The organism is Bradyrhizobium sp. LB13.1, from assembly GCF_054056815.1.
The window spans coordinates 683007-739136 of sequence record NZ_JBSRYQ010000001.1; the positions used below are offsets into that span (position 1 = coordinate 683007).

At 62.2% G+C, this 56130-nt stretch carries 49 protein-coding genes, 1 tRNA gene and 5 pseudogenes (2 of these 55 running past the window's edge); 24 read left to right on the forward strand and 31 right to left on the reverse strand.

The genetic code is table 11. The features are described from left to right. The 8 genes from dnaK to ACVWYI_RS03265 all read left to right on the forward strand — a co-directional run. A protein-coding gene (dnaK, locus tag ACVWYI_RS03230; RefSeq protein ID WP_247352644.1) for a molecular chaperone DnaK crosses the window boundary here: on the forward strand, positions 1 to 1698 show its 3' portion. 204 nt of this gene lie to the left of the window's left edge; only the last 1698 of its 1902 coding nucleotides appear in the window; the start codon falls outside the window, past its left edge; the stop codon is at positions 1696 to 1698. A 260-nt stretch (positions 1699 to 1958) separates the two neighbouring features. Beyond that, a complete protein-coding gene (gene dnaJ / locus ACVWYI_RS03235) occupies positions 1959 to 3092 on the forward strand; it encodes a molecular chaperone DnaJ (RefSeq protein WP_354048511.1) in 1134 nt (377 codons plus the stop codon). A gap of 88 nt (positions 3093 to 3180) precedes the next feature. Beyond that, positions 3181 to 3780: a class I SAM-dependent methyltransferase gene (locus tag ACVWYI_RS03240; RefSeq protein ID WP_007598495.1), complete on the forward strand. Its 600-nt coding sequence runs from the start codon at positions 3181 to 3183 to the stop codon at positions 3778 to 3780. Between the two features lie 57 nt (positions 3781 to 3837). Continuing rightward, on the forward strand, positions 3838 to 4416 hold the full coding sequence (locus ACVWYI_RS03245; protein WP_247352649.1) for an NADPH-dependent FMN reductase: 579 nt from the start codon (positions 3838 to 3840) through the stop codon (positions 4414 to 4416). 6 nt (positions 4417 to 4422) lie between these two features. Beyond that, positions 4423 to 5136: an orotidine-5'-phosphate decarboxylase gene (gene pyrF, locus ACVWYI_RS03250; RefSeq protein WP_456661216.1), complete on the forward strand. Its 714-nt coding sequence runs from the start codon at positions 4423 to 4425 to the stop codon at positions 5134 to 5136. 72 nt (positions 5137 to 5208) lie between these two features. Beyond that, positions 5209 to 5520 carry a DUF1330 domain-containing protein gene (locus tag ACVWYI_RS03255; RefSeq protein WP_247352652.1) on the forward strand — a complete coding sequence of 104 codons (312 nt, stop codon included), beginning with the start codon at positions 5209 to 5211 and terminating at the stop codon, positions 5518 to 5520. Between the two features lie 319 nt (positions 5521 to 5839). Beyond that, positions 5840 to 6655, forward strand: coding sequence for a 4-hydroxy-tetrahydrodipicolinate reductase (gene dapB / locus ACVWYI_RS03260; protein WP_247352655.1), 816 nt, complete (start codon positions 5840 to 5842; stop codon positions 6653 to 6655). A gap of 87 nt (positions 6656 to 6742) precedes the next feature. Then, positions 6743 to 7366, forward strand: a complete 624-nt coding sequence (locus ACVWYI_RS03265) for a 2,3-bisphosphoglycerate-dependent phosphoglycerate mutase (RefSeq protein WP_456661217.1) — start codon at positions 6743 to 6745, stop codon at positions 7364 to 7366. A 112-nt stretch (positions 7367 to 7478) separates the two neighbouring features. On the opposite strand, the gene ACVWYI_RS03270 is transcribed toward ACVWYI_RS03265, so the two are convergent. Continuing rightward, positions 7479 to 8375, reverse strand: a complete 897-nt coding sequence (locus ACVWYI_RS03270) for a methylated-DNA--[protein]-cysteine S-methyltransferase (RefSeq protein ID WP_247352659.1) — start codon at positions 8373 to 8375, stop codon at positions 7479 to 7481. Between the two features lie 56 nt (positions 8376 to 8431). Beyond that, complete coding sequence (locus tag ACVWYI_RS03275; RefSeq protein WP_456661218.1) at positions 8432 to 8965, reverse strand: DUF2244 domain-containing protein; 534 nt, start codon at positions 8963 to 8965, stop codon at positions 8432 to 8434. A 22-nt stretch (positions 8966 to 8987) separates the two neighbouring features. Here ACVWYI_RS03275 and nth point away from each other — a divergent pair, with 22 nt between their 5' ends. Both nth and ACVWYI_RS03285 read left to right on the forward strand, forming a co-directional pair. Continuing rightward, positions 8988 to 9740 (forward strand): endonuclease III, encoded by a 753-nt coding sequence (gene nth / locus ACVWYI_RS03280; protein ID WP_456661219.1) that lies wholly within the window; start codon positions 8988 to 8990, stop codon positions 9738 to 9740. Between the two features lie 40 nt (positions 9741 to 9780). Further along, positions 9781 to 10123, forward strand: a pseudogene (locus ACVWYI_RS03285) (biotin/lipoyl-binding protein); the annotation flags it as partial. A gap of 307 nt (positions 10124 to 10430) precedes the next feature. Here the strand turns inward: ACVWYI_RS03285 and ACVWYI_RS03290 are convergent. After that, positions 10431 to 11171 carry a sulfate transporter family protein gene (locus tag ACVWYI_RS03290; protein ID WP_354106450.1) on the reverse strand — a complete coding sequence of 247 codons (741 nt, stop codon included), beginning with the start codon at positions 11169 to 11171 and terminating at the stop codon, positions 10431 to 10433. A 395-nt stretch (positions 11172 to 11566) separates the two neighbouring features. Here ACVWYI_RS03290 and ACVWYI_RS03295 point away from each other — a divergent pair, with 395 nt between their 5' ends. Both ACVWYI_RS03295 and ACVWYI_RS03300 read left to right on the forward strand, forming a co-directional pair. Further along, positions 11567 to 11947 carry a hypothetical protein gene (locus tag ACVWYI_RS03295; RefSeq protein WP_456661220.1) on the forward strand — a complete coding sequence of 127 codons (381 nt, stop codon included), beginning with the start codon at positions 11567 to 11569 and terminating at the stop codon, positions 11945 to 11947. A gap of 250 nt (positions 11948 to 12197) precedes the next feature. Then, positions 12198 to 13841 carry a S53 family peptidase gene (locus ACVWYI_RS03300; RefSeq protein WP_456661221.1) on the forward strand — a complete coding sequence of 548 codons (1644 nt, stop codon included), beginning with the start codon at positions 12198 to 12200 and terminating at the stop codon, positions 13839 to 13841. A gap of 110 nt (positions 13842 to 13951) precedes the next feature. Here the strand turns inward: ACVWYI_RS03300 and ACVWYI_RS03305 are convergent, their stop codons facing one another. The 3 genes from ACVWYI_RS03305 to ACVWYI_RS03315 form a co-directional block, all read right to left on the reverse strand. Then, on the reverse strand, positions 13952 to 14524 hold the full coding sequence (locus ACVWYI_RS03305) for an MFS transporter (protein ID WP_456661222.1): 573 nt from the start codon (positions 14522 to 14524) through the stop codon (positions 13952 to 13954). Positions 14525 to 14669: 145 nt separating this feature from the next. Beyond that, complete coding sequence (nikR, locus tag ACVWYI_RS03310; protein WP_247352672.1) at positions 14670 to 15116, reverse strand: nickel-responsive transcriptional regulator NikR; 447 nt, start codon at positions 15114 to 15116, stop codon at positions 14670 to 14672. Positions 15117 to 15168: 52 nt separating this feature from the next. After that, positions 15169 to 17610 (reverse strand): heavy metal translocating P-type ATPase, encoded by a 2442-nt coding sequence (locus ACVWYI_RS03315; RefSeq protein WP_456661223.1) that lies wholly within the window; start codon positions 17608 to 17610, stop codon positions 15169 to 15171. Positions 17611 to 17660: 50 nt separating this feature from the next. On the opposite strand from ACVWYI_RS03315, the gene ACVWYI_RS03320 reads away from it, so the two are divergent. Further along, positions 17661 to 17936: a metal-sensitive transcriptional regulator gene (locus ACVWYI_RS03320; protein WP_007598521.1), complete on the forward strand. Its 276-nt coding sequence runs from the start codon at positions 17661 to 17663 to the stop codon at positions 17934 to 17936. Between the two features lie 141 nt (positions 17937 to 18077). On the opposite strand, the gene ACVWYI_RS03325 is transcribed toward ACVWYI_RS03320, so the two are convergent. Then, positions 18078 to 19052 (reverse strand): YiiX/YebB-like N1pC/P60 family cysteine hydrolase, encoded by a 975-nt coding sequence (locus ACVWYI_RS03325; protein ID WP_456661224.1) that lies wholly within the window; start codon positions 19050 to 19052, stop codon positions 18078 to 18080. Positions 19053 to 19244: 192 nt separating this feature from the next. Here ACVWYI_RS03325 and ACVWYI_RS03330 point away from each other — a divergent pair, with 192 nt between their 5' ends. Next, the gene (locus ACVWYI_RS03330; RefSeq protein WP_456661225.1) at positions 19245 to 20642 is read left to right on the forward strand and encodes a flavin monoamine oxidase family protein; all 1398 of its coding nucleotides are present in this window, start codon (positions 19245 to 19247) and stop codon (positions 20640 to 20642) included. Here the strand turns inward: ACVWYI_RS03330 and ACVWYI_RS03335 are convergent. From ACVWYI_RS03335 to pheS, 4 genes and pseudogenes are all read right to left on the reverse strand, one after another. Next, positions 20639 to 21409: a sulfite exporter TauE/SafE family protein gene (locus ACVWYI_RS03335; RefSeq protein WP_456661226.1), complete on the reverse strand. Its 771-nt coding sequence runs from the start codon at positions 21407 to 21409 to the stop codon at positions 20639 to 20641. The genes ACVWYI_RS03330 and ACVWYI_RS03335 overlap by 4 nt on opposite strands. Positions 21410 to 21464: 55 nt before the next feature. Then, positions 21465 to 23873, reverse strand: a complete 2409-nt coding sequence (gene pheT, locus ACVWYI_RS03340; protein WP_456661227.1) for a phenylalanine--tRNA ligase subunit beta — start codon at positions 23871 to 23873, stop codon at positions 21465 to 21467. Continuing rightward, positions 23870 to 24280, reverse strand: coding sequence for an endonuclease domain-containing protein (locus tag ACVWYI_RS03345; protein ID WP_456661228.1), 411 nt, complete (start codon positions 24278 to 24280; stop codon positions 23870 to 23872). The genes pheT and ACVWYI_RS03345 overlap by 4 nt, the downstream gene beginning before the upstream one ends. Positions 24281 to 24420: 140 nt before the next feature. Beyond that, a pseudogene (gene pheS / locus ACVWYI_RS03350) lies at positions 24421 to 25504 on the reverse strand (phenylalanine--tRNA ligase subunit alpha). A 150-nt stretch (positions 25505 to 25654) separates the two neighbouring features. Here pheS and ACVWYI_RS03355 point away from each other — a divergent pair. Continuing rightward, positions 25655 to 26068 (forward strand): hypothetical protein, encoded by a 414-nt coding sequence (locus tag ACVWYI_RS03355; RefSeq protein ID WP_456661229.1) that lies wholly within the window; start codon positions 25655 to 25657, stop codon positions 26066 to 26068. 9 nt (positions 26069 to 26077) lie between these two features. Here the strand turns inward: ACVWYI_RS03355 and rplT are convergent, their stop codons facing one another. Both rplT and rpmI read right to left on the reverse strand, forming a co-directional pair. Beyond that, positions 26078 to 26437 carry a 50S ribosomal protein L20 gene (gene rplT, locus ACVWYI_RS03360; RefSeq protein ID WP_247352688.1) on the reverse strand — a complete coding sequence of 120 codons (360 nt, stop codon included), beginning with the start codon at positions 26435 to 26437 and terminating at the stop codon, positions 26078 to 26080. Between the two features lie 82 nt (positions 26438 to 26519). Further along, complete coding sequence (gene rpmI / locus ACVWYI_RS03365) at positions 26520 to 26720, reverse strand: 50S ribosomal protein L35 (RefSeq protein ID WP_027535561.1); 201 nt, start codon at positions 26718 to 26720, stop codon at positions 26520 to 26522. 274 nt (positions 26721 to 26994) lie between these two features. Here rpmI and ACVWYI_RS03370 point away from each other — a divergent pair, with 274 nt between their 5' ends. Then, on the forward strand, positions 26995 to 27390 hold the full coding sequence (locus ACVWYI_RS03370) for a hypothetical protein (protein ID WP_456661230.1): 396 nt from the start codon (positions 26995 to 26997) through the stop codon (positions 27388 to 27390). A gap of 123 nt (positions 27391 to 27513) precedes the next feature. On the opposite strand, the gene infC is transcribed toward ACVWYI_RS03370, so the two are convergent. Continuing rightward, the gene (infC, locus tag ACVWYI_RS03375) at positions 27514 to 28053 is read right to left on the reverse strand and encodes a translation initiation factor IF-3 (protein ID WP_085349942.1); all 540 of its coding nucleotides are present in this window, start codon (positions 28051 to 28053) and stop codon (positions 27514 to 27516) included. A 250-nt stretch (positions 28054 to 28303) separates the two neighbouring features. Between infC and ACVWYI_RS03380 the strand changes: the two are divergent. Together ACVWYI_RS03380 and ACVWYI_RS03385 are read left to right on the forward strand one after the other, a co-directional pair. Beyond that, a pseudogene (locus ACVWYI_RS03380) lies at positions 28304 to 29129 on the forward strand (alpha/beta hydrolase). Positions 29130 to 29288: 159 nt separating this feature from the next. Beyond that, positions 29289 to 29756 (forward strand): nuclear transport factor 2 family protein, encoded by a 468-nt coding sequence (locus ACVWYI_RS03385; protein ID WP_456661231.1) that lies wholly within the window; start codon positions 29289 to 29291, stop codon positions 29754 to 29756. Between the two features lie 3 nt (positions 29757 to 29759). Here the strand turns inward: ACVWYI_RS03385 and ACVWYI_RS03390 are convergent, their stop codons facing one another. From ACVWYI_RS03390 to ACVWYI_RS03400, 3 genes and pseudogenes are all read right to left on the reverse strand, one after another. After that, positions 29760 to 30557 (reverse strand): acyl-CoA thioesterase domain-containing protein, encoded by a 798-nt coding sequence (locus ACVWYI_RS03390; protein ID WP_456661232.1) that lies wholly within the window; start codon positions 30555 to 30557, stop codon positions 29760 to 29762. Between the two features lie 156 nt (positions 30558 to 30713). Continuing rightward, a pseudogene (queG, locus tag ACVWYI_RS03395) lies at positions 30714 to 31890 on the reverse strand (tRNA epoxyqueuosine(34) reductase QueG). Then, positions 31839 to 32531: a glutathione S-transferase family protein gene (locus tag ACVWYI_RS03400; protein WP_354105924.1), complete on the reverse strand. Its 693-nt coding sequence runs from the start codon at positions 32529 to 32531 to the stop codon at positions 31839 to 31841. The pseudogene queG and the gene ACVWYI_RS03400 overlap by 52 nt, the downstream one beginning before the upstream one ends. A gap of 169 nt (positions 32532 to 32700) precedes the next feature. Here ACVWYI_RS03400 and ACVWYI_RS03405 point away from each other — a divergent pair, with 169 nt between their 5' ends. Continuing rightward, complete coding sequence (locus tag ACVWYI_RS03405) at positions 32701 to 33507, forward strand: undecaprenyl-diphosphate phosphatase (RefSeq protein ID WP_354105925.1); 807 nt, start codon at positions 32701 to 32703, stop codon at positions 33505 to 33507. Between the two features lie 135 nt (positions 33508 to 33642). Here ACVWYI_RS03405 and ACVWYI_RS03410 read toward each other — a convergent pair whose 3' ends face one another. Next, entirely contained in the window at positions 33643 to 34608 is a 966-nt protein-coding gene (locus ACVWYI_RS03410; RefSeq protein WP_456661233.1) for a complex I NDUFA9 subunit family protein, read from the reverse strand. A 151-nt stretch (positions 34609 to 34759) separates the two neighbouring features. On the opposite strand from ACVWYI_RS03410, the gene ACVWYI_RS03415 reads away from it, so the two are divergent. Together ACVWYI_RS03415 and ACVWYI_RS03420 are read left to right on the forward strand one after the other, a co-directional pair. After that, positions 34760 to 34846: transfer RNA gene (locus tag ACVWYI_RS03415), tRNA-Leu, on the forward strand. Between the two features lie 88 nt (positions 34847 to 34934). Next, complete coding sequence (locus tag ACVWYI_RS03420; RefSeq protein WP_456661234.1) at positions 34935 to 36593, forward strand: tyrosine-type recombinase/integrase; 1659 nt, start codon at positions 34935 to 34937, stop codon at positions 36591 to 36593. 123 nt (positions 36594 to 36716) lie between these two features. On the opposite strand, the gene ACVWYI_RS03425 is transcribed toward ACVWYI_RS03420, so the two are convergent. From ACVWYI_RS03425 to ACVWYI_RS03450, 6 genes and pseudogenes are all read right to left on the reverse strand, one after another. Further along, positions 36717 to 37775: an EamA family transporter gene (locus ACVWYI_RS03425; RefSeq protein WP_456661235.1), complete on the reverse strand. Its 1059-nt coding sequence runs from the start codon at positions 37773 to 37775 to the stop codon at positions 36717 to 36719. A gap of 24 nt (positions 37776 to 37799) precedes the next feature. Next, a complete protein-coding gene (locus ACVWYI_RS03430) occupies positions 37800 to 38171 on the reverse strand; it encodes a hypothetical protein (protein ID WP_456661236.1) in 372 nt (123 codons plus the stop codon). Between the two features lie 29 nt (positions 38172 to 38200). Beyond that, positions 38201 to 41321: pseudogene (locus ACVWYI_RS03435) on the reverse strand (efflux RND transporter permease subunit). A gap of 9 nt (positions 41322 to 41330) precedes the next feature. Then, the gene (locus tag ACVWYI_RS03440; RefSeq protein WP_456661237.1) at positions 41331 to 43049 is read right to left on the reverse strand and encodes an efflux RND transporter periplasmic adaptor subunit; all 1719 of its coding nucleotides are present in this window, start codon (positions 43047 to 43049) and stop codon (positions 41331 to 41333) included. Positions 43050 to 43099: 50 nt separating this feature from the next. Continuing rightward, on the reverse strand, positions 43100 to 43486 hold the full coding sequence (locus ACVWYI_RS03445) for a hypothetical protein (protein ID WP_456661238.1): 387 nt from the start codon (positions 43484 to 43486) through the stop codon (positions 43100 to 43102). A gap of 1197 nt (positions 43487 to 44683) precedes the next feature. Then, entirely contained in the window at positions 44684 to 45061 is a 378-nt protein-coding gene (locus ACVWYI_RS03450) for a hypothetical protein (RefSeq protein WP_456661239.1), read from the reverse strand. A gap of 167 nt (positions 45062 to 45228) precedes the next feature. Here ACVWYI_RS03450 and ACVWYI_RS03455 point away from each other — a divergent pair, with 167 nt between their 5' ends. After that, entirely contained in the window at positions 45229 to 45465 is a 237-nt protein-coding gene (locus tag ACVWYI_RS03455; protein ID WP_456661240.1) for a helix-turn-helix domain-containing protein, read from the forward strand. 573 nt (positions 45466 to 46038) lie between these two features. On the opposite strand, the gene ACVWYI_RS03460 is transcribed toward ACVWYI_RS03455, so the two are convergent. From ACVWYI_RS03460 to ACVWYI_RS03475, 4 genes are all read right to left on the reverse strand, one after another. Further along, positions 46039 to 47307, reverse strand: coding sequence for a hypothetical protein (locus ACVWYI_RS03460; protein ID WP_456661241.1), 1269 nt, complete (start codon positions 47305 to 47307; stop codon positions 46039 to 46041). Positions 47308 to 47447: 140 nt separating this feature from the next. Next, positions 47448 to 47978: a hypothetical protein gene (locus ACVWYI_RS03465; RefSeq protein ID WP_456661242.1), complete on the reverse strand. Its 531-nt coding sequence runs from the start codon at positions 47976 to 47978 to the stop codon at positions 47448 to 47450. 691 nt (positions 47979 to 48669) lie between these two features. Next, positions 48670 to 49518 carry a hypothetical protein gene (locus ACVWYI_RS03470; RefSeq protein WP_456661243.1) on the reverse strand — a complete coding sequence of 283 codons (849 nt, stop codon included), beginning with the start codon at positions 49516 to 49518 and terminating at the stop codon, positions 48670 to 48672. Between the two features lie 238 nt (positions 49519 to 49756). Then, on the reverse strand, positions 49757 to 50461 hold the full coding sequence (locus ACVWYI_RS03475) for a recombinase family protein (RefSeq protein ID WP_456661244.1): 705 nt from the start codon (positions 50459 to 50461) through the stop codon (positions 49757 to 49759). Positions 50462 to 50871: 410 nt separating this feature from the next. On the opposite strand from ACVWYI_RS03475, the gene ACVWYI_RS03480 reads away from it, so the two are divergent. Continuing rightward, positions 50872 to 52188 (forward strand): AAA family ATPase, encoded by a 1317-nt coding sequence (locus ACVWYI_RS03480; protein WP_456661245.1) that lies wholly within the window; start codon positions 50872 to 50874, stop codon positions 52186 to 52188. A gap of 198 nt (positions 52189 to 52386) precedes the next feature. After that, on the forward strand, positions 52387 to 52608 hold the full coding sequence (locus tag ACVWYI_RS03485; protein ID WP_456661246.1) for a hypothetical protein: 222 nt from the start codon (positions 52387 to 52389) through the stop codon (positions 52606 to 52608). Between the two features lie 237 nt (positions 52609 to 52845). Here the strand turns inward: ACVWYI_RS03485 and ACVWYI_RS03490 are convergent, their stop codons facing one another. The 3 genes from ACVWYI_RS03490 to ACVWYI_RS03500 all read right to left on the reverse strand — a co-directional run. Continuing rightward, entirely contained in the window at positions 52846 to 53064 is a 219-nt protein-coding gene (locus ACVWYI_RS03490; protein WP_456661247.1) for a hypothetical protein, read from the reverse strand. Positions 53065 to 53308: 244 nt separating this feature from the next. Further along, positions 53309 to 55639, reverse strand: a complete 2331-nt coding sequence (locus ACVWYI_RS03495; protein ID WP_456661248.1) for an AAA family ATPase — start codon at positions 55637 to 55639, stop codon at positions 53309 to 53311. Positions 55640 to 56077: 438 nt separating this feature from the next. Beyond that, positions 56078 to 56130, reverse strand: partial view of a type II toxin-antitoxin system ParD family antitoxin gene (locus ACVWYI_RS03500; RefSeq protein WP_456661249.1) — the 3' end only. It continues 205 nt past the right edge of the window; 53 of the gene's 258 nt are visible here — the last part of the coding sequence; its start codon lies off the right edge, out of view; the stop codon is at positions 56078 to 56080.

Here is a 56130-nt window from a genome sequence, read left to right on the forward strand (position 1 = left end):
GTGAAGCGCCTGATCGGCCGCCGCTACGACGACCCGATGGTCGAGAAGGACAAGAAGCTCGTTCCGTACAAGATCGTGAAGGCTTCCAACGGCGACGCCTGGGTCGAGGCCGACGGCCAGACCTACTCGCCCTCGCAGGTCTCCGCCTTCATCTTGCAGAAGATGAAGGAGACCGCGGAAGCTCATCTCGGCCAGAAGGTCGACCAGGCCGTCATCACCGTTCCCGCCTACTTCAACGACGCCCAGCGCCAGGCGACCAAGGACGCCGGCAAGATCGCGGGCCTTGAAGTGCTGCGCATCATCAACGAGCCGACCGCGGCTGCGCTCGCTTATGGTCTGGACAAGACCAAGGCCGGTACGATCGCCGTGTACGACCTCGGCGGCGGCACGTTCGACGTCTCGATTCTCGAAATCGGCGACGGCGTGTTCGAGGTGAAGTCGACCAACGGCGACACCTTCCTCGGCGGCGAAGATTTCGACATGCGCCTGGTCGGCTATCTCGCTGACGAGTTCCAGAAGGAGCAGGGCATCAACCTGCGCAACGACAAGCTCGCGTTGCAGCGCCTGAAGGAAGCCGCTGAAAAGGCCAAGATCGAGCTGTCGTCGACGACGCAGACCGAGATCAACCTGCCCTTCATCACCGCGGACCAGACCGGCCCGAAGCATCTGACGATGAGGCTCACCCGTGCCAAGTTCGAAGCGCTGGTTGACGACCTCGTCCAGAAGACCGTCGAGCCCTGCCGCAAGGCGCTGAAGGATGCCGGCCTCACCGCCGCCGAGATCGGCGAAGTGGTGCTGGTCGGTGGGATGTCGCGCATGCCGAAGGTCCAGGAAGTCGTGAAGCAGCTGTTCGGCAAGGAGCCGCACAAGGGCGTCAACCCGGATGAAGTCGTGGCGATCGGCGCCGCGATCCAGGCCGGCGTGCTTCAGGGCGACGTCAAGGACGTGCTGCTGCTCGACGTGACCCCGCTGTCGCTGGGCATCGAGACGCTGGGCGGCGTGTTCACCCGTATCATCGACCGCAACACCACGATCCCGACCAAGAAGAGCCAGGTGTTCTCGACCGCCGAGGACAGCCAGAACGCGGTTACGATACGCGTCTTCCAGGGCGAGCGTGAAATGGCGGCCGACAACAAGATGCTCGGCCAGTTCGACCTGATGGGCATTCCGCCGGCCCCGCGCGGCATGCCGCAGATCGAAGTGACCTTCGATATCGACGCCAACGGCATCGTCAACGTGTCGGCCAAGGACAAGGCGACTTCCAAGGAGCAGCAGATTCGCATCCAGGCTTCCGGCGGTCTGTCGGAAGCCGACATCGAGAAGATGGTCAAGGACGCCGAGGCCAATGCCGAGGCGGACAAGAAGCGCCGCGAGGCCGTCATGGCCAAGAACGATGCGGACGGACTGGTGCATTCGACCGAGAAGGCGCTGGCCGAGCACGGTTCGAAGATCGCCGAGACCGAGCGCCGCTCCATTGAGGATGCCGTCAGCGACCTCAAGGAAGCGCTGAAGGGCGACGATGCCGAAGCGATCAAGGCCAAGACCCAAACGCTGGCCCAGGCTTCGATGAAGCTCGGCGAGGCCATTTACACGCAGCAGGCCGAGGCCGACGCCAAGAAGGATGCGGCCAAGGACGACGTCGTCGACGCGGAATTCACCGAAGTCGACGACGATAAGAACAACAAGAAGTCCGCCTGAACCCCGCGAGGGTGATGATGCGGACGGTTTGGACCCCACACGCGCCAACGGCCTCCTCCCTCGCGGGGGAGGCCATCGTGCCGGGCCGGGCGGGCCAAGATTCTGTTAAAATCGGCCCCGTTACGATCGATCAATTCCCAGCCGCTATGCTGAATGTCGCCATGCTGCCCTCTGCCGTAAGGCGGAGGAGCGCTTATATCGTCGCGTGGCGACGTCGTTTCGCTCCGATTTGAATCGCGATTGGATAGACCGAGCTCATCATGTCCACGTCCACCAAGCGCTGCTACTACGAAACCCTCGAAGTCGAACGCGGTGCCGACGATTCCGTCCTGAAATCGTCGTTCCGCAAGCTGGCGATGAAGTTTCACCCCGACCGCAATCCCGGGGACAACACCAGCGAAGTCAAGTTCAAGGAAATCAACGAGGCCTACGAGGTCCTGAAAGATAAGGACAAGCGCGCAGCCTATGACCGTTACGGTCATGCCGCCTTCGAGCAGGGCGGCGGCGGCGCCGGTTTCGGTGCGGGATTCGCCTCCTCCTTCTCCGACATTTTCGAAGATTTGTTCGGCATGGCCGGACAGCGCGGCGGTGGCCGCGGCGGCCGCGAGCGCGGCGCCGACCTGCGCTACAACATGGAAATCACGCTCGAGGAAGCTTTTGGCGGCAAGACCGCGCAGATCGAGATCCCGGTCTCGGTCACCTGCGAGGCCTGTTCGGGCATCGGCGCCAAGGCCGGCACCAAGCCGAAGACCTGCTCGACCTGCGGCGGCGCCGGACGCGTACGGCAGTCGCAGGGCTTCTTCACGCTGGAGCGGACCTGTCCGGGGTGCCAGGGCCGCGGCCAGATGATCGAGGACGCCTGCCCGTCCTGCTCGGGTCAGGGGCGCGTCACCCGCGAGCGGAATCTGTCGGTCAACATTCCTCCGGGCGTTGAGGACGGCACCAGGATCAGGCTCGCCGGCGAGGGCGAGGCCGGGGTCCGCGGCGGCCCGCCCGGCGACCTCTACATCTTCCTGTCGCTGTCCCAGCACCAGTTCTTCCAGCGCGACGGCGCCGATCTGCATTGTCGTGTGCCGATCTCGATGGTGACGGCCGCGCTTGGCGGCGAATTCGAGGTGCCGACCATCGAGAAAGGCAAGACCAAGGTGAAGGTCCCCGCCGGCACCCAGTCTAGCCGCCGATTCCGCATTGCATCAAAAGGCATGCCGGTGCTGCGCTCGCGCCAGATGGGCGACATGTATGTTCAGGTCGTGGTCGAGACTCCGCAAAATCTCACCAAGAAGCAGCAGGAATTGCTGGCCGAATTCGAAAAGCTTTCCTCCGGCAACACCCAGCCGGAATCCGAGGGCTTCTTCACCAAGGTCAAGGACTTCTTCGGTAATCGGGCGAATTGACCCGGCTTGACCGTACCGCCTTCGGCCTATACCTCTTTGTGACCATTTTCTGACACGCCGCGGTCACGCGGTCCCGTCCGGTCCCGACATGCCATTGCCATCGTCCGCGCGTGCGTTGAAGAAGCCCCGTCTCGATGACGAGGTGCGTTTTCTCCGGTCATGGATTGAAAAGCCCCTCCACATGGGCGCGGTGATGCCGTCGGGCAAGCTGCTGGCCCGGACCATGGCCCATTACGTCGACGTCAATTCGGACGCGCCGGTGGTCGAGCTCGGACCCGGCACGGGTGCCATCACCTCGGCCTTGGTCGAGCGCGGCGTCGATCAAAAGCGTCTCGTTCTGGTCGAATACAATCCCGGCTTCTGCGCCCTGCTGCGCGACCGCTATCCGCAGGCCAAGGTGGTGCAGGGCGATGCCTATCGCCTGCGTGACACGCTCTGGAACGTCTTGAGTGCGCCGGCCTCCGCGGTGGTGTCGGGCCTGCCGCTGGTCACAAAACCGATGCTGACGCGGCTGCGGCTTATCCGCGATGCCTTCACGGCGCTGGCGCCCGGTGCGCCCTTCGTGCAGTTCACCTATGCGGTGGTGCCGCCGATTCCGAAATCGCTGCCCGGCGTGTCCACAGAGGCCTCGGAGCGGATCTGGATGAACCTTCCGCCGGCCCGCGTCTGGGTGTATCGCAAGGACTAATTCCGCCGGCATTCCTCTTTGCGTGGCGGGCTCGTTTCGCCGAACGCATGGAAGCGGATGTCCGCACCCAAAATCCTGATCATTCCCGGCTCGCTGCGCACCGGCTCGCACAATGCGAAGCTGGCGGCGGTCGCCGCCTATGAATTCGTCCAGGCCGGTGTCGAGATCACGCGCATCTCGCTCGCCGATTTTCCGTTGCCGATCTATGATGGCGATCTTCAGGCCAAGTCCGGTTTGCCCAGGCACGCGATCAATCTCAAGCGCATGATCGGCGCGCATCATGGCGTGCTGATCGTCTCGCCCGAATACAATGCCTCGGTGCCGCCGCTGCTGAAGAATGCGATCGACTGGGTCAGTCGCGTGCATGAATTGCACGAGGCGCGCGGCGACGTGTTCCGCAATCGCGCCTTCGCGCTCGCCGGTGCCTCGCAGAGCCGGCTCGGTGCCGCGCGCGCGCTGCAGGCGTTGCGGCTGATCCTGACCTCCTGCCACGCCAATGTGATCGCCAACCAGCTCACGCTCGCCTTTGCCGATCAGGCCTATGACGATATGGACAGGCTGAAGCACGAGGGCGATATCGCCGCGTTGAAGGAGCTGGTGCGGCAGTTGATCGATTTTTCCCAACGCATGATGTGAGGTGACATGACGCCAGCCGAGATCGCCCCGAAAGACCGCCTGATCGTCGCGCTTGACCTGCCCAGCGTTGATGCCGCGGAAGCGATGGTCAACCGGCTCGGCGACAGCGTCACCTTCTACAAGATCGGTTATCGGCTCGCTTATGCCGGCGGCTTGCCGCTGGTCGGCAAGCTCGCCGACAAGGGCAAGAAGGTCTTTCTCGATCTCAAGCTGCACGACATCGGCAACACCGTGACGCAGGGCGTCGAAAGCATCACCAGGCTGGGGGCGACCTTCCTCACCGTGCACGCCTATCCGCAGACGATGAAGGGCGCCGTCGAAGGCCGCGGCAGCTCCGACCTGAAGATCCTCGCCGTCACGGTGCTGACCTCCTACAACGAGGACGATCTGCATGCGGCAGGCTTCCGGCTCGGCGTCTCCGAGTTGGTCGAAGCGCGTGCGCATCAGGCGCAGGTGCTCGGCGTCGACGGGCTGGTGTCGTCGCCCGAGGAAGTTGGTAGCCTGCGCAAGATCGTCGGCCACCAGATGAGGCTCGTCACCCCCGGCATTCGTCCGGCGGGCGCGGCGACCGGCGACCAGAAGCGCATCATGACGCCGGGCCGTGCGATCACTGCCGGCGCCGATTATCTCGTCGTCGGGCGGCCGGTGGTGGAAGCCACCGACCCCAAGGCGATTGCGGAAACCATCCAGGCCGAGATCGCGCAGGCGCTCGGAGCATGATCCGGAAAAGTGTGTAGCGGTTTTCCGATCAGATCATGCTCAAATAGAGACCATCAACAATGGAGAAGAACAATGGCAAAGGGCTACTGGATCGGACGCGTCGATGTGAGCAATGACGAGGGCTACAAGCCGTACGCCGTCGCCAACGGTCCGATCTTCAAGAAATGGGGCGGCCGCTTCGCCGTCCGCGGCGGCAAGTTCACCACCGTCGAAGGCGCCAGCCGCACCCGCAACGTCGTGATTGAATTCCCGGACTACGAGACCGCGATCGCCTGTTACAACTCGCCGGAATACCAGGCCAACATCAAGGTGCGCCAGCCGCACTCCATCGCCGACCTCATCATCATCGAGGGCCATGACGGCCCGCAGCCGTCAGACGGTTGAGGCGCGATCCCGTCTCGCCCTCTCTTCCGGGAAGGGCTATCGCATATGGCTTCCTGGCGCGGTCTGCGTGCGCGCTTCGTCCTTCGAGACGACCGCTTTGCGGTCTCCTCAGGATGAGGCTAAGCAGCACCGCCCCCCGTGGAATTTGTTGCCACGTATTCCGACCTCATCCTGAGGGCCCGCCGTAGGCGGGCGTCTCGAAGGATGGCCGCAAGCAACTTGCCCTCCAGGGGAAGGTAGGGGCGCGCCTGCGCCCCTGATCCCCCTCGGTTGCCGGAACTGCATCCCGCCGCTACAACGGCCGTGAGAGGATCACACCATGTCCGACATGCGCTTGATTGTTGCTGGAGCCGGCGGCCGGATGGGCCGGGCGCTGACGCGGGCGATTGCAGAAAGCAAAGGCGCGGTGCTGGCCGGAGCGCTGGAGGCGCCGGGCTCGGAGCTGCTCGGCAAGGATGCCGGCGTGCTCGCAGGCCTGCCCGCCAACGGCATCAAACTCTCCGGCGACCTCTGGGCGTTGTCGAAGGATGCCGACGGCATTCTGGATTTCACCGTGCCCGCGGCGACCCTCGCCAATGTCGCAATCGCCGCCGAGCGCGGCCTCGTCCACGTCGTCGGCACGACGGGTCTTTCCGGCTCCGACAACGCCGTGATCCAGAGCGTCACCAACCGCGCCGTCGTGGTGCAGTCCGGCAATATGAGCCTGGGCGTCAATCTGCTCGCCGCCGTGGTCAAGCGCGTCGCCAAGGCGCTCGACGAGAACTTCGATATCGAGATCGTCGAAACCCACCACCGCATGAAGATCGATGCGCCCTCGGGCACGGCGCTGATGCTGGGCCAGGCCGCTGCAGCCGGCCGCGGCGTCGCGCTCGACGAGCATGCAGACCGGGGCCGCGACGGCATCACCGGTGCGCGCCGGCCCGGCGACATCGGTTTTGCGTCGTTGCGCGGCGGCACCGCAGCCGGCGATCACAGCGTGAGCTTCCTCGGCCCGTTCGAACGTCTGACGCTGTCGCATCACGCCGAGGATCGCATGCTGTTCGCCCACGGCGCGCTGAAGGCGGCGCTCTGGGCACACGGCAAGAAGCCGGGGCACTACTCCATGGCCGACGTGCTCGGCCTGTCTGACATCTGAACGAACGAGAGCATGATCCGGAAAAGTGCGGAGCGGTTTTTCCGATAAGATCATGCTCAAAACAATAACCGGAACGGAAAGCAGTCAATGAGCGAACGTCTTCTCGTGCTGGTGCGGCACGGCCAGAGCGAATGGAATCTGAAGAACCTGTTCACGGGCTGGAAGGATCCCGACCTCACCGAGCTCGGCGTGAAGGAGGCAACCGAAGCCGGCCGCAAGCTGAAGGCGCAGGGCCTCATGTTCGATGTCGCCTACACCTCGGTGTTGACGCGCGCACAGCACACGCTCGATCTCATTCTCGGCGAGCTCGACCAGAAGGGCCTGCCGACGACGAAGGACCTCGCGCTGAACGAGCGCGACTATGGCGATCTCTCCGGCCTCAACAAGGACGACGCGCGCAAGAAATGGGGCGAGGACCAGGTGCTGATCTGGCGCCGCTCCTACGACGTGCCGCCGCCCGGCGGCGAAAGCCTGAAGGACACGCTCGCGCGGGCGCTGCCTTACTACGTGCAGGAGATTCTGCCTGGTGTGCTCAACGGCAAGCGCACTTTGGTTGCCGCTCACGGCAATTCGCTGCGCGCGCTCATCATGGTGCTGGAAAAGCTCTCGCCCGAAGGCATTTTGAAGCGGGAGCTCGCGACGGGTGTGCCGATCATTTATCGGCTCAATGCAGATTCGACCGTGGCGTCCAAGCTGGATCTGGCGGGGTAGCACCGGCACCGTAGGGTGGGGCAAAGCGTAGCGTGCCCACCGTGCATCAGCGATTGCGGAACGATGGTGGGCATCGCGCGCGAAGAGCGCGCCTTTGCCCACTCTACGAAATCTACTGCATCCCCAACTGCCCGGCCTCCCAGCCCAGCATCGCCTGCTTGCGGGTGATGCCCCAGTGGTAGCCGGTGAGTGTGCCGCTCTTGCCGAGCGCGCGGTGGCAGGGCACGACGAAGGAGACGGGGTTCTTGCCGACCGCAGCACCAACGGCGCGTGAGGCCTTCGGGCTGTTGATGTTGCAGGCGATGTCCGAATAAGACACCGCGCGGCCCATCGGGATTTTCAGCAGCGTCTCCCACACCCGGACCTCGAAATCGGTGCCGATCATCACCACGCGCAACGGCTGGTCCGGCCGCCACAGTTTTGTGTCGAAGATGCGCTGCGCCAGCGGCGCGGTGCCTTCGTGATCCTCGACATAGGTCGCGTTCCGCCAGCGCCGGGTCATATCGGCGAGCGCGACCTTCTCTTCGCCGTGATCGGCGAAGGCGAGGCCGGAGAGGCCGCGGTCGGTCGCGATCACGATCGCGGTGCCGAACGGCGAGTGATGGAAACCGTAGCGCAAGATGAGCCCCGCGCCGCCGTTCTTCCATTCGCCCGGCGACATCGCCTCATGGGTGACGAAGAGATCGTGCAGCCGACCCGGACCCGACAGGCCCGAATCGAGCGCCGCGTCGAGGATGCTCGCGGAATCGCGCAGCAGGCCCTTGGCATGATCGAGGGTGAGCGCCTGCATAAAAGCCTTCGGCGTGATCGAGGCCCAGCGGCGGAACAAATGGTGCAGCTCGTCCGGCGTCACGCCGGCCGCATCCGCCATCGCCTCGATGGTCGGCTGTGCGCGCCAGTTTTCGGAGATGAAGGCGATCGCCCGGCGCACGGAATCATAGTCGCGCATCGCGGCGTTCTGGGAGCCCGGCCCGGCCAGGCGTTGGTCATGTATCGCGAGTGTCATCATGACCACAAATGTAGGAGCGCGCGGGGTGCGAAACCACCCGATTTCCGATCCGCAAATCAGGTGACCGGATTGTAGGTCGGGCCGCGCTTGGCGGCATTTAATGCTTCAACCAAGCCTTTGTAAAAACTTGCCTTTTCGTCCGGTCCCAGAAAGCCGGCGATCTGGATCTGGTGGCCTCGCGAGATCAGATAGAGATGCTCGATGCCAAAATCCTCGTCGATTTCCATGTCGAGCCGGACCCAGAGCGGATTGAACGTCCACTCGAGGACCTGGCCGCGTTGGCTGACGCGCCGCACGCGCAATTCAGATGGCGTGACCACGATCTCCTCGCTGGCCCGCGCCGCGCGGAAATTGGCCTTGAAGGCCCACCAGATCACCAGCACGTCCAGGCCGAAGAAGCCAAACACCGGCCACGCGCCCATCATCAGGAAGACGAGGCCGGTGACGAAGCTGACAGCGCTCAGAAACAGCATCACGGCAAGGAAGCCGGTGCGGTTCAGCGAGCGGTGCGGCGTCAGCCGCGCGGAAAAGATCTGAGGCTCGGCCTCGCTTCCAGATCGTTCGCGCTCAATTTCGTTGCCTGTGCTCATCGTCCCTCAGTATATCCCGATCATGGCGAAAATCACCCGCAAGCCGGCCCCGCGCAAAGCGCCCGTGCCGAAGAAAAAGGCGAAAGCGGTCGTCGCGAAGCCAAAGACCCCCGCAAAAAAGTCGCTCAAGGCGACAAAACCCTGGACGCCGGCTGAGGTCCACGAGGTTTTCAGCCGTTTCCGCAAAGCCAACCCGGAGCCGAAAGGCGAGCTCGAGCACGTCAATCCGTTCACGCTGCTGGTCGCAGTGGTGCTGTCGGCGCAGGCAACCGATGCCGGCGTCAACAAGGCAACGCGTGCATTGTTCGAGATCGCCGACACGCCGCAGAAGATGCTCGATCTCGGCGAAGAACGCCTGCGCGAGTACATCAAGACCATCGGTCTCTACCGCACCAAAGCCAGGAACGTCATCGCGCTGTCGGCAAAGGTGCTCAGCGAGTTTGGCGGCGAGGTGCCGTGCACGCGGGCCGAGATCGAGTCGCTGCCGGGAGCCGGGCGGAAAACTGCCAACGTCGTGCTCAACATGGCCTTCGGCGAGCACACCATGGCGGTCGATACGCATGTCTTCCGCGTCGGTAATCGGACGGAACTTGCGCCCGGCAAGACGCCGCTGGAGGTTGAGCTTGGTCTCGAAAAGGTGATCCCGGCCGAATTCATGCTCCATGCCCATCATTGGCTGATCCTGCACGGCCGCTATACTTGCCTCGCGCGCAAGCCGCGCTGCGAGGTGTGCCTGATCAACGATCTCTGCCGATGGCCGGAAAAGACGGTCTGAGCGAGAATTACGCGGTCATTAAGCGGTTTGGGGTGAAGTCGTGAGTCAGCAAGACCAGATCGCACCGCCATCGCCTGCCGCCGCGGCACCGACCCCACCACCCAAGCCCACGCAGCCACCGGCGAGCTCGCTGTGGAGCCGGCTCGCGATCCCGCTGTTCGCGGTGATCGTCGCACTCGGCTTCGTCGCGCTGGCAACGCAGCGGCTTCGACGAATGGGTCGGCAACGCAGTGGTCCAGACCACCAACGACGCCTATGTGCGCGCCGAGCTGACGCGGCTTGCCAGTCGCGTCTCCGGCAAAGTGCTGACGGTCGGGGTCACCGACTTCCAGCGCGTCAAGGCCGGCGATCTCCTGATCCAGATCGATCCTGCCGACTATGAACTTTGGTGAAATTACCGGTTGCGTTGTCCGGCGGCAGCAGCGCGACCTGCGCGCCGGTCGCGGGCGCAATGCTCGAAGGTGGCGCGGCTCGGATCGGAATTGGACAGCAGCGTGATGATCAGCGGCAGCGTTTGCCGCCTATATCCAGCTCATGCGGCTTGGCGGTGCCGAGATCGGCGTGGCGCTGATGGGGACGTGGCTGCGCGTCCGTGAGCAAATCCATTCCTTCTCTCCTCCGGGGGATTGTCCCATTGCGGAGACACCCTCTCCCCGACCCTCTCCCGCAAGCGGGAGAGGGAACGTCCCGTCACCGCATCTGCCGCGCCGGCTCGATCAGCTCGGGCCGCGGGCCTGATAGCCGCTTGTGCATGTGGACCATGAAGGCCATGCCGAAGATCGGCGTCGCCAGATTGACGATCGGGATCGAGACGAAGGCCGCGATGAACAGGCCTGCGGTGAAGATGGTGGCGGCGTTGTCGCGCCGCATCGCCTTGGCTTCCTCCGGCGAGCGGAAGCGCATCGCGGCGAGCTCGAAATATTCGCGGCCGAGCAGCCAGGCGGCGGCGAGGAAGAAGACCAGGAAACCGGCGCCGGCGAAAAGCACCAGCGGCAACGCGATCAGATAGACAAGGATCGTCAGCAGTGCGGTCTTGACGCCCTCGTAGATCGCCTGGCTGAACGGCAGCGCCGAACCCGGCCGCTCGGCCGGATAGTGCTCGCGCTCGATGATGTCGGCGACGTCGTCGACGAACAGGCTCGCCACCAGCGAGGTGATCGCGGGCATCAGGAATAGGCCGCCGAACACAACGCCGAGGCCGGCAGCGATCGAGACGATCCAGGACAGTACCTCGAGCGATGAGTGCCAGCCCGGACCGAGCAGGCCTTCCAGCCAGACCTCGCCATAGGTCGCAAACCAGCTCAGCAGCCGCTGCAAGCCGATCGCGAGTACGATGATCAGCACCAGCGCGACGCCGATCGACCGCCACAGGATCGAGCGCATCGCCGGCGACATCATTTGCGACAGCGCCTTTACGGCGGCATCCAGCATGGCAGTACCTCTCGCGAAACCACCCGCGAGAGGTAGACACAGGAGGCTCGTTCGGCAAGGGAGGCCGACTGACTCTGACCGCGTCATAGGAACCCTCGCCCTCATCCTGAGGAGCTTGCGTAGCAAGCGTCTCGAAGGATAGAGGCCCGAAGCTAGCGGCGGGGCCTTCATGGTTCGAGACGCGCTTCGCGCTCCTCACCATGAGGGGCTTCTACGACGTAATCCGACTGCAGCGGCTTAAGGCTCCGCCGCGATACTGGCCCAGCAGGTGATCCCGCTACAGACCGTGCTCCATCGACCAAAACCCTTGTAGATCTGGGCGGCGACCTGCTCCTGCTGCTTCAAGGTGCCTCGGCCTTGATCTGCGGGTCGGAGACGTCGCCGATCCCCTGGAGATGGAAGTGGTCGTCCGAGGTGTCGAAGCCGAAGAAGTCGTCACGGCGGACCTGCTGGAAAAGTGCTCCTGCGCGAAGGGCTGCTTCTTGAACTTCGACAGGCAGTCGAAACGCACGATCGGTGAGACGACGACGTCGCCGACCTCGAATTCCTTGCCGATGCCGCCGGCCGCGCCTGTCGTGATGACGAGCGTCGGCTGCACTTCGGTGATGATCTGGCGCCAGACGTCGATGTTCGTTCGCTGTCTTCTTCACCGCGGCATCCGCCACGCGTTTGATCGTGAAGGTCTCGCGCGGCGGCGGCGTCGTGATCGGATCGAAACCAAGATTTCGCTCAACCCATTTACGGTCAGCCAGCGTCGCATTGTCTCCGCCAATTGATTTTTGACAAACGTCTTCTGTCGCGAGCCCGGTGAGCCGGTGCCTGCAATCTTAAATCGTACTCCTTAGCGTCAAAGGGTCGTGACCGCTGACCGATTCAGCGCCGATGTGAGGCTGTCGAGGTTCTGCCCTGACAAACAAGGGGTCTTTTGAAAAAAATATTCCTCGATACCTGAACCAATCCGACCTTGAGATTACACCTATAGTTGAGGTGCGACAATCCGCCTTCCAATCACAAACGGAGGAAGTCATGGCAAGCCTGACCAAGCGTGTCGCGTTGGAGAACAGCGCACGGAAGTTGCCGAAGGGCGCCAAGCACGTCGGTGCGGCCGATCCCAAGCAGGAAATCGAGGTCAGCGTCCGCCTGCGTGCCAGGCGCTCGGACGACGAGCAGGTGATGGCGTTGGGTGCGCAACCGCCGCGCGAGCGAAAATATCTCTCGCGTGCCGAGTTCGGTGCAGAGATGGGAGCCGACCCCGCCGATGTCGCCAAGATCGACGATTTCGCGCACCATCACGATCTCAACGTCAAGAGCGTGCATCTGGCGTCTCGTACGGTAAAGCTGACCGGCACGGTGAAGGCGATGAGCGCGGCCTTCGGCGTCAAGCTCAACAAAGTGAAGCACGACGGCGCGACCTATCGCATGCGCAAGGGCAACGTGCAGATCCCGGCCGAGCTTGAGGGGATCGTGGTCGGCGTGCACGGGCTCGACAACCGGCCGGTGGCGCAGCCGCATTTCCGGCGCAAGTTGCCGAACAAGGGCGCGAGCGCGAGGGCGGCACAGGGCGGCAGTTTCTCGGTCGAGCAGATCGCCGAGCTCTACAATTTCCCCGGCGGCGAGACCGGCGCCGACCAGTGCATCGCCATCATCGAGCTCAACGACATCGATCAGAAGGGTCATCCCAGGGGGGCCGGCTACAAGTCTTCCGACCTGCGCGCCTTCTTCAAGAAGGCGGGCATCCCGATGCCGAAGATCGCGCCCGTGAGCGTCGACGGCGGCGCCAACAAGCCCGGCCATTCCGAGGCCGACGGCGAGGTCGTGCTCGACATCGAGGTCGCCGGTGCGATCGCGCCGGGCGCCAAGATCGTGGTCTATTTCGCCCCCAACACCACCAACGGCTTCATCGACGCGGTGAAAGCCGCTGTTCATGACACCGCGCGAAAGCCCTCGGTGATCTCGATCAGCTGGGGCGGACCGGAAGACCAGGAGGGCTCGCAGCAATTCGTCGACGGCCTCAACGAGGCGATCCGCGATGCCGCGGCGATGGGCGTCACCGTCTGCGTCGCCTCCGGCGACAACGGCTCGGCCGACATGGGCCAGGATTGGGACGGCAAGCCGCACGCAGACTTCCCCGCCTCGAGTCCCTTCGCGCTCGCCTGCGGCGGCACCAATCTCAAGGCGCCGAACGGGACCATCAACGAGGTGGTCTGGAATGGCGGGCCGCGGGGCGGCGCGGGCGGTGGCGGCGTCAGCGTCATGTTCGCGCAGCCGAAATACCAGGCCCACGCGCACGTGCCGAAATCGCCGGCGCATCGGAGCGGCCGCGGCGTCCCTGACGTCGCCGGCGATGCCGATCCCGCGACCGGCTATCAGATCTTCCTCAATGGCGTCGGCACCACGATCGGCGGCACCAGCGCGGTGGCGCCGCTGATGGCCGGATTGATCGCCCGCATCAACGAGGCGACGATGAAGAAATTCGGCAAGACCGTCGGCTTCATCAACCCGCTGATCTACGCCTCGCATGCGCAAGGCGTGTTCCGCGACATCACGGCCGGCAACAACGACATCACCGGCGACCTGCACGGCATGTACAAGGCCGGCCCCGGCTGGGATCCCTGTTGCGGTCTCGGCGTCCCCGACGGTGCGGCGTTGCAGAATTTGCTAGCGGTGTGAACTCTTCTCTCCCTCTCCCCGTTGTTGCGGGGAGAGGGTCTCTCTTCCGTCATTGCGAGCGCAGCGAAGCAATCCAGAATCGCTCCGCAGAGGCAGCCTGGATTGCTTCGCTACGCCGCTACGCTCGCAATGACGAACCACATCACATCGAGCGGCTTGCCGCGCACGTTCGGGCCGAACAGCGTCATGGCGATCACCACGATCAGCATCGCCGCGGTGATCGGGCCGAACACACCGGTGACGCCGGCTTCCTTCAGCATGTAGGCGACGATGAAGCCTGAGAGCGTCGTGCTCAGCCGGCTCATTGAATAGACGAGGCCGGAGGCACGCGCGCGGACCTGGGTCGGGAACACCTCGGTCTGATAGGCGTGGTAGGCGTAGAACATCGTCGTGTTGCAAGCTGTCAGCAGCACGCCGCAGATGATCAGCAGCGAAGGCTCGGTCAGCCGGGCGAACGCCATGCCGAAGATGATGATGGCGGCGCACGCCCCCGCGATGATCCATCGCCGTTCGAACCTGTCGGCGAAGCTCGAAGCCAGCAGCGGCGCGATCGGATAGGCGAAGGCGACGATGAAAGCATATTGCAGGCTCTTGGTGACATTGATGCCTTTCTCGACCAGCAGCGTCGGCACCCAATTGGCGAAGCCGTAGAAGCCGAAGGCCTGGCAGAGGTTGAACACCATGAAGAGTGTCCCGGACGCGGCGCGGCATGAAATGACGCGACGCAGAGCCGGGACCCAGGAGCTTGCGCTAGCGGTGAGATGGGCCCCCGGCTCAGCATCGCATCACTCTGTGCTGCGCTGCGTCCGGGGCACGAGAGGATAGCTCCTACTCATGCCGGTGCCCGTGCTTGCGCGCCTTCGCCTGCTTGCCTTCACCCGTCGGGATCATCACCACGCGGCCGTAGCGGACGCCGCGTTCGGCGATGATGTGGTCGGCGAAATGTCTGACCTCGCCGGCATCGCCGCGAAGCGCCGTCATCTCCATGCAATTGTTGTCGTCGAGATGGACATGCAGCGTCGCCAGCGCGAGGTCGTGATGGCCGTGGAATTCCTGCACCAGGCGTTTTGAGAGATCGCGGGCGGCGTGGTCGTAGACATAGACGAGGCCTGCGACGCAGGGGCCGGTCTGTGCGGTGTTTTCGCTGCTTTGTTGCAGGCCGGCGCGGGCGAGATCGCGAATCATCTCGGACCGGTTCTGATAGCCGCGCGCTTCCGCCGCCGCGTCGATCTCCGCCAGCAGATCGTCCTCGATCGTGATCGTAATTCGCTGCATGAAAATGCCCCCTCGCGCCGCTCGATGCCGTTTTACACGGATTTGGCGAGGCTCACAGCTGCGTTGCCCTCAGCCGCAACGCATTTCCAACGACGCTCACCGAGGACAGCGCCATCGCGGCCGCGGCGATGATCGGCGACAGCAACACGCCGAACGCCGGATAGAGGATGCCGGCCGCGATCGGAATGCCCGCGGCGTTGTAGATGAACGCAAAGAACAGGTTTTGCCGGATGTTGCTCATGGTCGCCTGCGACAACTTTCGTGCACGGACGATGCCGGTGAGATCGCCCTTGAGCAGGGTGACGCCGGCGCTCTCCATCGCCACGTCAGTGCCGGTGCCCATGGCGATGCCGACTTCGGCGGCGGCCAACGCCGGCGCGTCGTTGACGCCGTCACCGGCCATCGCGACGCTGCGGCCGGCCTTTTGCAACTTTGTCACCACCGCGCTCTTCTGATCCGGCAGCACCTCGGCCTCGACCTCGGCAATGCCGAGCCGGCGTGCCACCGCTTCCGCCGTTGTGCGGTTGTCGCCGGTCAGCATGATGACCTTGATGCCTTCGGCCGCCAATGCCTTCAGCGCCTCCGGGGTGGAAGCCTTGACCGGATCGGCGATCGCGAACAGGCCGGCAAGCCGCCCATCGACGGCCATGTTGATCACGGTTGCGCCGTCGCCGCGCAGCCGTTCGGCCTCGGTATCAAGCGCTTTGGTGTCGATGCCGATCGACGTCAGATATTTGGCATTGCCGAGCACGATGGTCTTGCCGTCGACCTCGCCGGTCGCGCCCTTGCCCGTCGGCGAATCGAATTGCTCGACCTGGCCCAGTGCGAGCTGCTTGTCCTTCGCCGCGCGCATGATCGCGTCGGCCAAGGGATGCTCGCTGGCGCGCTCGACGCTCGCCGCAAGGCGCAGGATGTCATCTTCAGCAAAACCGGCGGCCGCCACGATCGCGACCAGCTTCGGCTTGCCCTCGGTCAGCGTGCCGGTCTTGTCGACCACCAGTGTGTCGATCTTCTCCATCCGCTCCAGCGCCTCGGCGTTCTTGATCAGCACGCCTGCCTGCGCACCGCGGCCGACGCCGACCATGATCGACATCGGGGTCGCGAGCCCGAGCGCGCAGGGGCAGGCGATGATCAGCACGCTGACGGCGGCAACGAGCCCGAAGGCAAGCCGCGGCTCCGGCCCGAACCAGGCCCAGGCAGCGAAGGCTGCGAGCGCGACGGCGATCACCGTCGGCACGAACCAGCCCGCGACCTGGTCGGCCAGCCGCTGGATCGGCGCGCGCGAGCGCTGCGCGTCGGCAACCATCTGCACGATCTGCGACAGCAGCGTCTCGCGCCCGACCTTGTCGGCGCGCATGATGAAGCTGCCCGACTGGTTCAGCGTACCGGCGATGACTTTTGCGCCGCTCTCCTTGGTGACCGGCATGGATTCGCCCGTCACGAGCGACTCGTCGAGCGAAGAGCGGCCCTCGAGGATGATGCCGTCGACGGGCACCTTCTCGCCGGGACGAACGCGGAGACGATCGCCGGCATGGAGCGTATCGATCTCGACCTCGTGTTCGGCGCCGTCAGCATCGACGCGGCGCGCGGTCTTCGGGGCGAGCTGCAACAGCGCCTTGATCGCGCCGGACGTCGCGTCGCGGGCGCGCAGCTCCAGCACCTGGCCGAGCAGCACCAGCACGGTGATCACAGCAGCCGCTTCGAAATAGACGGCGACCGCGCCGCCATGGCCGCGGAAGGTCGCGGGGAAGATCTGCGGCGCGATGGTGCCGATCAGGCTGTAGACATAGGCAACGCCCGTGCCCATCGCGATCAGCGTGAACATGTTGAGGTTGCGCGTTAGCAGCGACTGCCAGCCGCGCAGGAAGAACGGCCAGCCCGCCCACAGCACGACGGGCGTGGCGAAAACGAGCTGGATCCAGTTCGACAGCGTCGGATCGATCCAGTTGTGCGGGCCCGCGAGATGGCCGCCCATCTCCAGCACCACCGCCGGCAGCGCCAGCGCACCGCCGATCCAGAACCGCCGCGTCATGTCGGCGAGCTCGGGGTTGGGACCGCTGTCGAGGCTTGCGACCTCCGGCTCCAGCGCCATGCCGCAGATCGGGCAGCTTCCCGGTCCGACCTGGCGTACGTCCGGATGCATCGGGCAAGTGTAGATCGTGCCCACGGGCATCTCGGGCTCGGGTGTCTTCTGCTCTTCGTTCTTCTTGGCGAGATATTTTGCGGGATCGGCGGCGAATTTGGTGCGGCAGCCGGCCGAGCAGAAATGGAAAGTCTCGCCGCGATGGGCGAACCGGTGCTTTGAGGTCGCGGGATCGACCGTCATGCCGCAGACGGGATCGTGGACTCTTGTCGCGGCGGCGCCGTGGTCGTGGGCGTGATCGCCGCAGCAGGAGGAAGCCGCGGGCTTGGCGGCCGGCGCCGCTTTGCTGGAACAGCTGCATCCGGAATGTGTTTCCGGCTTGGGGTGGTGTCCGTGTTCGGCGTCGTTCATTGCCATGCTCCGGCCTTGCAACTTATACCCTGGGGGGGTATATAGCCACCATGCGCAAGGACATCAAGGCATCCGTCGGAAAACGTCTCGGCCGGATCGAGGGTCAGGTTCGCGGCCTCTCGAAAATGGTCGAGGAGGACCGCTACTGCATCGACATCGTCACGCAGATCTCAGCGGTGCGAGCCGCGCTGCGCCGGGTCGAGGAAGAGGTTTTGAAGGACCACGTCGCCCATTGCGTCGAGCATGCGATCGCGAGCGGCGACAAGGCCGACCAGCGCGAGAAGATCGCGGAGCTGATGGCGGTGATCGGGCGGGCGGAGCGCTAGGTTTCCACCGTCATTGCGAGCGAAGCGAAGCAATCCAGAATCCCACCGCGGTGACAGTCTGGATTGCTTCGCTTCGCTCGCAATGACGGCGTTGAGGGAGGCGAGCACCACCCCAATCGCCGGGCACGACGGCGGACGTTTCTACGCCGCCATCTCCTGCGCCCGTCCGCGTGCGCGGTACCTTGCGAGCTCGTTCAGCAGCACAAAATGATCGGAGAAGGCGACGGTCATTTCCGCAACCGCCTCAGGCATCACTTGCTCAGCCGGAATTTGATCCGGCGCCTCTTTGTCAATCGCTTCAGGAACGAGCGGCGGCGCACTGAGCGTTTCTGGAAAGACACTGAAGGTGCCGGCTACCTCCTCGAGCGGCTTCTGCTTGTCGGCCCAGTGCAGGGCGGTGTAGTCGAAACCGTGCACGATGGTGGGTTTGACGACTTCGAAATAGGGCGAGATGTCGAAGTCGCGGGGCATGTAGAGCGAGGAATCGCGAATATGCAGGATCTCGCGGCGGGCAGCACGACTGCCGGCCTTGGTGATCTTGGGCAGGATCGGATAGCGCACGGCGTCGAAGGCCTGCGCGATCAGCGCCGAGCAGATGATCTTGGTGGGATCGCCCGAGCCGATCGAGATCATGCGGCGTCGCCAGCGCTGCGGGATCGGCAGCGGAAACAGAAAGCGCATCAGGTCGACGATGTTCTTGGTGTCGTAGCCGAAGCCGATGCGGTTGATCGCATAGCGGCAGACCGTGGTGCGGTCCTCATAGGACAGCCCGACCGGGCGGCAGACCCGGGTGTGATAGGGGAAATATTTCGAAAGCGGCGCGGAGGTGACGCCCTCGCCGATATTGGCCTCGATCAGCACGTGGGGCTCGCCGTCGGGTTCCTCGGCGCCCTCGATCGGGCCGACATAGAGTGCGGCATGCGACCAGGTCGACTGCGTCAGATATTTGATGATGCCGGAAATGCGGTTGTTGCCCTCGACCAGCAGCACGTCGCCGGGCTCGATGACGCCGCGCAGATGCTCCGGGTCGCTCGGCGTGAACGGCTCATAGCCCGGCACCTCCTTCGAGAGGTACGCGGCAATAAGCTTGCCGGCTGAGTCTAGGACCGTCCCCATGTCGAACTCTCCCCACGGCCTTTTCCGGCCGCCTTTTTCTCTTCTCTATCATGGTCGAAACGTCTTGCAATTCGGTTCATAGCTCTGTGAGGTCAAGCACGATTGATTCACCATGATAGTTGCCGTGCAACATCGGATGCGGCAAGGTTCGCTAGCTGTTCCCGTTTGCCGCAAGTCTCCGGAAACCATGACATGACAATCACGCGCCGCAGCTTCCTATCGGCGTCGGCGGGCCTTGCCGCGATGCCGGTCCTGCGCGCAACCGCGGCGACCCTGCCGCGCGAGGCTGACATTGTCGTGATCGGCGCGGGCGCGGCCGGAATTGCCGCAGCGCGGCGCATCATGGCGGCCAATCGCAAGGTCGTGGTGGTGGAAGCTGCAGGCAAGATCGGCGGGCGCTGCATCACCGACACGACGACCTTCGACACGCCGTTCGATCGCGGCGCGCGCTGGATGCACAATCCCGACACCAATCCGATGATCCGGCTGGCGCGCAGTGCAGGGCTCGACGTGCTGCCGGCGCCATCGGGCCAGAAGATGCGCATCGGCCGCCGCAATGCGCGCGCCGGCGAGACCGAGGAATTCCTGGCGGCGCTGGTGCGCGCCAACCGCGCCATCGACGAGGCCGGGCGCGGCAAGCTCGATACGGCTTGCGCATCGGCGCTGCCGAAGGATCTCGGCGACTGGGCCGGCGCGGCCGAGTTCATGCTGGGCGCGAGCTTCGCCGGCAAGGACCTGAGGGAGCTTTCGGCGATCGACAAGGCGCGCGCGCAGGATCGCAACGCCGCGATCGCCTGCCGCCAGGGCCTGGGAACTCTGATCACCAGGCTCGGTGAGCAGGCGCCGGTCGCGCTGTCGACGCCGGCGAGCCGCATCGTCTGGAGCAATCGCGACGTCAGTGTGGAGACGCAGGCCGGCAGGATTGCCGCACGCGCCGCCATCATCACGGTCTCGACCAATGTGCTGACCTCGGGTGCGATCAAGTTTGGGCCTGACATTCCCAAGCGCACGCTCGACGCCGCCTCGAAGCTCACCCTCGGAAGCTACGATCATATCGTGCTGCAACTGCCGGGTAACCCGTTGGGCCTGTCGCGCGACGACATCCTGATCGAACAGAGCAACTCGACGCGCACGGCGCTGATGTTCGCCAATATCGGCGGCTCCTCGCTGTGCTCGATCGATGTCGGCGGCTCGTTCGGCCGCGATCTCTCCGAGCAGGGCGAGAAGGCGATGACGGCCTTCGCCAGGGAATGGATCACAAAACTGTTCGGCAGCGAAGTCGCGGCCGCCGTGCAGAAAGCCAGCGCGACGCGCTGGAACGCCTCGCCTTTCGTGATGGGTGCGATGTCGGCGGCCTCGCCCGGCGGTCAGCTCTCGCGAAAGATTTTGGCCGAGCCGATCGGCAACCTGTTCCTCGCCGGCGAAGCCACGCACGAGTCCCTCTGGGGCACCATCGACGGCGCCTGGGAAAGCGGCGAGCGCGCCGCGGACGCGGCACTACGCAAGATCGGGGCGCTGAAGGATGAGCCGAGCGATGTCCCGACGCAGTCGACGAAGAGGCGGCGTGCGCCGCGACGGCAGGGCAACTAGCGCAGTATGCCGTCTAACACGGGCAGCCCGGCGATCACCGCTGTCGCGATCAGCCCGTAGCAAATCGCGCGGAACACTTTCTCGCTGGCACGACCGAACAGCGAGGCGCCGAAGGCGACGCCGATCGCATAGACCGGACCGACGATCAGCGAGAGCACGAGCGATTCGCGCGAGATCAGTCCTGTGGTCGCATAGCTGACCATCGAGAAAAAATCCGATGCGCCAAAAAACAGCAAGATGTTGGCGCGCGCGACGATCGATGCGACCGGGCGGCCGAGCCAGTAGCCGACGATCGGCGGGCCGCCGGTCTGTGCGAGGCCGCTGCAGAACCCGGAGAGGCTGCCGATGCCGATCGAGAGCCAGGCGTGGTCCTTGCCGCGATAGCGCCAGCCCGACAGCAGCAGAAGCAACAGCGCGGCGACGAAGCAGGAGATGATCCAGCGCGTCGTGACGGGCTCGAGCACGCTGAGGAAATAGGTGCCGACGGGTACGCCGACCAGCGCGCCGAGCACGATCACCGCGGTGGCCTTGCGATCCGCCTTGCGCCAGGCGTCAGGCAGCAGCGGCGCGGCCGCGATGAAATCGATCACGAGGAGCAGCGCGGCAACGAGCCGCGGCGTCGCGATGCTGCTCGCCAGCGGCATGAAGATCAGCGCCGAGCCGAAGCCGGAGAAGCCGCGCGCGGTGCCCGAAACGAAAGCGACGGCGCAGAGCGCCATCGCAATGGTGAGGCTGACGTCCTTCGGAAGAAAGTCAGTGAGACTCATGCTCTTCGCTGCTGGAGCATGACGTTGTCCGAAAACCGCTTCACACTTTCCGGCATCATGCTCTCAAAGCGCCGCCGGTCTTCTTCGTCACCTCCGCCACGATTTTCGCGCCGACGGCCTCGATCTCCTGGTCGGTCAGCGTCTTCTCGCGCGGCTGGATCGTCACCGCGATCGCGATCGACTTCTTGCCGTCGTCGATGCCCTTGCCTTCATAGACGTCGAACACGTTCACGCCGGTGATCAGCTTCTTGTCGATGCTCTGGGCCGCGCGCACGATGTCGCCGCCCTTTACGGTGCGGTCGACGATGAAGGCGAAATCGCGCGTAACAGGCTGGAAGGCCGACAGCTCGATCACGGGCTTGGCGCGGGTCGGCTTCTTCTTCGCCTCGGGGACACGGTCGAGGATCACCTCGAACACCATCAGCGGGCCGCCGGCACCGAGCGCCTCGAGCGCGCGCGGATGCATCTCGCCGAAATAGCCCAGCACGTTCTGCGGCCCGATCTGGATCGTGCCGGAGCGCCCGGGATGCAGCCAGGACGGGCCGCCCGCGACGATTTGAAGTGCCTGCATCGGCGCGCCGGCAGCAGCCAGCACCGCAAGCGCATCGGCCTTGGCGTCGAACAATTCAGCCTGCGCCGAACCCGACCAATGCCGTCCCAGGCCTTGCGACGACGCAAAGCCGCGGCGGACGCCGCTTGCCGCCGTGAATTGATCCTGCGGGCGATCGCCCTTGAACACCTGCCCGACCTCGAACAGCGCGACATCGCCAAAGCCGCGATCGGCATTGGCCTGCGCCGCCCCGATCAGGCCCGCCAACAGCGTCGGGCGCATGTCGGAGAGGTCCGCCGCGATCGGGTTGGCGACCTCGAGTTCGCGCTGGCCGCCGCCGAACAGTTTTGCCGCAGACTTGGTGATGAAAGACCAGGTCACCGCTTCGATGATGCCGCGGCTCGCCAGCGCGCGCTTGGCGCGGCGGGTGCGGAGCTGGAGCGGGGTCAGCACGGATTTGCGCGCGTCCTCGCCGCGCTCAAACGGCGTCATCGGCACCTTGTCGACGCCGAAGATGCGGACGACTTCCTCGACGATGTCGGCCTTGCCGTGCACGTCGGAGCGCCACGACGGCACCGCGATCTTCACGACAGGGCCCGGGCCCGCCATCATGAAGCCGAGATGGGTCAGGATGCGCTTCATCTCCGGCATCGGCACCTCGATGCCCGAGAGCCGCTTCACCTCGGTGACCGGAAAATCGATCACGCGGTCATCGCCGAAGGTCTTGCCGACCACGACGTTCTCCGACGGCGTGCCGCCGCACATCTCCATCACCAGCCTGGTCGCGAGCTCCAGCCCGGGGACCATGAAGGCCGGGTCGACGCCGCGCTCGAAGCGGTAGCGCGCATCCGAATTGATGCCGAGCTTGCGGCCGGTCTGGGCGATGTTGATCTCGTTCCACAGCGCCGATTCGATCAGCACGTCGGTGGTGGTCTCGTCGCAGCCCGAGGCCTCGCCGCCCATGATGCCGGCGAGCGATTCGACGCCGTGCTCGTCCGCGATCACGCAAATCGCGGGATCGAGATTGTAGCTGCGGCCGTCGAGCGCGAGCAGCGTCTCGCCGTCACGGGCGCGGCGCACCACGAGATTGCCCTTCACTTTCTTGGCGTCGAACACGTGCAGCGGCCGTGCGCGGTCGTAAGTCATGAAGTTGGTGATATCGACCAGCGCGTTGATCGGACGCAGGCCAATCGCGGTCAGCCGCTTCTGCAGCCATTCCGGCGACGGGCCGTTCTTGACGCCGCGCACGAGACGAAGCGCAAAGCCCGGGCACAGTGCGGCGTCTTCGACCGTGACCGTCACCGGACACGGGAATTCGCCTTTGATCGGCTTGATGGTGGGGTCCTTGAACTTGCCCATGTCGGCGGCAGCAAGATCGCGCGCGATGCCCTGCACGCCGGTGCAGTCCTGCCGGTTCGGCGTCAGATTGATCTCGACCACGGGATCGCCGAGGCCGGCCCATGCGGCGTAAGCAGCGCCGATCGGCGCATCGGCCGGCAGTTCCATGATGCCGTCATGGTCGTTGGAGATCTGCAGCTCGGCCGCCGAGCACAGCATGCCGCGGCTTTCGACACCGCGGATGGTGCCGACGCCGAGCGTGATGTCCTTGCCGGGAATGTAGGTCCCGGGCGGCGAGAACACACTGACGAGACCCGTCCGCGCATTCGGCGCGCCGCACACGACCTGCACGGGCGCGCCACCGTCACCGGTCTCGACCATGCAGACGCGCAGCCGATCCGCATTCGGATGCTGCTCGGCGGATATCACCTTGGCGATGGTGAAAGGCTTCAGTGCCTTCGCCTTGTCCTCGATGTTCTCGACCTCGAGCCCGATCATGGTGAGCTTCTCGGCGAGCTTTTCCAGCGGCTCGTCGGTGTCGAGATGATCCTTCAGCCAGGAGAGGGTGAATTTCATGGCTGTGTGCCTCGGCTTTTGTCGGTGTTCACTGAGTTGCTTTGGTCGGTGTCAATGTTCCCTCCCCCCTTGTGGGGGAGGGTCAGGGAGGGGGGTAAGCCGCGGGCTCCGGCAGAAGCTGCCTGGCGAATTACCTGTACGACTCCCTCCAAATTCGTCATCACCTGTTCATTGGTGAAGCGCAGAACCTGAAATCCTTCGGCAGCGAAGAACGCGTCGCGACGTTGATCTGCCTTTTGACGTTCCTCGAAATTGTGAGATTCCCCATCGACCTCGATGATGATTTTCGAGGAGAAACAAACGAAATCGGCGATATAGCTCCCGATCGGAGTCTGACGTCGGATGCCGACACCATCCATACGGTTGGCCTTCAGGTAACGCCACAGCAGTGTTTCGGCGCGCGTCATCGCTCGGCGAAGTTGCTTCGCCCGGCTGCGCTGACGCTCGCTTACAACTCCGTGCGGCATCCGCGGCTACCCCCCTCCCTGCCCCTCCCCCACAAGGGGGGAGGGAACGGAGAGAGTCTTGGTGTGTCCGAGCACGAACATCACGAGCTCAGCCCTCCCGCGAGGGTCGGCACTTCCAGTGGCTTGAAGCCGTAATGGGACAGCCAGCGGACGTCGTTGTCGAACAGCTGGCGCAGATCGGCGATGCCGTATTTCAGCATGGCGATGCGGTCGATGCCCATGCCCCAGGCAAAGCCCTGGTACTCGTCGGGATCGATGCCGCAGGCGCGCAGCACGTTCGGATGCACCATGCCGCAGCCGAGAATCTCTAGCCAGTCTTCGCCCTCGCCGAAGCGGATCTCGCCCTTGTCGCGGCGGCACTGGATGTCGACTTCCAGCGACGGCTCGGTGAACGGGAAGAACGAGGGCCGGAAGCGCATGTTGATGTGGTCGACCTCGAAGAACGCCTTGCAGAACTCGTGCAGAATCCATTTGAGGTGGCCGAGATGCGAGTGCTTGTCGATGACGAGGCCTTCGACCTGATGGAATTGCGGCGTGTGGGTCGCATCCGAATCGATGCGATAGGTGCGGCCCGGGCAGATCACGCGGATCGGCGGCTTCTCACTCAGCATGGTGCGCACCTGCACCGGCGAGGTGTGTGTGCGCAACAGCATGCGCGAGCCGTCCTCCTTCGGATGGAAGAAGAACGTATCGTGCATCTCGCGCGCGGGATGGCCTTCGGGAAAATTCAGCTTGGTGAAGTTGTAGTCGTCAGTCTCGATATCAGGACCTTCGGCGACCGAGAATCCCATGTCGGCGAAGATCGTGGTCAGCTCGTCCCAGACCTGGCTCAGCGGATGAATGCGGCCGGCTTCAGTCGGTGCATCGCGCAGCGGCAGGGTGACGTCGATCGTTTCCGAAGCGAGCCGCGCGTCGAGAGCCGCCGATTTCAAAACGTCGCGCCGCGCGGCGAGGGCCTCGGTGACCTTGTCCTTGGCCTGGTTGATCGCAGCGCCTTGCGTCTTGCGCTCGTCCGGCGACATTTTTCCGAGCGTGGCAAGAAGCGCCGAGATCGAACCTTTCTTGCCGAGGGCTGCGACGCGCACCGCCTCGAGGGCGGCCTCCGTCTCCGGCGGCGGCGATCTGGTCGAGGATGGATGTTTCGAGCGTTGCGAGGTCGGACACGGTCAAATCCCTGCTGCCAAATTCGGCTGGGTTGTCGCCGCCCGAAGGCCGTAACGTCAAGCGAAAAGCCGGTCATTTCGGGCTGACGAACGGCTGGGTTGAACCTCGCGCGGGGGCTTGGCACCAAGGGGATACGAGGAGGCTTTCGCGATGCTCTCAAGATCCGGTCTGGCTGTTCTGGCCGTCGCTCTCTCTGTTGCCGGCACCCCGGCGCGCGCCATGGTCTGCATGGAGAAATCCATGACGCTGGACGAGGTCGTCGACACCATCGGTGCCCAGAAGGGCTGCGAAGGCGCGATGAAGGTGTTTCAGGATTGCCAATTGACAGCGAGCGGCGATGTCCAGCTCGGTGCCGCCGTCGAGAAGAAATGCGAGGCGGATTTCATGCCCGGCCTCAACATGGTGCGGAAACAGGCCTACCAACGCGAGATGCGTGTTTGCGACCGAAAGTACCGGAATAAATCCGGCACCATGTATCTGTCGTTCACGGCATTCTGCCGGGCGGAGGTCGCCCAGCGTTACTCGCAACGCGCGCTGAAGGCTGCGGGCTCGAAAGCCCGCTAGCGCGGCCTCTTAGGCCGCGAGCGCAGCTTTGGCCTTCTCGGCGATCGCCTGGAACGACGCGGGCTCGTTGATCGCGAGATCCGACAGCACCTTGCGGTCCACGGTGATCCCGGACTTGGCCATGCCGTCGATAAAACGGCTGTAGGTCAGGCCGAACGGACGGACGGCAGCGTTAATGCGCTGGATCCAAAGCGCACGGAACGTCCGCTTCTTGCGCTTGCGGTCACGGAAGGCGTACTGCATGGCCTTGTCGACCGCCGGCTTGGCAGTGCGGATGGTGTTCTTGCGGCGGCCGCGGAAACCCTTGGCGGCCTTGTAGACTTTCTTGTGCTTGGCGTGGGCGGTCACACCGCGTTTGACGCGAGCCATGACAAATTTTTCCTTCAGAGATGACTTGGTTTTCGGATCGCCGCGAAAGTTGCGGCGCTGGTGGCAATGATCGTGGACGCGATCAGGCGTTCGGCAAGAAGTACTTCTTGACGTTGTCGCCATCGGTCTTGAACAGCACGCTGGTGCCGCGAAGCTGACGGATCTGCTTCTTCGTCCGCTTGATCATGCCGTGACGTTTGCCGCGATGGGCGAACATCACTTTGCCGGTGGCAGTCACCTTGAAGCGCTTTTTGGCGCCCGATTTGGTCTTCAGCTTGGGCATTTTGCTCTCCTATGGCCACAACAGAATGCCGCCCGTGAAGGCGGCTGGCCGTCTAAAATGCTCGTTAGAGCGTTGATTGTGCTCAGGTTTTTGCGAACTAGCGCGAAACCCGCACGGACACCGCCGCGGCAGCCCTTAATCAGCCGGGCGATGAAGGCTGGGCTTATGACAGAGGACAAGCCAATTGGCAACGGTGAACGCGTGGAACTTACCTGGCGACTATCCGTAATTGCTATCCTCATGTCCAAGACATGCCGCGCGGAGCAGGACCAAAATGTCCCATTTTTCCCAATCGCTTTTGACTGATTTCGCTCGTCCGCGCCGCCTGGCGCTGGCCGTGCTCGCCATTGCTGCGCTTCCCTCGACCGCCGATGCTCGCATCGACCGCTATGACGGCGTCTGGAACGTCACCTTCGCCACCACCCGCGGCAATTGCAGCTCCGGCTACAGCGTTCCCTTTACCGTCGCCGGCGGTCGGGTGTTGTCCGCCGGCGGTGGCCGAGTCTCCGGCAAGGTCAATCGCAGCGGCTCCGTTGCAGTCCGGGTCTCGGTCGGGGCGTCCCATGCCAGCGGCGGCGGCCGGCTTGCCGGCATGGCCGGCGCCGGTTCCTGGCACGGCATCATCTCCGGCGACCGCTGCAGCGGCACCTGGCACGCGACAAGGACGTAACTATCGCCCAAGAGGACGGTGCGCTCCCTCTCCCGCAAGTGGGAGAGGCAAGAAAAACAAAACGGCCCGCCGGAAATCCGGACGGGCCGTTGAATTCGCTAATTCAAAGTAGCGGTGTCAGCGTCAGCGCGGCGCCAGCACCATGACGACCTGACGGCCCTCGAACCGCGCGTCCTGCTCCACCTTGGCGAGCTCGGCGACGTCGGTCTTGATCTTGTCGAGCAGCTTGGTGCCGATCTCCTGGTGCGCCATTTCGCGGCCGCGATAGCGCAGAGTGATCTTGACCTTATCGCCCTCTTCGAAGAACCGCTGCATCGCGCGCATCTTAACTTCGTAATCGTGGTCGTCGATCATCGGGCGGAGCTTGATCTCCTTGATCTCGACGATCTTCTGCCGCTTGCGGGCTTCGGCAGCTTTTTTCTGCGCGGAATACTTATACTTCCCGTAGTCCATGATCTTGCAGACGGGAGGGCTGACGTTCGGCGAGATCTCGACCAGATCCATGCCGGCCTCCTGGGCCAGGCGGATAGCCGCGACGGTCTCGATGGTGCCCTTGTTGTCACCGGTCTGATCGATCAGCTGGATCTGCGCATTGCGAATATCGTCATTGATGCGCGGCCCGTCTTTGGCGGCAGTGGGTGGGGCTTTATTGGGACGGCGAATGGGTGGTTCTCCAAAGTTATGAAAAGAGGCGGCTATTTTGCAGGAAGATACGGTTGCCGGCAAGCAATTCGCTCGTGCGGCGGTCGAAAAAGCCTCAACTGCGAGGCATTTTGGCCACGCCAGGGCACGAAGACCGACATAGACACCTTGCTTCTGTTCCGCAAGCGTCCCAAAGGGCCAATGCCGATGTCCGGCTGCGCTGCGGAGCACGTCCGGACAGCTCAAACCGCACAGTCAGAGTAAACGTTCCATGAATCACCCAATTCCCGATGCCGTGCTCGACTTCATCGATGTGGGCGAGGGCCCGTCCGCACGCCGGATCGCGGTGCGCAGTCGGCGCGGGCAAGGACCTGGGCAAGGACCTGAACAAGGACCGGGACTGGTTTGGCTCGGCGGGTTCAAGTCGGACATGCAGGGCAGCAAGGCCGTGGCGCTGGACGAATGGGCCAGGGATCGCGGCCGTGCCGTGGTCCGGTTCGACTATTCCGGCCACGGCGAATCCGGCGGCGACTTCGCCGATGGAACCATCGGGAGCTGGCTCGAGGATAGCGTGGCGGTGTTCGAACGGTTCTGCGACGGCCCGCAAGTCCTGATCGGCTCGTCCATGGGCGGCTGGATGGCGCTGCTGCTCGCGCGCGAAATCAAGAAGCGTCAAGAGAAACAGCAAGCCAAGGCGTCGCTGGCGGGCCTGGTGCTGATCGCGCCGGCGCCCGACTTCACCGAGGAGCTGATGTGGAAGAACTTTCCGGCCGCGGTGAAGAAAGAAATCGAGACCAAGGGTGTCTGGCTGCGGCCGTCGGACTATGGCGACGGCTCGCCCTATCCGATCACGCGAAAACTGATCGAGGAGGGGCGCAAGCACCTCGTGCTCGGCAGCGCCATCGATCTCGGCTGGTCCCGTCCGCATCCTGCAAGGCGCGCAGGATCCTGATGTACCCTGGCAGCACGCGTTCGCGCTGACACATCGCCTGCCGGCCGACGACGTCGTGCTGACCATGATCCAGGACGGCGATCACCGTCTCTCCCGCCCGCAAGACATCGCGCGCATTCTTGCCGCGGTGGCCGAGATCGGGTGAAGGTGTAGTACTCGGTGTCATCGTCCGCCTTGTGCGCAATTCCGCACTGGGGCGGACGATCCAGTATTCCAGAGCCTGCAGTGATTGAACCGAGAAGCTGCGGCGTACTGGATGCCCCGCCTTCGCGGGGCATGACGAAGAGAGTGGGGAGAAACACCGATGACCACCACCGCCATGCTGCGCGCCTTCTGCGACGCCGTCGAACAACGCGACGGGAAAGCCTTCGCCGACCTGTTCGCCGAAGACGGCGTCTATCACGACGTGTTCTACGGCGCCTTCGACGGCCGCGAGAACATCGCCGCGATGATCGACGACTGGTTTTATCGCACGGCCACCGATTTCCGCTGGGACATGCACGATCCCGTGTCCGACGGCACCACGCTCTATGCGCGCTACACGTTCAGCTACCGCTCGACCTTGCCCGAGGCGAATGGCGCGCGGACGATGTTCGAGGGCGTCGCGATCATGACGCTACGCGACGGCAAGATCGTCAGCTATCACGAGGTCGCCAACACCGCGCCGGCGTTTGTCGATCTGAAGTTTGCGCCCGAGCGCATCGCCAAGATCGTCGCCAGGCAGGGCGCTGAGCTCAAGGCGCGGCCGGAGATGAAGCGGCATTTGTCCTGACGGTTACGGCGGCGGTGGCTTCGCAATCGGCTTGCGCTGCGCCAGCGCTGCGACCGTGGCGGTGCCGATCGGGCCCGCTTCATCGTAGAGCCAGCATTCACCGATTGCCACGCCGTCGGTGGCCTGGTGGTTGACCACGTCGAAGCCGATCCAGTTCGTCACCGGCAAGCGGTGCAGATAGATCGTGACGTCGCTGTTGATGTAGCGGAGCCCCTTGTCGCCGGCGTTCGCGAACGGGCTGGCGAAATCGGCGCCGGTGGCGACGTGGACGAACGGCGTCATCGGCACGCCCGCCACCAGTTCGCGCACCTCGCTCATCCAGAGTTTTCGTGGCCCGAGCGAGCCCATATGGCCGACGATCGGCCGCGTCGCCCATTTGCCGTTCATGCCGAGCCTGGGATCGGTGGGCTTGGGAATGTCGGCGGGCTTCGGCACGTCCCAGTTCGGCGGCGACCAGACATTGCCTTCCGGATTCTGCGTTAGCCGCAACAGCTGACACGAAGCGCGCGCCATGCCGACACCGCCGGACAAGAATTCCGCTTCCACGACGCGGATGCGCATTCCGTCGCGCACGAGACGCGTCGTCACCTCGATCGGCTTGTCGATGGTCGGCAGCCTAAACATGTCGACGGTCAGGCGCGCCGGCACGAATTCAGGACCGGAATGCCGCTCCTCGATGGCGAAGCCGAGCAGGCCGATGATGACGCGTCCGTGCAGCGATTTCGGATCCCACGGACCGTTGGCGACTTCCGTCGGATGGAATGTGTCGCCGTCGCGAGTGAAGAAAGGCGTGTTTGTCATGGCGCGCGAGATTGAAGGAACGCGTGGGGAAATCAAGATCCCCAATCCTCATGGTGAGGAGGCGCGAATCGCCGTCTCGAACCATGAAGGCCCGGCTCTTTCAGCTCGGCCTCTATCCTTCGAGACGCGCGAAGAGCGCGCTCCTCTGGATGAGGATCAGGAAGCGGCCCGCCACTCCTCGCGTACGCTGTCATCGCGCTCGCCCGCGATTGCAGCTGCCCTCATTGCAGCGAACCCTGCATCTGACAACAACTGCCCCAGCGCCCACACCGCAGCCCCCCGCACCAGCGGGCTCGCATCATCCAGCAATCGCCGCGCCTCGTCCGCCAGTGCCGGATCGCCGGAGTTGCCGATCGCGATCAGCACGTTCCGCAAAAAACGATCGCGGCCGGATGCGCTTGACCGGCGACTTCGTGAACAGCGCGCGAAACGAAGCGTCGTCGAGCCGGGCGAGTTCGGCGAGACCTGGCGCGCGCAATTCGTCACGCGCCGCGAGCTTGGCCTCGCGACCCTCCTGCGCGAACTTGTTCCAGGGACAGGCGGCGAGGCAATCGTCGCAGCCATAGATGCGGTTGCCGATCGCCTTGCGAAACTCGCGCGGGATCGGTCCCTTGTTCTCGATGGTGAGGTATGAGATGCAGCGCCGCGCATCGAGCTTGTAGGGCGCGGGGAAGGCCGCCGTCGGGCAGATGTCGAGACACGCCTTGCACGAGCCGCAATGATCGATCTCGGCGTCGTCGCGCGGCAGCTCCAGCGTGGTGTAGATCGCGCCGAGAAACAGCCACGAGCCGAATTCGCGCGAGACCAGATTGGTGTGCTTGCCCTGCCAGCCGAGATGCGCGGCTTGCGCCAGCGGCTTCTCCATCACCGCGGCAGTGTCGACGAACACTTTCACGTCGGACGGTGCGGTCGCAACCAGCCATCGCGCCAGCGCCTTCAGGCGTTTCTTGATGAGGTCGTGATAGTCGTCGCCCTGCGCATAGACCGAGATCGCCGCGCGCGTGCGTTGTTCGAGGATCGCGAGCGGATCCTGGTCAGGGCCGTAATTGACGCCGAGCATGATGACGCTGCGCACGTCCTGCCACAACCCGCGCGGATCGACCCGGCGCTCCGGCTGTGCGGCGAGCCAGTCCATGTCGCCATGGCCGCCCGATGCGATGAATTCGAGGAAATGTTTTCCGGCGCTGTCGATCGTGCCCGGTTCAGTGATGCCGATGCAGTCGAAGCCAAGCGCGCGTGCCTCGTTTGCAAGCGCCGTCTTCAGTTCGATCGGATCGGAGTTCAGAAGTCGAGGTCCACGTAGGTCCGCGACGCCGGTACGCCCGCCAGCCATTCGCTCAGCAGCGGACGGAACGACGGGCGGGATTTCACCCGCGCGTACCACGCCTTTGCTGCGTCGTCCTCGCTCCATGGCACGTCGCCCAGATAGTCGATCGCCGAGAGGTGCGCCGCGGCGGCGAGATCCGCGTAACTGAGCCGGTCGCCGGCGAGGAAATTACGCGTCTGCGCCAGCCAGCCGATATAGGCCAGATGATAGCGCACATTTGCCTTCGCGGCGCGCATCACGTCGGCCGAAGGCGGGCCGCCGCCATTGTCCTCGCTCATGAAGCGCTTGTAGATGCGCTCGGTGACGAGCGGGTGGGAGACCTCCTCGAAAAATTTTTCGTTGAACCAGGCCATCAGCCGGCGCACCTCGACGCGCTCGCCGATCGTGTCCGGCATCAGGCGCTTGAGTCCCATCTCGGCGCCATAGGCCTCGTCGACATATTCTGCGACGATCGCCGCGCCCGGGATGGGCGGCTGCTCGTCGTCCACCAGGACGGGCGTCGTGCCCGCCGCATTGAGCAGCAGAAATGCCTCGCGCCGCTCCCAGCTGCGCTCTTCAACTAGCTTCAGCTCAAGCCCGTATTCCCCCGCGATCAGGCGGATGAACCGCGAATGCGGACAGAACGGATGATGAAACAGCGTGAACATGAAGCCTTTGACTATTTGATGGTGCTTAAGAATCCATCAATGTTTGTGCAGCGCCACACTAGTCATTCAAAACCGCGAAGCAAGGGCGTGACGCCGCATTTTGCGATTGCAGCAATGGGGCGGATGGGCGAGAAGAGCCCCGCTTTTCCTGCGGAAATGGACCGTAAATATGTCAGACGCAATACGGGCAGTGATCCTCGGCATCATCGAGGGTGTGACCGAGTTCCTTCCCGTGTCCTCGACCGGTCACCTGCTGCTTGCGGAGCGCTTCTTCCATCTCGGCGAGGGCGCGTTCTGGGATTCGTTTACGGTTCTGATCCAGCTCGGCGCGATCCTCGCGATCGTCGTGCTGTACTTCAAGAAATTGTGGGACGTCGCGATCGGCATGTTCACGGGCGACGCCTATGCGCGCCGCTTCGTGATCGGCGTGCTGGTGGCGTTCCTGCCCGCTGTCGTCGTCGGTCTCGTCGCCGGCAAATACATCAAGAGCATGTTGTTCAATCCGTGGGTGGTGTGCTTCTCGCTGATCGTCGGCGGCGCCATCCTGCTCTGGGTCGACAAGCTCGATCTCAAGGCGCGCGAGCATGACGCCACCCGGTTTCCGCTCCTGATGTATCTCTATATCGGCATCGCGCAGTGCATCGCGATGATCCCGGGCGTGTCGCGCTCCGGCGCCAGCATCGTCGCCGCAATGTTTTTGGGGGCCGACAAGCGCGCCGCGGCGGAATTTTCGTTCTTCCTCGCCATCCCCACCATGATCGGCGCGTTCGCCTATGATTTCTACAAGAACCGCTCCGAGATGACGATGGACCACATGGGCATCGTCGCGATCGGCTTCGTGGTGTCGTTCGTTACCGCGATCATCGTGGTGAAGACGTTCCTGGAATACGTCACCCGTCACGGTTTCGTGGTGTTCGCCTGGTGGCGCGTGATCGTCGGCACGCTCGGCCTGATCGCGCTGGCCATGGGGCAGTAAACCCGAACTTCAAACAACTGCAGTCTGGACGTTGAAGCTCGTCACGCCCGGCCTTGTGCTGGGCATCCACGTTCTTGGCGACCATCGAGGAAAGACGTGGATGGCCGGGACAAGCCCGGCCATGACGGCGGATGGTTACGCGCTCTTGCGCTGGAACTGCCCGGCGGCGCGAAAGCGCCAGAGATATTGGGGGGCGATCGCTTCAAGCGAGTCGGCGCTGATGCCGAGGCCCTCCAGCGTCAGGCCGGCGGCCTTCGCCGCATCCGACACGACATTGTCGCGCGCGAGCAGCGTGACCTGGTCCGGCGTCAGCTTCAACGCGCCGGGCGCGAATTGCAGGAAATTGGCCTGGAAGCGGGCCAGCCCGAACGGCAGCGGCACCAGCATCGGCTTGCGATCGGCGATCTTGAGGATGGCCTCGATGATCTCGCGCATGGTCAGCACGTCCGGCCCGCCGAGTTCGTAGGTCGCGCCCGCCCTCGCCTTGCCGTCGACGGCATCCGCGATCCCTGTGGCGACGTCGCCGACATAGACCGGCTGCATCCGGGTACTCCCGCCGATCAGCGGCAGCACCGGCGACATCCGGGCCAGTGCCGCGAAGCGGTTGGTGAACTGGTCCTCGGGGCCGAACATCACGGACGGACGGAAGATCGTCGCCGACGGCACCGCGGCCAAGACCGCGGCTTCGCCGGCCGCCTTGGCCTGGGCGTAGCGCGAGGGCGATTCAGCGTCGGCGCCGATCGCCGAGACATGGATCAGGCGGCTACCTGCGGCCGCGGCCGCCTTGGCGACGGTCTCGGCGCCCTTGGCCTGGACGGCATCAAAACTCTGCGCGCCGCCTTCGGCGAGGATGCCGACCAGATTGATCACGACATGCGAATCACGCAGCGCTGCCTCGACCGAGGCCGGATAGCGCAAGTTGGCTTGCACGGTGTGAACCTGCCCGACTTTACCGGAAGGCTGGAGGTAGCCGGCCAGCTCCGGCCGCCGCACCGCGACCCGGATCCGGTAGTCGCGCCGGCACAGCGCGCGGACGACATTCCGGCCCAAAAACCCCGATCCGCCGAAAACCGTGACGAGAGTTTCCAGATTCGATGCCATGGAGGTCCATTCCTGCAGGAAGAGTGCGTGTTATCAGGCTTGTATCGGGCCGGTTTGCGATGCGCAATCCGCATCCGGAAGCGGGGTTCAAGCATGAATTGACAACCGCGTCACCGAACCGTAGTAACCGCCTCCGTGCCCCAAACGGCATGCCCAGGTGGTGGAATTGGTAGACGCGCTGGCTTCAGGTGCCAGTGGCTTAACGGCCGTGAAGGTTCGAGTCCTTTCCTGGGCACCACCCAATTCTGGATGTGAAGTAATTCCAGATACATAAGCCCTTTCAGAGTGTTGCGTTGGCCCCGACTGTGTAACAATGGGGTGTAACATTGCTGTTCAGGGTTGTTCGGCCGATGCGCCGGGACGGGTCTCGCATTCCTTCATTCGTGCAGCGCATTCCGGCGGACGTTCGCGCCAAGGCGGCGGGCATCGAGCTGGCTATTCCGCTGGGCGATGAGTTCGTATTTGTGACGCCCAGCGAGAGCGCTCAGGCCATTCGGTTCTCCCTCCGCACCGCAGAGCCCAGCGAAGCGAAGGCGCGCCATGGAGTCGCCGCGGCCTATCTGGCGGGTGTCTGGCAGGCCTTCCGCAATGACGCTCCTGTGCATGTGACCCACCGGCAGGCGACGGCTTTGGCAGGCGAACTCTATCGCGTTTGGGCGGATAGCGAGAGCCGCGCCCGGAGTGTCGCCATGGTTCACACGCCCGGTGTCGGTTGGGCGCCGGATACTGAGAGCCACGAGGAGCAGGAAGCTCATTGGGCCGCTGTAACGGAGATGTGGGAGAGGGTTGGCCGGGACGGTGACGCCAAGAAATTAGACAAGTCGCTAGGGCCCATTGTGGACCGCCTCTTGCTGACCAAGGGCATTCGCCGCGTGGACAGCGAATCACGCGCTCTCTTGCTCACCGCCTTTTGGATGGCGCTCCGTGACGCCTTCGCGGCCCGCCAACGGAATGCAGGGGGAGACTACTCCATCGACCCCAAGGCCGCTCGCTTTCCTGAATGGCAGGCCCCGGCAGATGCGCAAAAGGAAAAGCCAAAGCGGGGCACCTCCAAGAATTCCCTTACCGGGCTGGTTGAGGACTGGTGGAAGGAAGCCAAGCGGGCCGGCCGGAAGCAGAGCACCTACGAGAGCTATCGCAACTCGATGGGCCGCCTAGTGAGCTATCTGAAGCATGACACGGCGAGCCGAGTGACGCCGGACGACATCGTTCGCTTCAAGGATTATCGCGTGCAAAGCGGCGTGAGCCCGAAAACCGTGAAGGACAGTGACCTCGCTGGCATGAAGACGGTGTTTGGATGGGCTGTGGTCAATCGTCGGTTGCCCAGCAATCCGGCGGAAGGAATCACCATCAAGGTGGGCAAGCCGCGCAAGCTCCGGTCCAAGGGGTTCTATGATTCGGAGGCTATAGCCATCCTGAAGCATGCCCGCGAGTTCGTGCCCGGCCGGGAAGCCCCCAAGCTCGCAGCGGCCAAGCGGTGGGTGCCCTGGCTGTGTGCCTTCACGGGCGCCCGTGTGGGTGAGATGATCCAGATTCGCAAGGAGGATATTCGCCGCGAAGGCAAGCTCTGGGTGTTGCATGTGACGCCCGAGGCCGGGCCGGTGAAGACGGACGAAGCGCGTGATGTCGTGCTCCATTGGCAAATCATCGAGGAGGGCTTCTCGGAGTTCTATGAGAAGTCCAAGGGCGGCTATCTGTTCGTTGACCCTAAGCCCGGTGAGTTAGGGGTGCGCAATGCGGTGAAGACGGCGCGTAACAAGGTTAATGAGTTCGTGCGTGAGGTGGTGAAGGATAAGAACGTTGATCCAAGCCACGGCTGGCGTCATCGCTTCAAGACTGTCGGCATTGAGCAAGGTGTTGAGACGCGCGTACTGGACGCCATTCAGGGGCATGCGCCGCGCAATGTCTCTGAGGGCTACGGAGACGTGACCATTAAGGCAAAGGCGAACGCCATCGCGAAGTTCCCGGCAATCGATTTCGCCTAAGCCACCCGTCGCCAAGCAAACCCTTGGCGCTTGCAAGGCCACCTAACGGCCAGCAGCAGACATTTCATATTCAATCGAGGTTCAAAGGTCGCGGGGCGGGCCGGTGTCGCTGAAACAAAATGCTCAATGCGAATGCCGATGGTGTAGATCCGGATAATGCGGGTGCTTGTGTCGCAACGGCTTGTGCACGTGCCAGTGCGAGTGGGGTTCATCGACAGCTCCCGCGTGATCATGCTGGTGATGCTCGTCGTGAACATGCTTGTGCTCATGGGCTATGGCCTCATGAACGTGCTGGTGTTCGTGCCGCTCGGTGAGATGGAGCCAAAGGCCCAACCCCATCAATAGCGCGGCGAGCGCAAGCTTCGGTGTGAAGGGATCGCCAAGGCTTACGGCCATCAGGGCGCCGATGAAAGGAGCGAGCGAGAAGTAGGCGCCGGTACGGGCAGTGCCGAGATGACGAAGGGCAAGCACGAACAGAACAAGGCTCACCCCGATCGCGAAGAACCCCAAGATTGCCGCGAGTATCGCCAGGCCTGTGGGCGGTAAGCTGTTGCCGAGCCAGAACCCGCCGGCGATGTTTGCAGCACCGGCAAACAGGCCCTTGATCATTGCGATGATGACGGGATCGGCAGACGACAGTTTTCGGGTCAGATTGTTGTCGATGCCCCAACACAGGCAAGCCGCGGCAATCAGCGCCGCGCCCGCATCCAATGAAGGGCCCTGACCTTCCCAGGATAGGGCGATTGCGCCGAGAACGATCGCCAGGGCACCCATCAGCAGGCGTCGATCGACGTTTTCGCGGAACACGAGCCAGGCAATTACCATGGTTGCAAGACTCTCCAGATTCAGCATCAATGATCCGGATGAAGCCGGCGTTCGGCCAAGTCCGAACATCAGCAATGCCGGTCCAAGTATGCCCCCGAAGATAACGATGGCTATCAACCAGGGCACGTCATGCCGTCTTGGCGGAGCCTCCGGAGCCGATAGCCCGATCGCGGCCCGTGCGGCGTGAACCGCCGCGAGGCCAACGCCCGCACCGAGGTAGAGCAGGCCCGCCAGCACCTGGGGATCGACGCTGGCGAGCAGTAGTTTCGAAAGCGGCGTTGCAGCGCCGAACAGGAGGGCCGAACCAAGCGCCAGCGGGACGCCAGGCATTTGAACGGATGATCGATGTCGCTGCATGTGCTCCGCCCTTCGTAACCTCGTTTATTCCGCAGTGTATCTCGCGGTCAGGGAATGACCGTGCAAGCTTGCCGAAAAGACCACGATGGCCTTCGGCGACAGCTCCGTCTGAAGCTTTCCCGACATCAAGTTGGGACTGGCCGGAGTGAGCGGCACGGTGACGGTCTTGCCGCCGTCCTGAATGGTTGCCCGTCCCCGCATGTCCTTGGTCGGGAGCGGAGAACCATCGTCGTCTCCCACATAAAACACGATATCCGTGCCCTTGCGGACAAACTCGATTGGATGACCCTGCGATTTTGCGACGGGGCCGCCTTTGCTGCCCTTCGTCTGTGCCGTGGCAAGGTCAGGCATGGCCGCTATCACAGCCATCATGGCCGGGAAGATGTATTTTCTCATTGAAGCTCCTCGGTGGTCTGGTGCGGAGGTCAATAGGCTTCCGCGGGGGTGAACGTTGCGGCATGCCCTGCTACTAGCCGCTCCAACGGCTGCCTGCCCAACATCAGAAACAGGATTGGGGTCACAACGGTATCAAGGATCGTGGCACTGAGTAGACCGCCGAAGATCGTCACGGCCACGGGATGCAGGATTTCCCGGCCGGGCTCGTCCGCGCCGATCAAGAGCGGCGTGAGCGCCAGTCCTGCGCAAAGGGCCGTCATCAGAACGGGGCTAAGGCGCTCCATGCTGCCCCGAACGATCAGCCCGGTCCCGAAACGCTCGCCTTCATGAACCGCGAGATTGATGTAATGCGAGATCTTCAAGATGCCATTACGCGCCGAGATTCCGGCAAGGGTGATGAAGCCGATCATCGACGCCACCGACAATGGTTGACCAGCGATCTTCAAGGCAGCCACGCTGCCGATCAGGGCGAGCGGGATACCGCCCATGATGATCAGCGCCAGCGCGGTTGATCGATAACGGCTGTAGAGAACGATGAAGATCATTGCCAGTGAAGCCAGCGAGAGAATGCCGATGCGCCAGGACGCCTCCTGCTGGGCCTGAAATGCGCCTTCAAGGTTGGTCGTGTAACCTTGCGGAAAATCGAGCTCCCGGACCGCCTTCTGAATGTCGGCAGCGATATCGGCAATGTCGCGGCGTCCGTCCCCGTTGCCGTAGACGACAATCCTGCGCTGGGTTCCCTCGCGTTGAATCTGGTTTGGCCCATCGGTCTCGATGACCTCAGCCAAAGCGCTCAGCGGGACGAATTCCAGACCGGTTGGGATGAGCAGATTTTGTAGTCCCGTGGTTGAGCGGTCCTGCTCCGAAAGGCGCATCACGACGTCGAAGCGGCGATTGCCGTCGACGATCTGGGAGACCTTCCGGCCGTTGGACAGCGTATCGAGCGCCTGTGTGATCGCAGCCGGCGTCAGGCCATGAAGTGCGGCGCGGGCATGATCGACCTGAACCCGTACCTGAGGGATCAGCACCTGCTTCTCGACCTGGAGATCGACCAGGCCCTGGATCGTCGAAAGGCGCTGGCGCGAGGTTTCGGCAAGGCGCCGCAACATCTCGATATCCTGCCCGTAAATCTTGAGCACGATCTGGGCACGAATACCGGACTGCAGATGATCCAGGCGGTGGCTGATCGGCTGTCCGATAGCAACCGACGCAGGCAGCGCGGACAGCGAGTCCCGGACGCTCGCATAGATATCCGCCTTCTGGCGTTTGGATGGGAACGAGGTCGACGTCGATTTCGCTGAAGTGGACGCCTTCGGCGTGCTCATCGAGCTCCGCGCGGCCAGTGCGACGTCCGACCGACTTCACTTCGGGCACCTTTGCAAGCGATTGTTCCGCCAGTAGCCCAAGCCGGTGCGATTCCGCGAGCGAAATGCCGGGATTATATTGCAGCGAAAGAACGAGCGTCCCTTCGTTGAACGGCGGAAGGAAACTGCGCGGCATTTGACTTGCGGTGTAGCCGGCTAGCACGATCGCTGCCGCCACGGAGCCCAGCACCAGGCCGCGCCGCCCGAACGCCCACCCAAGCACCCGCCGATTGGCCTGCTTCAACCTGGTGACGACAAAACTTTCGCGATCACCCGAATGGGTTCGTCCCGAAAGCAGATAGTAGGACAGCACCGGCGTTACCGTGATCGACGTCAGCAGAGACGCAAGGATCGAGACCACATAAGCCACGCCGAGCGGGGTGAACAGCCGCCCTTCGATTCCCGGAAGTGCGAACAGCGGCACAAATACAAGAACGATGATCGTCGTTGCGTAGACGATGCTGGAACGGACCTCTTGGCTTGCCCCGGAGATCACGTCCAGAACAGCACGCGGCGTACTCGACGCGGCATTCTCCCGCAGGCGCCGCAGGATGTTTTCAACGTCCACCACCGCATCGTCGACCAGCTCACCGATGGCAATGGCAAGGCCGCCCAGCGTCATGGTGTTGATCGTGAGACCGAAGGCATAGAACACCAGCACCGTCACGAGGATCGATATCGGAATGGCCGTCAGCGAAACGAACGCGGCGCGTCCGTTCATCAGGAAGACGACCAGGACCAATGCAACGACGACGGCGGCCTCGGCCAGAACGCGTTCGACATTGCTTATCGAGGTTTCGATAAACGTGGCCTGACGGAATTGCACGTTGGTGACGTTGATCCCCGAACGCATGGTGCGTTGCAGGTCCTTGAGCGTGGCTTCGATATTGCGCGTCAACACCACGGTATCGGCAGCCGGCTGCTTCATGACGCTAACGATGACCGCCGGCTTGCCGTTATACCCGGCATCGCCGCGCTTGGTGCGTGCTGCAAAATCCACGGAAGCGACCTGCTTCAGCAGGATCGGCTGCCCGTCGCGGCTGGCAACGACGGTGTTGCCGAGGTCCTCGATCCGCCGGGTGAGGCCGACGTTGCGGATCAAATATTCGCGGCCATGCTGGTCAACGAAACCGCCGCCGCTGTTAGTGCCGAACTTTGCTACGGCTTGCTCGATCTGATCGTGGGTGATGCTGAGCGCCTGCATCGTCGCGACATTCGGCGTCACCCGATATTGGCGGACCTCTCCCCCGATGGGAATCACCTGGGCGACACCGGGAATGGCGAGAAGCTGCGGCCTGACGACAAAATCGGCGATCTCGCGCACTTCCATAGGCGTAGCCGTGCCGTCGCTGGTCAGGGCGACCAGCATGATCTCGCCCATGATCGACGTCACCGGGCCCATCTGAGGATTGACCGAGGATGGCAACTGCTCGCGGATCAGCGCCAGCCGTTCCGAGACGAACTGCCGGGCACGATACACGTCGACGCCCCAGTCGAATTCGACATAAACGACCGACAGACCAACGCCCGAAACCGAGCGGACCCGGATCACGCCAGGCATGCCGTTCATCGACGTCTCGATCGGGAACGTCACGAGCTGCTCGACTTCCTGGGGAGCCAGCCCCTCCGCCTCAGTCAGAATGTTCACAGTCGGGCGATTGATGTCCGGCAAGACGTCGACGGAAACCGTCGGCAGAACAAACAGGCCGTAGCCTACGAGCACGGCGGCAACCGCCAGCACGAACAGGCGATTGCGCAAACTTGCCTGGACGATGAGCTTGAACATGGGCCGTCCCTACCGGATCTGGTTGATGAGGTCGGTACCGTGAACCACGATGCGTTCGCCCTCACTGAGGCCGGCCGCCACGATCACGCGGGTCGCGTCGACCGGCAGCACGCGAACCGGTCTTGGCTCGAAGCGTTCGGGCTCCGGGTGCAACCAAACGATATTCTCGCCGCTGCCGCTGCGAATGACCGCATTGCGAGGAAAGATCAGACCGGCCACCGGTGCGCCGCTCTGGACCATCACGTTGAGCGGCTGACCGATGTTGAGGCCTGTCGGAGGCTCCGGCATGGCAAACTGAACGACGGATGCATGCTGCCGCAATGCCCGGCTCGTTCCAACAAAAGAGAGCGCAATCGGGTGGCCATTGGGCGCCGTGGCCGTCGCAGCTTCAGGTTCCCTCAAACCCAAATCGTCATAGGCCAATGCTTCGACCCACAGGCTCTTGGGATCGGCGATCTGAAACAGGACGTCCTGCGGCTGAATGACCTGTCCCGGCACGACCTTGGCGGAGGTGATGAGGCCGTCGGTCGATGCGCGCAATTCCTCGAATCCCGTGCGGGAATTTCGAACCGTTTCGCGCCGGGCTCGCAGGCCTTCCAATTCGCTTTCGAGGTCGTTGACCTGACCTTGCGGCACGGCGCCCCGTTCCGCCAGTGGCCGCAGCCGCCGCAGCTTGTTTTCGGTGATCGCCGTCAACTGTTCGATCTCGCCGACCTTCTCGAGGATCGTGGTGCGGTCCGCAATCGGCAGATGCGGCTCTATCTGGATGAGCAGATCGCCCTTGCTGACGGCTTGTCCGATCCGGGGTATGCCGCCGCTGCCCGGAACGACGCGGCCCCCATAGACGCTTTGCACGATGCTGCTGCGGTTGGGGTCAGCGATGACACGGCCGATCAGCGTGACGGCAGGACGAATCGTCTGCGGCTCGGCGGCGGCGGTCCGCACGTCAAGCAGCCGCTGCGTCGGCTTGGCCGCAAAGACAGTGCCGTCTTGCAGGCGTCGCGGGGCATCACTCAGGGCGGGGACATCCGGCGGATTTGCCTGCCTTGCGTTGGTCCGGCTTTCGCCGAGCGCGATGGCAGCGAGAATGACAAATGCGCCTGCCATCGCCGCTGAAACGGAAGCGGCCATGCTACGACCACGCCGTCTCCAATAGCCATAGAGAAGGCCGAGCCACGCAGCAGCAAGTGCCGAGGCCACAACGGCGGTTCGGCTTGAGAAGAGCCAGCCCTGCTCCTGCTTCTGCTCCGGCGGCGGGACATTGCCGGCACGTGTCGGCACCAGCGAATCCACCAGCAGATCATTTCCCTTTTTGGCGTTGACCGAGAAAATGACTTCCACCGATTCCGCCGGCGCGGCGTTCGGAACGGCGGCAATGTAAACGCCGTCATCGGTTTTCGCAGCCTCGATCGGTGCGGAATCGCCGATCGTGACCTGCAGGACTGCATCCGAAACCGGTTCGTTCGTGCCGGGATCGTCTATGAAGACGGAAAGCTTGCCGTCTTTCAGGATGCCGACGATCTCGTAGAGCTCGGAACGCGCCGCAACCCTTGGATAGGCTGACGACACCACGGCCGCTTTTTCAGCGTCGCCGTGATCGTGCCCCTCATGGGCAAGGGCCCCTGACACACCCAAGAACAGGCTTGCCAACCAAGCGAGACTGGCCAGGCCACGACCGACTAGGCTTATTGCCAGCCGCCCTTTCGGGCAGCGCTGATTCATCAACATGGAAATTCCTTCAGACATGCGACAGGTCGGGGGCCGAAGGGCCGCCCGGATTACGCGATGCTGAAGGTACTTGGTGGCCGCGTGAGTTCGTCAGGCCTTACGCCGACAATAGCTTGCGCAACCGGCAGATCGACAGGGATCAGCACCTCAAAGGGGCTGAGCAGGGTCATGAACTGCGGTGACGCGATTGAAGTGCCGAACATGTTCCAAGTGAGGCTTGGACCACCCTCGTCATCATCGTGATCCGCCCCGTCATGCACGTGGCCTGCGGCGCCGTCACCACTGTGGGAGTGCACGTGACCAGCCAACTGATCGTGGAAATGCAGGGAACCGCTCAACGTAACGGCAGGCGCCGGCATCGTACCAACGGCCGCATTGGCCTGCGAGATCGAAATCAGGGTTACCTGAAGCACAAACGCCGACACCGCCACGAACATGGCTGTTATGGCTAGTTGACGGAGACGTTGAAGACGGTCGCGTTGCACAGCAAAAATCTAGGTGATCCTGGGCGCGATTTCAAGCCGACGTTGCTCGCTCTCTTGGGTCTGCAATGTGTCAAATGCGAAGAACTCAACCTGAGCAATCTTGTCCGCCATGCCTCAATAAGCGGACCTCGTGGAGCGATGCTGCCACTCGCCGAAAGGCCACAAGCGGACCTTGCTTGAGCGCTTTGTCGAGGCCGCCGCTGAGACGGCCTCAAGCCTATTGATTGCGAGTTCCGGAGCGGTCAGCAGTGAGGCGGTTTACTGCCGCGTAAGGGTGCGCACCTCGGCTGCAAGCTCAGATCTCAGTTCGTCCTCAAGCTCCCGGATGTGCTTCGCGGTTGGCCCGTCCGGAAACTCTTTCATGAGCTCGCGACAGTGTGCCAACTTCCGTTTGATCGTTACGATATCCTGACGATCATCCATCTTCGGAAATCCTTCACCGCACTAGTTCTTGTAAAGCAGTATACCCTGTTCGCGAGCTTGCCGACGCACCGAGCTAACGCGGCGCCCCAGCACCTTGGCCGCCTCGGCTGCGGTGGCCCGTTCTCTGGCGAGCAGGATTAGTCGGGCTAATTCGTGCTGCGTCCAAGCGGGCTTAGCTCTCGGCGAATCTTCGATGCTGTCCATGTCACAAGGTGGCGCCTCATCGTTAACATTGTTTCACCAGCGGTGGTGGCGCCAGCCGTAGTGATGGCCTCGGCCTCTGCCCCAACCATAGTGATGACCACGCCCGCCTCGATGACCCCACCCGTGGCCACCGCCATGTCCGTGGCCCCCCTTGACCTCAATAGGGGCAGTCTGAGTCGCGCCCAGTGCGCCCGGCTTGGCTGCGGGCATTGCGGAAGCAAATGGTGCAGTGGTTAGACCAACGGTCCCTGCCACTAAGCCGACCAAGCAAATCCACTTCATGTAAGCGCCTCCGGTAAGAACGAGACCACGGCCAGCCGGCCTCTCCAGCCACCGCGGCCCTCCAGCTCGTCAACAATGAAGCCGGGAAAAAGTTGCAACGAGGGCTGACGGATGATTAAGGGCGGGATACCCTATCCGCCGTTTGAGAGCAGTCGGGGTCTGCGTCGGGTCACAAGCAGCCTCGTCACATTGAGCGGAGATGGTCCGGTTTGCGCCTGTAAGCCGATATCGGTTTAGCTCTTAGCGCGTGTTGGCATATTCGGTCGCTGCCGCTTTGCAGGCTGCTATCTTTGAGCAGGCCAGCACGGCGCCATCACGCAGGGCACTGTCATACGAGTCGTCTTTGTGGTTCGCGTGAAGATAGGCCCCGAGCAAAGCCGCTGCAGCTAGGATCACAGCATAACGAATTTGGTCAACGAACCGCTTCACTCGTTGGTCCCTCTTAAGGCGCTCACCAGCGTAGATGAACAGGGCAATCGCGCTGACACCCGCGAGGGATATCCGAGGCGTCTCCGGGACACCCAGCGCTGTTATCGCCTCGCATTCGGCCCAGACGCTCAGCGCGACAAATCCCCAGAGCGTTGCGTAGAAGCTAAGGATATCGAAAAGGTCCTTCATGGGCTCGGGCCCGCGGGCGCTCGGGGCCGTGGTCTCAGTGTTTGTCATTCCTGCATCCCCTCCTGAACGGACCGTCGTAATTGTAGACGATAGTCATCATGCCCCAACGGGAAAATGGGACTCATAGTCCGTAGACCGGAAGTCATCATGACGGCCTGCTCCGATGGATGGACGACGAGACAGGCATCGTTGACGTGGTGGCGGCGGCCGTGCGGAAGGCACGCAAGGGGCTCGGGCTGTCCCAAGAGGATTTGGCCCTAGAGGCGGGGCTTGATCGGACCTACGTCAGTCAGGTTGAGCGGGGCACCCGTAACTGCACCATCATCGTCCTGGCCCGCTTGGCTCGTGCCTTGAAGACGAGCCCTGACCGATTGCTTGTCCCCCAGAAGAGGACCCGGGGTTAGGTCTGAATCTCGTCCGGTGTCGGGCAGGTCACTTTTAGCACCGGACCTCAGGTTCGGCCCGAACATGACCTTTGATTTAGGTCAATGGCCGCTGCGTCCTTTTGCCAAGCCTTAGGCATGAGTGAGCCTCCGCCCGAGAAACGTCCGACGCCCAAGCCGACGCGCACGGAGGAGGCTCGACGCATCATCGAGGAGTATGCCGATGACCTTCGCGAGATCATCAGGAAGCTGTGTCAGAGGATGAATTGAGACCGCCTTGGTCCGCGCATGGTTTGGCCCTATGGAGGAGACCGAAGGGTTAGTCTTAGGGACTGTCCTTTGAGGTGGCCATATAGGAGGGGTGGTGGTCACTCACCCTAGCTTGGAGGTGACCCTTCAGGGTTGGTGAAGGGTGACCCTTAGAGGCCGCACTAGGGGTCACAATGGAGGAGGGGTGGTGTCACCCTCCCAACTTGAAGGCGGCCCTTACAGGCCCCCTGAGACGGACCTCTAAGTTCTAACCTTTGAGTTTCCCCCTCTAGCTTCCTCCTCCATTAGCGGAGGCATAAGGGCCAATTTTGCTCTAAGTAACTGTTATCGCGGGCAAGATTCTATGGAGACAATCGCGCAGGAAGATCCCGTAGCCGTGGTGAAAGCAGCCTGCATCGCGTCCGCCGCAACGTAGGCTTTCGATTCCGCGACCAGCACCGCGTCATGGAGCGGCAGAGCGGTGACCCCAATGCTCGCAAGATGCGTGATGATCCCGATCAGCATGTCGCTTTCGATGCGCATCAACTGAAAGCCCAGCCCGGTGCCGAACAAATCAGCGATGGGGGCATGGCGCGCGACTAGCATCTTGATCGCGTCCCGGAGCTTCGTGCCCGAAGGGAAGTGCTGAAGCGTGTCCTCCGGCCAGTTCCGCAAAGGACCGTCCGCGAACAACATCGCGTTCATCAGCGTCTTCCAGCCATCTCGCCCCGAGCCGTCTCCCGCCACGTCATATATGTCACCTTCCGGCTGCGGCTGTCCCGCCCGCACATATGCGAGGCGCGGGAAGAGTTGCCTGTAGTCGACATCAGCTATTCGCTCGCCATCAATCCGGATGCGCTCGAAGCGTTCGGCTCGCTCCATACCCAACCAGAACGGGCCAGCTAGTCGGCCTCCGTGCTGCCAGTTGCCGTTGTTGAAGATGCGCCGAAGAGAACGGCGATAGGGCGCGATCACTTGGCCATCTTTGCCTAAAGAGAGGCCGGTGTCCTGACCAATAACCTCGATGCTCGCGCTGCGTAGAAACTCATTGATGCGCTTGATCTGTCCCGCGAGTTGACGAGTCTTTGTGGTGTCCCGGAAGGCTATCGAGGCTGCGCGGCCGTCATCGTCCTTGCTTTCTTTCAAGATGATCAGTGCATGGTCATCGATTTGCTGAACGGCTCGCCAGTCGGGCGGCGCCAACGGAAGATGTTGAGCAAGCGCTGTGCTTGGTCGAATGAGCGACGGCATCCGCGTTCTACCAGAGACCCTATATCCCCTTCGCTCCTCGTCAATGAGACCAAGCGATGAAAGCCCATCTATCGCGGATAGGAAATGCTGGCCGTATACCGGGTTGGCGCTGCCTTCGCCCGGCCAAAGGAAGTCGTGCGACCGGGGCACCGCGAGATGGGGGCCGGAGTCGATTGCGCTGAGCAGGACTAGGTTGCAAGCCAGCGCTTCAACGGCGAGGCCAAACTTCTCCTTGTCCGCTTCCTTCCGCGCTCGCTTCCTAGCGCCGCTATCGGTCTCATGGAGCAGCAGCGCGTCGCGCAAACATTGCACCGCATGGGCAAGCTCATTCGACTTGGCCCGGAGCAGTGGATCGAACCACATTAAGTTCGGTGATTGCGTCATCGGAGCGTGAGGCATGTGTTCAAAGTGACCTGCCCGAACCTTCGATATGCACGCACTGCTTCACTCCGACCAGATAGCTCACCCGAATGCTGTGACACTTGAATTCTCGCGGACATCGATCAACCCGCCGCGCGGGGCCGCCCGTAGCGCTGCCGATGGGCCATGACGCCCGCGACATGCTTCTCCACAACCAATTCAAGGCTTGGGGGCTCCAACATTCGGCCCATCTCCCGCAAGGCACGCCCGGTGCTCTTTGGATAGACGTGCATTTCCGTCCGCCGCTTCCGGCCCTGATGATCTTCGACCTCCCAGATACGGTGAGTTCCTGAGGCCAGTCTCTGAATAGCCTTTGCGATCTGAACCGTCCGAAACTCCTTCGTCCGGGGGGCTGTCGTGTCGGTCCTAGTCAGGGCGGAGACAGCGAGGACGATGGACACGATGCGCTGCGTGGGCACGCCTTCAACGCGGAGCCGCGCCAGTCCGATCTTTGCTCGTTTCGTGGCGGACAACCCTTTGAGGCGCGTCGCGATCTCCACCGGGCCAGCGTCCTCTAGCGTCCGCCCCATGTCGGCAATTGCTGCGGCGATAAACTTATCGTTAGACGCCATTAGCCCGACATACGCGGTCGCGGCGGTGATGTATGGCCGCAACTCGGAAGCCTTGAAGCTCGGCCGCCAATAGGACCCATGACGCGCCCGGTGCTCTACGTGGCGGCGGCAGTGGTGAGGGGCTAGACCTTGGCGGACCGCCTTCATGGTCGGCCGCCCGCAGCCGGGAATGGCGCAAGTGGCTGCTGCTGCGAGCGGCCCTAAGCGTATACTTTCCTTCAGAGCGGCCTTACGGTGAGCACGGTTGGTCATTCAGATTTTAAGACACCAAGAGACTGTAAAAGAGCAGCTTGGGCCTTATGGAGCAGCCCGCTTAGGATAAAATCCTCTCTCCCGTAATTCGGCGACCGGATTGCCCAGAGGCTAATAGATTTATTTTCTCGCAGCGCAGAAATTTCGTTCGATATGTCCGCATTCACCCTAAGTCTTCGCGCACCGTTCAGCGCCTCCACGACATTTTCAAGCCGACAGATGACGCGGATAGACGACCCCGGGGCGACGATCTGTAGTGCTCTGACTACCGCGCTTAGACAGGCTCGCTCTTGCCTGCTTTCACCGTCACTCACGTTGACGTGTGTGGGCACTGCCATTCGGTCCGAATCCACAAAAAGAACGTCGAATGCGTGGGCGGATGCTAAATTGTTCGCAGTTTGCGTTCCAACCACAAACACGTCCAACGACGCTGGCTCTTGCATCAGCTGAGCCTGATCGGCGTATTTCGCGCTCCACGATTTCATAACTTGAGTCCTTTTTCCGCGCGGCGACGCTTCACGAGCTCTCTATGGAGGTCATCTGCGGACCGGAACATTCGCCGCAACTCTCTTTCAAATGCCACCCGAGTCGTTGCGATGTGAGAAACGGCTCCGAGGCCCTTATTCTTCAAGGCTCGATCGAAATGCTGTCCGGCCGCCTCGATAGCCGCAGCGCGGCCTTTAGTGCTGTATCCGGCCGGCGTTCCCGACTGCACAACCGAATCATCCGATTTCAGATAGAGAACACTCTTCCGATGGTCATAGTGATAGCCTGCATCGAGTTCACGATGAATTCTATGAACCTGCTGGCCCTTCGGGGCGTCAAAGATTATTCTCATTAATCGAATGTTCTGCTCTGCTCGCCGACCAAACGTTAGCAAGAATCGCCGATCGTTGGACCGTGTGACGTCTCCATTCTTGTCTTTGTTCGACTTCGAATCGTTGAAGCGAACGCTGCCGCCGGGTGCGGTCATCATCACGATCGCTGGGACATATTCAGGATCGAAGATTCGCGGACTCCTGGTTTCCCTGGGCCGATCCTCGTCGACGATCGTGACTAGCGCCTTCGGGCCGAAAAGATCGTCTTGACCACTCGCAAGCTCAATCCTTTGGATTGCTCCATGTGGGAGTTCCGCAGACAAGCGATCCAGCGGAGGCAAATCCGCTGAAGTGCGATTAAGATACCGGTCGACTTGATCGTAATACTCACGGCATGCAGAGCAGGCAGACGCGGACAACGGAAGATAGATCGGGTCTCCATCTTGGCCACGACCGATCCGAGGTTGCACTCGGCCCATTGTTACTTCGAAAGTCCAGGGTATTTTCTTCATGTCGGAGCCTTACTCGCGTTCAACTCGACGAGCTTTTCCAGATTTGAGGCACGAGAAAAACACCCAAACTAGGGGGGGCTCGCTCCCTGCGTTGCTCACCCCCCACTCCTTGCCCCCTCACCCCCTGCACTCCTGCCACCCACACGCCCCACCCTGCGCTAACTGTCGAGGGTCTTTGGTGGGGTCCAACTCCCCCTATCCGCTCCCCGCTACTCGTCGCGGTTGGGCTCGTATGAGGTCAAGTGTTGGCGTTCCCTATTTTCTTCAATCGAGCTTGGACGAGCCTTACAGCCGCCGTTGACCATTGAGCGCGTCCCCTGGTCGTCGGTATGCCCTGCAATGTAAGGGCGCGAGCGACCTGAATTGGTGAGACGATGCCTTCTACCGCTAGGGTTTTTAGCACCGGGCCAAGGTCCACTGCTCGTCTATCGGCAAGCCTCGATTGCGCCTGTCGTCCACAGGCCCGGACATCGCCGGACATCGTTCCACCCCGGTGGCCGCCGAGTTTCCGCCCCCGTGCTTTAGCGGCTGCCAGCGCTGCCTTGGTCCTGGCAGAGATGAGGCCCGCTTCAAGCTCCGCGACAGCAGCCATCTGCTGCAATATGAAGCGACCGGTAGGACCCTCTATGGCTGGGAGATCAGCGAAGCATACCTCCACGCCCGCCTCTAGCAGCCGCTCAAGGAAGCCCACCGAGCGGGTCAGCCGATCCACCTTTGCGACCACAAGAGTCGCACGGTGCAGACGTGCTGCCGCAAGTGCTTGCTCCAAGGCCGGCCTTTGATTGAACCGCCCACTCTCAACCTCAGTAAATTCCGCGATCACGTTCGTAAATGCATCGCCGAGGTATTTTGTCACGGCCGTCTTTTGTGCATCGATCCCCAACCCGGATAGGCCCTGCTTGCGGGTAGACACTCGATAGTAGGCAACAAATCGGCGCTTCACTGCATTTTCCTCCGAAGGTGGCGGCTCAAAATCTTAGACAACGAGCGTTGTCACCATATTTTTAGGAAGAATCGGGGATCAAGAGGGCTCGTGTGAGTCAAAACGACTCAGGGAAGGGCCTCGGTGGGGCGCCATCAGGCGGGGCGCGATGCGATGCTCGGGCCGCAGCACGTGGCGCCGAATGATACTTCAGAAATTGAGACCACCCACGGGGGGAAAGCTCAAAGCCGTCGCTACGAGGTCACCTTTCAAATTGGAGACCCTTTGCCCGATGTCGCCCGGAGCCATGACTGATTCGCTCGAATACCAGCACTTTGATTGAGCTACCAACAGGTGAGCGCGTATTGCTTGCGGCTGTGCAAAGCCCCATCATCAACCTACGATTCCATCGCGCGGGCGTAGGGCAAACAATGAAGGCACTGCCGAAGGCTGGCATGAAGTTCGCCAATGAAGATGAGTTTCGGGACATTCTGAAGCGATTGATTGTCCCCGGCGTTCCGATTGAAGACATCAAGTCGCTGCAAGGGCGCGAAGTGAAGCTGCGCGAAATTAGCCGCGCTTTAAACTCTAAGGGAATGCACGTCTTTATTCACGGTGAGCGGGGAATTGGGAAAACGTCCCTTGCTGTGAGCGCTGCCAAGGCGTTCCTGAAAATTGACGCGTATCCGCCCTATGTCGGGTGCGATGAAGACGCGACCTTCGACTACCTCGTCAGGGATGTTTGTCGAGACTTCCTTGGCTCAAGCATTCTGAAACGCCAAAGCGACTTTCAGCAGTCAGCGGGGATCAACTTGGCATTCCTGAAATACGAGGTGAAGGGGAGCGGGGGGACATGGATCATCCCCGACAAGGTTGAGACCATCAACGAGGCGGCAGACATGATTGGTGAGGCCGCGCAACTTTCGGGATATTCTGAGCCTCTCATAGTCGTAGACGAGTTCGATCGGATCAAAGACGACCAAGTGAAGCGCAAGTTCTCGGACCTGATCAAACGCATTCACGACAAGTCAGTAAACGTTCGCTTCGTCTTCTGCGGCATAGGCAAAACTCTTGACGAGCTGACTAGCGGGCATCTCTCGTCCAACCGGCCTTTGCACCCGGTCGAGGTTGACCAGATATCTCACGATGCTCGGTGGCGTATCGTTACGCGAGCGGCGGACGCGCTAGGTTTCCAGGTTGACGGTGAGCATCTGATCCGCGTGGGACACATCAGCGACGGCTTTCCCTACTATATTCATCTGGTAGCGCAGAACCTGTTCTGGATCGCCTTCGACAAGCATCCGCATGACCCGGTGATTACATCGGAGGATTTTCATGCGGCCGTGATGGGATCAATGGAGCAGGCCGAGTCTCCGCTGAAGACGGCTTACAAGCTGGCGATTCAAAAAACTAAGAACTCGCTCGACTATGAAGAGGTCCTCTGGTCGGCCGCGGCAGGCACCCACATGCAGCGACAAAGCCGGGAGATGTATGATGGGTCGTACGTTCCAATGATGGAAGAGCGGCTGCGCAAAGAGTTGTTCGATACAAAGATCAAGGAAAAGCGGACCTTCCTTACGTATGAAAAGTATCGCGACCGTCTATACAAGCTAACCGACCAGCGTCACGGCCACATTTTGGAGAAGTCGCGAAACTCTTGGTATGAATTCCCAGAGAAGGTCAATCGCGGCTACGTGAGGCTAGTGGCGGAACGAAATGGCGTTCAGCTTGGCGCGGACCATTTCTGATTGGCGCTCCATTGAAGTTGGGGCGCATCCTTATCTTGTCGGTTTCGGGAGCTTCCGAATCACCTGGGCACACGGTCACAGGATCATGTGAGCCCGTGATCCTGTGACACGCCGGAGGGCGGCCAAAGTCGCGGCTTCGCTAAATAGTCCTACCCACCCCATTTCTGCGTCTGGTGGGTCCGCAATAAGGAAATTGAGATGAAAATTGACGATTTCAAAAAACTACTCGCCGACCTCCAACCCGGTCAGGCCGCCACCCTCAACTACGAGATGTTCGAGGTGATATTCCCGCCCGGCGTCGAGGACGACGACGCAAAGGTAGTCGCCTACAATTTCGCCAAAGCCCATGGCTGCGTGATCCGCCACCATGAAAGCGCCCGCGAGGTCAACTTCGTGAAGGAAGCCGCACCTACCAGCTAAATTCAGGTTCGACCGACTCAGAGCGTCGCCCTTCCTTTGGGAATGACTAACTGTCGGGCGTATTCCTCGATTAACGCGGCGACGGCCAGCACGATGGCGACGAGGCACTCAGACTTGATGCCTGCGTCGCGAAGCCGCGCCAATGCGATGCGAGCCCGTTTGGTATCCAAACTGCCCTTTAGCCTCGTGGCGACGCTTAGCGTGGGATCACGTTCAATCAAACAACGCTTTGGAAGCTCAGGCTTCGGGCGGGGTGGGTTGATGAAGCTGCGACACAACGCCCAGATAGCCCAAGGCGAGAATCACGGACAGGAAAACACCGAGGTCTATGGAAAAGCCCAACAGCATGGCGAATAAAGCCGACAGGGCGGCCGCCGAAGAACAGGATTCGCCGGGAACGGTGGTTTTGTAGGAGAGGAGCCAAGGCCAGTGGTAATGGCGAAAAGGATGAGCCATGCGGGAATCCCGTAGGCACCAACGAGATAGAGCCCACCAATCAGAAGAATGGCTCCGATGATGCCCATCGCCTCCGCACCACCGCCGCCACTCGAATAGCGACGACGGCCACCGCCGAAACCCGTGGTGACATAGAAGCCACCCCCAAGGCCTTTCGACCAGCGCAAGCCCCGTGACGATACTCGAAAGCCACCACCCAACCGCTTACCCCAACGCACGCGCACCATAAGTCTCCAGTGTGAAATTAAAGTTTCCAGCGGATAGCATCGCAGTCACATCTCAAATGATGATCCCTGACGGCGGCATTCCAAACGGGGTGTTTGCAGGCCTCGCAGGTGAGTGAGTCTATCGCGGCCTCACAAGCATCAATCAAACGGTCCGCCTCCCCCTTCGACACGTAGCGCCCGTGAGTTCCGGCATTGGCAAATGGAAGCAACAATCCCTGTGCTGCTTTGGCTTTCTGCGTAGGCACGTCCCAAACCGTGTATTCGCCGCCGTTCTTCCTGCGCATTTTACGCTCGCAGTCCTTTGAGAGACGTTCCAGCAAATCGCCCGCAAATCTGAGATCATTACGCGGCCCCTTTATGAAGGGCACCAAGATACCAAGCACCTCAGCAATGGCCGCAAGCTGGGTGTCCATTACCGCCCGTGCCTTGGCCGCAGCGCTCGCGGGATCGCTCTCCAAAAGCTCTCTGGCTAAATCAAATCCCCCGGCGTTGTTCGCCCAGCGAATCCCGATAGCTGGCTCCTTCCATGGCAACAGAATCCTAAAGTGCCAAAGTTTGGCTGCGAGGCGGGTTCGAAGCTCCACGAACCAATCGTAATCGTGCGTGAAAATAAGAACCTGTCTGTCGGAGAATTCTTGAGAAAGGAGGTCCGTCACGTAGCTCCGGTGTTCTCGATCGAAGCTACTGACGACGTCATCTAATACAAGTGGACCACCGTTGCTATCGCGCTTCGCGAGGGCGAGAAAAACGCAAAGACCCAAGCTGTTTCGGTGGCCTTCCGACAGGGTCAAGCGTGGGCTTAACTGCTCTCTTCCGTAGAACCGCAATGCGATATCGAGGGCTTTGTCTGAGCCCTCCGGCTGATAAAGATGAACCCCGTCTATTGGCTCTGCAGGATGCAGAACGGCCCACATCCCTTGAATGTCGTCGCTTATGTCTTTTACTACCGATTTCGTTTGAGCTTTAATTTCTTCGCGTGTTTCGTTCTCCATGCTTGTGATGAAGTTTGTGAGCACATCGATTTGCTCTGTCCTGGATTTTAGCCTGACTATCTCAGGAAAGTGGCTCGCAGCATCGAGCATCCCTAGATCGGCAACGAGCTTCTCTATGGAGGGCGGGACGTGGTTTGCGGCGTTCGCTAGTTCGTCCGCGATGCAGTGAATACTTTTGGTAAACGCCGTAGAGGACGCATCTAGCTTGCCCTCTCGGAGCGCGTCGATCTGCAGGGCGCGAAACTGGCTAACGTGTTCCTTGATCTGCTCGCCAGCAATCGCACCAAGCCAACCCTCCAGTTCAGGGCGGCTGAGACAACTTTGAACAATAGCAATGCTATCGGCAAGCAAGTTCAGCGAGGCGTTTCGCTCGCCAAAGATCGCGATAGCTGCCTCTAGCCTCAATTTCTCGCTTGCAACGTGGGCCTTTAGGTCGCTCGCTAATACGCTCTGTCCACACGCGGGACAATCGACATTGCCATCGGCGTTAAGCTGCTCGGCATATACGTGGATGCTCTCAAGAATGGAGAGCCGGGTTTCGATAAGCGGTTCGGAAAGCTTTAGCGCTTCGACTGCCAGTCGCTGAACTTCGCTGAGATGTTTCTTAAGCGGCTGATCTGCGGCTGTCTTTATTGCCAAGTGAGCCGCCTGCTCCGACTGGAGACCACTCACGACTTTGTCTAGCACCGGCCGGAGTTCATTTACCAAGGCCTTTAGGCTTGTCGGCTCTGACCCATTGGTCATATGAGCACGATAAATGGCCTTTAGCTTTTCCTTTACGATCTCCCAATCATCCGATCCGAACTTTGCCTGCCAATCGAGTTCTAATTGCGAGAGGCGACCTTGGAGGCGATCATAGTTCGCAATCTCCGAGACCTTGCGCCCGAGTGCTCTGAGATTGACAGCAACATTCTCTAGGGGATCAAGCCCGAGCAATGGCAGCAGGACAGAATACTTATCGCCAGCGCTTGCCTTGATGAATTCGCTCACTTCGTCTTGCCGCAGGATGATACGCCGAGAATTCCAGTTCTCTATGATCTCCCGGTTGGAAATACTGCAGGCGCCGTTTGGAGCAATCGTCCCTTTAATCGAAGCGCCCTTAAAGCGTAACTCCACGTGTCTATCTGCGTCTGGCGTGGCTCCGGTGTTGATAATTCCCAATTCTTGCCTGCGGCCACTGTAGGTATGAGCGAGGTGCTGAAGCTTACCTTGAGAAAGCAGATATTCGATGCCGTCAACGAATGACGACTTCCCTGATCCGTTCGGGCCGTGAATTACGATGCTCTTGTTTTGCGTCTCCAGAGAAATCTTGGTCGACGCGCCCCGAAACCAGCTGAGCGCAATTTCTTCGAGCATCAATCCTCCCCGAGACTTTTGAGCAATTGCTCCGCTAGAGCGGCCAAACCTCCGGAGGAAAGCCTGCGTGCGGCTAAGGGCCCACGCATTTCGATTTGCAGAAGAGCCGCCGTCTTAGCTGGGACGGGCCTGTCCGAAATCACTGTAGCCATCCTGCTGGCGATCCAGTCCGGTTCAGCTATTGCTGGTCCGCGCGGCAAATGGCTCGGCTCAAACTCGTCTTCCGACACGTCCTATTTCCCCCGCCTGTGCCCCTTGATTCTCAGGGGAGGAATATACGAAAAATTGAGCGAACAAGCTCAAACAACTCCGGCCTAGTCCTCCGGTGTGAACAAGGCTGTGTAACAACGCCTCGACACGATGATAAAAAATCTTTAAACATCAGTGCCTTGCAGTCTTGCCAAGGCAATCCTTTCCTGGGCGCCGTGACGGTGAGGATCACTTGCGGTCCGCTTGCGCCGCCAGTTTGGATTCGAGCCGATCGAACACGT

What these genes read in the sequence shown, in the direction of transcription:
- dnaJ (WP_354048511.1), top strand. Translation starts at nt 1,959, where the DNA reads ATGTCCACGTCCACCAAGCGCTGCTACTACGAAACCCTCGAAGTCGAA.
- ACVWYI_RS03240 (WP_007598495.1), top strand. Translation starts at nt 3,181, where the DNA reads ATGCCATTGCCATCGTCCGCGCGTGCGTTGAAGAAGCCCCGTCTCGAT.
- ACVWYI_RS03245 (WP_247352649.1), top strand. Translation starts at nt 3,838, where the DNA reads ATGTCCGCACCCAAAATCCTGATCATTCCCGGCTCGCTGCGCACCGGC.
- pyrF (WP_456661216.1), top strand. Translation starts at nt 4,423, where the DNA reads ATGACGCCAGCCGAGATCGCCCCGAAAGACCGCCTGATCGTCGCGCTT.
- ACVWYI_RS03255 (WP_247352652.1), top strand. Translation starts at nt 5,209, where the DNA reads ATGGCAAAGGGCTACTGGATCGGACGCGTCGATGTGAGCAATGACGAG.
- dapB (WP_247352655.1), top strand. Translation starts at nt 5,840, where the DNA reads ATGTCCGACATGCGCTTGATTGTTGCTGGAGCCGGCGGCCGGATGGGC.
- ACVWYI_RS03265 (WP_456661217.1), top strand. Translation starts at nt 6,743, where the DNA reads ATGAGCGAACGTCTTCTCGTGCTGGTGCGGCACGGCCAGAGCGAATGG.
- ACVWYI_RS03270 (WP_247352659.1), bottom strand. Translation starts at nt 8,375, where the DNA reads ATGATGACACTCGCGATACATGACCAACGCCTGGCCGGGCCGGGCTCC.
- ACVWYI_RS03275 (WP_456661218.1), bottom strand. Translation starts at nt 8,965, where the DNA reads ATGAGCACAGGCAACGAAATTGAGCGCGAACGATCTGGAAGCGAGGCC.
- nth (WP_456661219.1), top strand. Translation starts at nt 8,988, where the DNA reads ATGGCGAAAATCACCCGCAAGCCGGCCCCGCGCAAAGCGCCCGTGCCG.
- ACVWYI_RS03290 (WP_354106450.1), bottom strand. Translation starts at nt 11,171, where the DNA reads ATGCTGGATGCCGCCGTAAAGGCGCTGTCGCAAATGATGTCGCCGGCG.
- ACVWYI_RS03295 (WP_456661220.1), top strand. Translation starts at nt 11,567, where the DNA reads ATGGAAGTGGTCGTCCGAGGTGTCGAAGCCGAAGAAGTCGTCACGGCG.
- ACVWYI_RS03300 (WP_456661221.1), top strand. Translation starts at nt 12,198, where the DNA reads ATGGCAAGCCTGACCAAGCGTGTCGCGTTGGAGAACAGCGCACGGAAG.
- ACVWYI_RS03305 (WP_456661222.1), bottom strand. Translation starts at nt 14,524, where the DNA reads ATGGTGTTCAACCTCTGCCAGGCCTTCGGCTTCTACGGCTTCGCCAAT.
- nikR (WP_247352672.1), bottom strand. Translation starts at nt 15,116, where the DNA reads ATGCAGCGAATTACGATCACGATCGAGGACGATCTGCTGGCGGAGATC.
- ACVWYI_RS03315 (WP_456661223.1), bottom strand. Translation starts at nt 17,610, where the DNA reads ATGAACGACGCCGAACACGGACACCACCCCAAGCCGGAAACACATTCC.
- ACVWYI_RS03320 (WP_007598521.1), top strand. Translation starts at nt 17,661, where the DNA reads ATGCGCAAGGACATCAAGGCATCCGTCGGAAAACGTCTCGGCCGGATC.
- ACVWYI_RS03325 (WP_456661224.1), bottom strand. Translation starts at nt 19,052, where the DNA reads ATGGGGACGGTCCTAGACTCAGCCGGCAAGCTTATTGCCGCGTACCTC.
- ACVWYI_RS03330 (WP_456661225.1), top strand. Translation starts at nt 19,245, where the DNA reads ATGACAATCACGCGCCGCAGCTTCCTATCGGCGTCGGCGGGCCTTGCC.
- ACVWYI_RS03335 (WP_456661226.1), bottom strand. Translation starts at nt 21,409, where the DNA reads ATGAGTCTCACTGACTTTCTTCCGAAGGACGTCAGCCTCACCATTGCG.
- pheT (WP_456661227.1), bottom strand. Translation starts at nt 23,873, where the DNA reads ATGAAATTCACCCTCTCCTGGCTGAAGGATCATCTCGACACCGACGAG.
- ACVWYI_RS03345 (WP_456661228.1), bottom strand. Translation starts at nt 24,280, where the DNA reads ATGACGCGCGCCGAAACACTGCTGTGGCGTTACCTGAAGGCCAACCGT.
- ACVWYI_RS03355 (WP_456661229.1), top strand. Translation starts at nt 25,655, where the DNA reads ATGCTCTCAAGATCCGGTCTGGCTGTTCTGGCCGTCGCTCTCTCTGTT.
- rplT (WP_247352688.1), bottom strand. Translation starts at nt 26,437, where the DNA reads ATGGCTCGCGTCAAACGCGGTGTGACCGCCCACGCCAAGCACAAGAAA.
- rpmI (WP_027535561.1), bottom strand. Translation starts at nt 26,720, where the DNA reads ATGCCCAAGCTGAAGACCAAATCGGGCGCCAAAAAGCGCTTCAAGGTG.
- ACVWYI_RS03370 (WP_456661230.1), top strand. Translation starts at nt 26,995, where the DNA reads ATGTCCCATTTTTCCCAATCGCTTTTGACTGATTTCGCTCGTCCGCGC.
- ACVWYI_RS03385 (WP_456661231.1), top strand. Translation starts at nt 29,289, where the DNA reads ATGACCACCACCGCCATGCTGCGCGCCTTCTGCGACGCCGTCGAACAA.
- ACVWYI_RS03390 (WP_456661232.1), bottom strand. Translation starts at nt 30,557, where the DNA reads ATGACAAACACGCCTTTCTTCACTCGCGACGGCGACACATTCCATCCG.
- ACVWYI_RS03400 (WP_354105924.1), bottom strand. Translation starts at nt 32,531, where the DNA reads ATGTTCACGCTGTTTCATCATCCGTTCTGTCCGCATTCGCGGTTCATC.
- ACVWYI_RS03405 (WP_354105925.1), top strand. Translation starts at nt 32,701, where the DNA reads ATGTCAGACGCAATACGGGCAGTGATCCTCGGCATCATCGAGGGTGTG.
- ACVWYI_RS03410 (WP_456661233.1), bottom strand. Translation starts at nt 34,608, where the DNA reads ATGGCATCGAATCTGGAAACTCTCGTCACGGTTTTCGGCGGATCGGGG.
- ACVWYI_RS03425 (WP_456661235.1), bottom strand. Translation starts at nt 37,775, where the DNA reads ATGCAGCGACATCGATCATCCGTTCAAATGCCTGGCGTCCCGCTGGCG.
- ACVWYI_RS03430 (WP_456661236.1), bottom strand. Translation starts at nt 38,171, where the DNA reads ATGAGAAAATACATCTTCCCGGCCATGATGGCTGTGATAGCGGCCATG.
- ACVWYI_RS03440 (WP_456661237.1), bottom strand. Translation starts at nt 43,049, where the DNA reads ATGTTGATGAATCAGCGCTGCCCGAAAGGGCGGCTGGCAATAAGCCTA.
- ACVWYI_RS03445 (WP_456661238.1), bottom strand. Translation starts at nt 43,486, where the DNA reads ATGTTCGTGGCGGTGTCGGCGTTTGTGCTTCAGGTAACCCTGATTTCG.
- ACVWYI_RS03450 (WP_456661239.1), bottom strand. Translation starts at nt 45,061, where the DNA reads ATGAAGGACCTTTTCGATATCCTTAGCTTCTACGCAACGCTCTGGGGA.
- ACVWYI_RS03455 (WP_456661240.1), top strand. Translation starts at nt 45,229, where the DNA reads ATGGACGACGAGACAGGCATCGTTGACGTGGTGGCGGCGGCCGTGCGG.
- ACVWYI_RS03460 (WP_456661241.1), bottom strand. Translation starts at nt 47,307, where the DNA reads ATGTGGTTCGATCCACTGCTCCGGGCCAAGTCGAATGAGCTTGCCCAT.
- ACVWYI_RS03470 (WP_456661243.1), bottom strand. Translation starts at nt 49,518, where the DNA reads ATGAAGAAAATACCCTGGACTTTCGAAGTAACAATGGGCCGAGTGCAA.
- ACVWYI_RS03480 (WP_456661245.1), top strand. Translation starts at nt 50,872, where the DNA reads ATGAAGGCACTGCCGAAGGCTGGCATGAAGTTCGCCAATGAAGATGAG.
- ACVWYI_RS03485 (WP_456661246.1), top strand. Translation starts at nt 52,387, where the DNA reads ATGAAAATTGACGATTTCAAAAAACTACTCGCCGACCTCCAACCCGGT.
- ACVWYI_RS03490 (WP_456661247.1), bottom strand. Translation starts at nt 53,064, where the DNA reads ATGGCTCATCCTTTTCGCCATTACCACTGGCCTTGGCTCCTCTCCTAC.
- ACVWYI_RS03495 (WP_456661248.1), bottom strand. Translation starts at nt 55,639, where the DNA reads ATGCTCGAAGAAATTGCGCTCAGCTGGTTTCGGGGCGCGTCGACCAAG.